This is a genomic window from Qipengyuania xiamenensis, from assembly GCF_019711495.1.
Lineage (GTDB): Bacteria > Pseudomonadota > Alphaproteobacteria > Sphingomonadales > Sphingomonadaceae > Qipengyuania > Qipengyuania xiamenensis.
This window is the reverse complement of record NZ_JAIGNM010000001.1, coordinates 508,496-565,531: the sequence shown is the minus strand read 5'-3', so window position 1 is coordinate 565,531 and position 57,036 is coordinate 508,496. Positions and strand designations below refer to the sequence as shown.

Sequence of the window (57,036 nt, the reverse complement as noted above, 5' to 3'; positions counted from 1 at the left end):
CCCCGCGCTCTACCTGCGTGGCTACGGAGCGCACCGGTGCAGTGCTTTCGGAAGGGAGCGAGACCGCGATTTTGGTATCGGCAGGCAGGGCCTGTTCGGTCACTTCCTTGCGCAGGTGGTTGCCGCGCACTTCCTCGATCGGCTTGATGACCATGATCAGGCCAGTGACGGTCCACATCAGGACCGGCACGCCTACCAGCCAGCCAAGCCAGATATGCCACTTGGCGAATTTCTGCATCATGGGCGCACGCGCCATTGGTATTTTCTCCCGTCGATCCGCCCGATCCATGGGCAAGAGCGATCAGGAGTGCAAGACCTCGCCGATTTGCTCCGCAGCTGCAATGCATGCGAGGTCCGACCAGCGCGGTCCCATGACCTGTACGCCGCAGGGCAGGCCGGCTGTCTCGCCGATGGGAAGCACCGTCGCGGGGAGGTTGGGGAAGGTCGCGAGGCCGGCCCAGCACAGGCCCGCAGCGCCCGGCACTTCGGCCCCGTTTATGTCGATCATCCCGTCGAAGATGCGCTTGTCGCTATGCGGCACGGCGAGCACCGGCGCGGGCGGGGCGAGGACGAAATCATAGGCTTCGAGCAGGTGCGACCAGGCCATCTCGTTGCGCGCCTGGATATCTAGCATGTTGAACCAGTCGGTCGCACTGGCCCGCTTGCCATCCTTGGCAGGGGCCCCGCGCGCCATCGCGATATTGAGCATCCGCATGTAATCGCCGTGCTGCTTTTCGAGGTCGGGCAGGAGGTCGCTCGAACGGTCGACCTTCACGCCAGCCTTTTCGAGTTCTGCGGCCATCGCTTCCATCGGCCCGCGTACAGCATCGTCGGTCGGACAGGAGGGATGATCGACCAGCATGAGCACGCGACAGTCGCGCAATTCGACCGGCTGCTCTTCCAGCGGCAGCGAGGCAGTGATCCTGAGCAGCGCGGCAAGATCGGCGGCATTGCGGGCGAGGGGGCCGGCAATCGAGAGCGCGCCGTCATGCGCACCGCGGCCAGCCATCAGCGGATGGTCATGGCCTTCCTTGCTGATCAGGCCCCAGCTCGACTTGTGACCCCAGACACCGCAGAAATGGGCAGGGACGCGGACCGAGCCGCCGATGTCGGTTCCGAATTCGCATGGCACCATGCCTGCCGCCACTGCTGCCGCAGAGCCGCCGGAGGAGCCCCCGGGCGAGCGCTCGTGATCGTGCGGGTTGTGCGTGCGGCCATAGACCGGGTTGTTCGATTGCCAGTCGGCAAGATCGGGTGGGACGTTCGTCTTGCCGAGGAAGACGACGCCCGCCTGCTTGAGCTTGCGGACCACCATGGCATCGCTCTTCGCGATATTGTTGGCATGCGCCTCGTGACCCCAGCAGGTTGGCAATCCTTCGATGTCGAAGCTTTCCTTGATCGTCATGGGAACGCCGAACAGCGGGCGGTCGTCGGGCGAGGTGCCAAGCGCCTTCGCGGCATCGCGGGCCCTTTCGAAATCGCAGACGACCACGGCATCGACCAGCGCGTCGAGATGTTCGATGCGGGCAATCGCGGCATCGGTCGCCTCAAGCGGTGTCATCTCGCCTCGGGCGATGGCAGCCGCGGTTTCAAGCGCTCCGGGCTGGTCGGTAAGTTTCGGATAGGCCAAGCAGGTTCCCCCTCTCTCTCCCGCGCGTTCTACGCCAAGGTCGGGAGAGGGGCAATCTGTGCCGCGAGAGTCCAGTAACCTACGAGCTGATCAACCGGCTGCTGGTTGGTCCTCTTCGGGAACAGGAGTCTCGTCCTCGTGCCCGATCGCCAGGCCTAGCGCGAGCCCGAAACCGAGGATGGGGGCGGCGCCGTACCCGATCAGGACGCCCGGGTAGTTCGACATGAGCGACAGGATCGTGAACCCGAACAGGCATCCCGCCAGCGTGTAGCGCGTGGCCTTCGAAGCGGGGATCGCGCGCAGGATTAGGAAAAAGCCGACCACCAGTGAAAGGAACAGGCCGAGTGCCGCGAAAGGTGATAGGCCTGCGGCGGTGACCAGAACGCGCTCCACGAATTCCTGCGGCGGCGGATTGCCGCGAACCGCCATCACGATTGCAGCGAAGAATGTGAAGATGCAGGTCGTGCCGATACGCCAGTCGCGCGTGACGTCGTGCAGGCCGATGGCGGCAAACAGGAGCGCAAATCCGAGCGCTGCGTCGGGTTGGAGCAGGCCGGCGAAAATCGCGGTAAGCAGGATCGGCGGGGTATATTCGCGGTCACGAACCGCGAGAACGAGGATCGAGGGAAGCAGGAGGCCCGACGAATGGAGGTTGAAGGGCCCAGCCGGTATCCACCGCGCGACACCGTCCTGCCACGGGCCGGTCAGGAGCGGCAGGAACAGTCCTGCAAGCATGACGACGGTGAGAACACGCCGTCCTCTGAATGTGGAAGGCGCAGAGAGAACCAGGGCAATGCCAAGCGCGCCAACAAGCGCGAATGCGTTGATAGCGAGGTATTGATGGGGGGCGCCCGCGAGATGAAGGAAGAGGAGGCCCGCGAGGACCGGAATCGAAAGGGCGAGCAGGGCAGGTAAACGCTCTCGCAACCTGCCCATCGCTCGCCCTCCCGTTATTCGATCAGATGTGGATCGGCTTGCCCTGTACCGCCATCGCGGCTTCCTTGACCGCTTCCGAATGCGTCGGGTGGGCATGGCAGGTGTAGGCGATGTCTTCGGACGTCGCGCCGAATTCCATGGCCTGTGCTGCCTGTGCGATCATCGTGCCGGCAACGCTGGCGATGCACCATACGCCGAGCACGCGGTCGCTTTCGGCCTCGGCGATTACCTTCACGAAGCCGTCGGGCTCGTGATTGGTCTTGGCGCGGCTATTGGCCATCATCGGGAACTTGCCGACTTTGATCTTGGCCTTGTCGCCGCCCATCTTCTCGATGGCTTCTTCCTGCGTCAGGCCGACACCGGCAAACTCGGGCAGGGTGTAGACCACGCCCGGGATGATGTCGTGGTTCACGATGCCGGTCTGGCCAGCGATGTTTTCGGCGCAGGCGATGCCTTCGTCTTCGGCCTTGTGCGCGAGCATCGGGCCGGGGACACAGTCGCCGATGGCCCAGACGCCGTCGACGGCCGTGCGGAAATCGTGATCGGTTTCGATCTGACCACGCTTGTTGGTCTCGAGACCGATGTTATCGAGGCCGAGGCCTTCGGTATTCGGCTTGCGACCGATCGAGACCAGCACACAATCGGCTTCGAGCGTCTCTTCGTCGCCGCCAGCGGACGGTTCGAGCGTCAGCGTGGCCTTCTTGCCCTTGACCGTCACGCCGGTGACCTTGGTCTTGAGCTTGAGTTCCATACCCTGCTTCTTGAAGATCTTGGCCGCTTCCTTGCGGACATCGTCGTCCATGCCGGGCAGCAGCTTGTCGAGGAATTCGACCACCACGACTTCAGCACCGAGGCGGTTCCAGACCGAACCGAGCTCGAGACCGATGACGCCGCCACCGATGACGACCATCTTCTTCGGCACCTTGGGCAGTTCGAGAGCGCCGGTGGAATCGACCACGACGTGGTTGTCGTTATCGACTTCGACGCCAGGCAGCGGGGTGACCGAGGAGCCGGTCGCGATAATCACGTTCTTGGCGGTGACCGTCTCGTCACCGACCTTGACCGTGTGTGCATCCTGGAAGGTGGCGTGGCCCTTCTTCCAGTCGACCTTGTTCTTCTTGAACAGGAATTCGATGCCGCCGGTCAGGCCCTTCACCGCGTCGCGGCGCTGGGCGTGCATCTTGTCGAGATTGAGCTTGGGCGACACGTCGATGCCCATGTCGGCCATCGCGCCGTTTGCAGCAGCGTCGTAGAACTCGCTCGCGTGCAGCATCGCCTTGGAGGGAATGCAGCCCACGTTGAGGCAGGTCCCGCCCAGCGTTTCGCGGCTTTCGGCACAGGCGGTCTTGAGACCGAGCTGTGCAGCGCGAATTGCAGCGACATAGCCACCCGGGCCAGCGCCGATGACGAGGACGTCGTAGTCGTATTCAGCCATGTGTCTTTCCTCAGAGGTCGATCAGCATCCGGGTCGGATCTTCGATCGCTTCCTTGATGATTTTCAGTGCGGTGACCGCCTCGCGGCCGTCGATCAGGCGGTGGTCGTAGGACAGGGCGATATACATCATCGGGCGGATGACGATTTCGCCGTCGACGACGACCGGGCGGTCCTCGATCCGGTGGAGGCCGAGGACGGCGCTCTGCGGCGGGTTGATGATCGGGGTCGACATGAGCGATCCGAACACGCCGCCGTTGGAGATGGTGAAGGTGCCGCCCTTCATGTCTTCCATCGTCAGCGTGCCCTCCTTGGCGCGCTTGCCGAAGTCCGCGATGTCCTTCTCGATGCGGGCAAAGCCCTTGTCCTGTGCGTCACGGATAACCGGGACGACCAGGCCGTTGGGCGCCGACACGGCGACGGAGATGTCGACGTAATCGTGATAGACGATTTCATCGCCCTCGATATAGGCGTTGACCGCAGGCACGTCCTTCAGCGCGAGGCAGGCGGCCTTGGCGAAGAAGCCCATGAAGCCGAGACGGATGTCGTGCTTCTTGGCGAACAGATCCTTGTACTTGGACCGCGCCTCGATGACCGCGCTCATGTCCACGTCGTTGAAGGTGGTGAGCAGCGCGGCGTTTTCCTGCGCGCCCTTGAGGCGCTTGGCGATCGTCTGGCGCATGCGCGTCATCTTCACGCGCTCATCGCGGCGCTCGCCGGTGGCTGCAGGTGCCGGAGCGGGAGCCGAAGCTGCCGGAGCCGGGGCAGGCGTGTCGCCCTTGGCCTTGGCAGCGGCAATCACGTCTTCCTTGGTCAGGCGGCCGTCCTTGCCGGTGCCCTTGATCGTCGAGGGATCGACGCCGTGTTCGAGCACAGCGCGGCGCACGGCAGGCGACAGCGTCTGCGAGGCATCGGAGGAAGCGGCTTCGGCACGCTCTTGCTGGCCTTCGTCGCGTTCCTGTGCCGCGCGACCCGCTTCCTCGCCGGTGGCAGCGCCGGTCGCGCCTTCTTCGACGATGGCGAGGACAGCGCCGACTTCGACGGTGTCGCCGACTGCGACCTTGAATTCCTTGATCACGCCGGCAACGGGCGAGGGCGCTTCGACTGCAACCTTGTCGGTTTCGAGGCTTACGATGGGTTCGTCCACCGCAACGGCATCGCCGACGTTCTTGAGGAACTCGCCGATGGAAGCTTCGGTGACGCTTTCACCGAGAGTGGGGACTTTGATTTCAGTGGCCATGGTGATTGCTTTCCTCTTCGGGCCTCGATCAGTTGCTCGTGCCGCCGTTCAGGCCGAGCGCGATATTCACGAGCGCTTCCTGCTGGACCTGGTGGCGGCTGGCAAAGCCGGTTGCTGGTGATGCGGCGACTTCGCGGCCGGCATAAGTCGGGCGCATGCCGTCCTTGCCTGCCTTGGTTGCCGCTTCCTCGATCAGGCGATCGACGAAGAACCATGCACCGTTGTTCTTGGGCTCTTCCTGGCACCAGACGATCTCTTCGAGATTGGTCATGCGCTCGAGGCGCACGGCCAGCGGTTCGCCGGGGAAGGGATAGAGCTGTTCGATACGGACGATCGACACGTCCTTCAATTCCGCTTCGTCGCGGCGCTGCATCAGGTCGTAGGCGACCTTGCCGCTGCACAGGACGAGACGCTTGATCTTCTTGTCGTCGATCTCCGTCATGTCGGACTTGATCCGCATGAAGTGGTGATCGCCCATGAACTCTTCCGCCGTCGACTTCGCCAGCGGATGACGGAGCAGCGACTTCGGGGTCATGATGACCATCGGCTTGCGGAACGGACGCAGCATCTGGCGGCGAAGCACATGGAAGTAGTTCGCCGGCGTGGTGATGTTGCAGACCTGGATATTGTCGTTCGCGCACAGCTGCAGGAAGCGTTCAAGACGCGCCGAACTGTGTTCCGGACCCTGGCCTTCGTAGCCATGCGGCAGCAGCAGCACGAGGCCGTTTGCGCGCAGCCACTTCACTTCGCCAGCTGCAATGAACTGGTCGATCATGATCTGTGCGCCATTGGCGAAATCGCCGAACTGCGCTTCCCACATCACAAGGCTCTTCGGGTCCGCCATGGCGAAACCGTATTCGAAGCCGAGCACGCCGTATTCGCTCAAGGGGCTGTCATAGACCTCGAACTTGCCGTGCGGCAGCGTGGTGAGCGGAATGTACTTGCGCTCGTCCTTCTGGTCGATCCAGACGGCGTGGCGCTGAGAGAAGGTGCCGCGACCCGAATCCTGGCCCGACAGGCGCACACCGAAGCCTTCGGTGACGAGGCTGCCGAAAGCGAGCGCTTCGCCGGTCGCCCAGTCGAAGCCTTCACCGCTGTCGAACATGTCCTTCTTGGCCTTGAGCACGCGGCCCAGGGTCTTGTGGATCGTCACGTCCTCGGGGACAGTGGTCAGCGTCCGGCCGAGGCTGTCGAACAGTTTCTGGTCGATGCCGGTTTCGACATTGCGACGCGCGGTTTCGGGATCGGCGGGCTTGTTGAGACCCGCCCAGCGACCGCCGAACCAGTCGGCTTCGTTGGGCTTGTAGTCCTTGGCAGCTGCGAATTCGTCTTCCAGGTGCTGGTCGAACTCGTTGCGCAACGCGTCGGCATCGCCCGACTTGATGACACCTTCGCTCTCGAGGCGCTTGGTATAGAGCTCGCTCACACGCGGGTGCTTGCGGATCTCGTCATACATCAGCGGCTGGGTGAATTTCGGTTCGTCGCCCTCGTTATGGCCGAAGCGGCGATAGCACCACATGTCGATCACGATATCGCGGCCGAACGTCTGGCGGTATTCGATTGCCAACTTGCAGGCGAAAGTGACCGCTTCCGGGTCGTCGCCGTTTACGTGCAGGATCGGGGCCTGGACGCCCTTTGCCACATCGCTGGGGTAGGGCGAGGAGCGCGCGAACTGCGGGCTCGTCGTGAAGCCGATCTGGTTGTTGATGACGAAGTGCAGGCAGCCGCCGGTGTTGTAACCGCGCACGCCCGAGAAGCCGAGGCATTCCCACACGATACCCTGGCCTGCGAAGGCGGCGTCACCGTGCAGCAGCACCGGCAGGACCTGCTCGTGCTGCTTGAGATCGTCGCGAATGGCCTGCTGTGCACGGGTCTTGCCGAGCACGACCGGGTTCACCGCCTCGAGATGCGAGGGGTTGGGCACGAGGCTCATGTGCACGTCGATGCCGTCAAACGAGCGGTCAGTGCTGGTGCCGAGGTGATACTTCACGTCGCCCGAACCGCCGACATCGTCGGGGTTCGAGGAACCGCCCGAGAACTCGTGGAAGATGACCTTGTACGGCTTGCCCATCACGTTCGCGAGAACGTTGAGGCGGCCACGGTGAGCCATCCCGTAGATGATCTCGCGCACGCCGAGCTGGCCGCCGTACTTGATCACCGCTTCGAGCGCGGGGATCATGGATTCGCCGCCATCGAGGCCGAAGCGCTTGGTGCCGACGTACTTCTTGCCGAGGAACTTCTCGTATTCCTCGCCGCGGATCACCGAGGCAAGGATCGCGCGCTTGCCTTCGTCGGTGAACTGGATCGTGTCTTCGGGGGTCTCGAACTTGTCCTGCAGGAAACGACGCTCGGTCGTGTCCGAAATATGCATGTATTCGAGGCCGACCTTGCCGCAATAGGTCTCGCGCAGGACGCGGAAAAGCTCGCCGATGCTGACCCATTCGAAACCGAACACGCCGCCGACATAGACTTCGCGCGCTTCCTGCCCTGCAAGGCCGTGCCATTCGAGCTTAAGATCGTCGGGTATGTCGCGGTGCGAGAGCCCCAGCGGGTCGAGATCGGCCGCCAGATGTCCGCGGACACGGTAAAGCCGCACGAGCAGCATCGCCTTGATGCTGTCGTCCGCTGCCTGCTCGATCGCCTTGGGATCGGTGGCCTTGCCGGCTTTTTCCGCTGCGGCTTTCACCGCAAGGCGCATCTGCGTGGGGTCCAGCGCCGCGGTCAGATCCGCGTCGCTGTCGACCACCTGCTGCAGCCAGTTGGGATTGCCCCAGCTGGGGCCCTGCTGCGGACCTTCCTGATCGCCCATTTCGGGCAGGAAGTTCTGGCTCTCGTTACCCATTTTCGTACCTTTCGAAGAAGGAGCGCTTGGCGGTTACGCCAGTTCCTTCAACATCGCGTCGAGCGTGGTGCCGAGTTCGCTGGGCGAGGGCGAGACGCGGATGCCCGCATCTTCCATCGCTGCGATCTTGTCGTCCGCGCCGCCCTGGCCGCCCGAGACGATCGCGCCGGCATGGCCCATGCGGCGGCCCGGAGGCGCCGTACGGCCCGCGATGAAGCCGACCATGGGCTTCTTGCGGCCCTTGGCAGCCTGTTCCTTGATGAAGGCTGCCGCTTCTTCTTCCGCGCTGCCGCCGATTTCGCCGATCATGATGATCGACTTGGTGTCGTCGTCGTCGAGGAAGAGGTCGAGCACGTCGATGAAGTTGGTGCCGTTGACGGGATCGCCGCCGATGCCGACAGCCGTGGTCTGGCCGAGACCGACCATGGTGGTCTGGTGAACTGCTTCATAGGTCAGCGTGCCCGAGCGCGAGACCACGCCGACGCTGCCCTTCTTGAAGATGGAGCCGGGCATGATGCCGATCTTGCACTCGCCGGGCGTCAGCACGCCGGGGCAGTTCGGGCCGATGAGGCGGCTGTTGGAACCACGCAGCGCGGCCTTCACCTTGACCATGTCGAGCACGGGGATGCCTTCGGTGATCGCAACGATCAGTTCCATCTCGGCATCGATCGCCTCGAGGATGGCATCGGCTGCGAACGGCGGCGGAACGTAGATGCACGATGCGGTCGCGCCGGTTTCGGCCTTGGCTTCCTTGACGGTGTTGAACTGCGGCAGGCCGATGTGGTCGGTTCCGCCTTTGCCGGGAGTCACACCCGCAACCATCTGCGTACCGTAATCGAGCGCCTGCTGCGTGTGGAAGGTGCCGGTGTTGCCGGTCATACCCTGGGTGATGACCTTGGTGTTCTTGTCGACGAGAATGCTCATTTCGCCTCTCCTGTTCGAATGGTTTGTGGGTTAGGCGAGCGAGCTGTCGAGGCCCTTGCAGGCTTCGAGCAGTTCTTCGACGGCGTCGGTCGAGACCTTGAGGTTCTTCTTCTCTTCGTCCGACAGTTCGATCTCGATCACTTCCTCGGTGCCGCCTGCGCCGATCATGGTGGGCACGCCGACATAGAGACCGTCGAGGCCGTACTTGCCTTCGACGTAGCTGGCGCAGGGCAGGATGCGCTTCTGGTCACCGAGATAGGCTTCGGCCATCGCGATCGCGCTGGTGGCCGGTGCGTAATAGGCCGAGCCGTTGCCGAGCAGGCCGACGATCTCGCCGCCGCCCTTGCGGGTGCGGTCGACGATTTCATCGATGCGGCTTTCCGACACGCCCTTGATCTTGGCGAAGTCGTTCACCGGGATGCCGTTGATGGTGGTGTAGCTGGTGACGGGGACCATGGTGTCGCCGTGGCCGCCGAGGACGAAGGCGTTCACGTCCTTCACCGAAACGTCGAACTCCCAAGCAAGGAAGGTGGCGAAGCGCGCGCTGTCGAGCACGCCGGCCATGCCGACGACCTTGTTGTGCGGCAGGCCGCTGAATTCGCGCAGCGCCCAGACCATCGCGTCGAGCGGGTTGGTGATGCAGATCACGAATGCGTCGGGGCAGTTGTTCTTGATGCCTTCGCCGACCGACTTCATCACCTTGAGGTTGATGCCGAGCAGGTCGTCGCGGCTCATGCCCGGCTTACGGGGGACACCGGCGGTGACGATCACGACGTCGGCGCCTGCGATGTCTGCGTAGTCGTTCGAGCCGGTGATCTTCGCGTCGAAGCCTTCGATCGGGCCGCACTGCGACAGGTCGAGCGCCTTACCCTGCGGCATGCCTTCGGCGATGTCGAACAGGACGATATCGCCCATTTCCTTCTTCGCGGCGAGGTGGGCGAGGGTGCCGCCGATCATGCCGGAGCCGATGAGCGCGATCTTCTTGCGTGCCATAGGGGGTGTGCGTCCTTTACGAGCTTCGCGGGACCCGAGTTTCCCACCGATGTGGCATGCGCAATCGTCCCGCGTGGGTGCGCGCGCCCGGCGTTTCGGGGTGCGACCTAAGCCCGCACGGGTACGATTGCAACCGGAATCGGGCAGTCCCCGGAACTATCTTTGCAAATAGTTCGCAATAGCAATAAGCTCTTGCAGTCGCGGGAGTTCTACCAGCAGGACGCACGAACTGCGCGAGTGGTTCCACCTGCCGCGAGGGCAAAGTGGCAGGTTAGCCGATGAGGACGTCTTCTGCGGTCTTGCCGCGTGCCGCGACCTGGTCGGCAAGCTTGCCATCCAGCTTGCCGCAAATGCCGATCCAGTGGCGATACTCTTCGTCCGAACCGGATCCGGCTGCGTCGCTGGCCTTGCGAGCTGCGTCATTGGCCGCATCGAGGCCGTGCTCGGCGAAATGCATGAGCGCATCACGCAGCGACTGATCGATTGCGGCGTTGCGGTCGGCGTTGTCGTTCGCTGCCGGTGCGACCGGTCGCTTGGCGAGAGCCCTGGCGAGAGGAGACTGGGTCGTACAGCGTGCAGCAGCAAAGTGGACGGACATGTCTTGCGTTCTCCCGAAGTCTCGGCGGGGAAAACGTCCCGGCCGGCTCACGAGAAGGTCTATAGCGGGTAGCTCGCTAAACATCGGTTCCACTTCATGCTTGAGAGAATGTAAATGTTGCGCTTTCGCTTCCGATCATTGCGCGCCCGGCTTGCCGCGTCGGGCATTCGGGCCTATTGCGCAGGGATTGGTACGGGTTGGGCTGCGCAAGTAGCCCCTAAGAGGGAACGCGGTTGAATGCCGCGGCTGCCCCCGCAACTGTAACCGGGGAGCGATCCCGCCAAATGCCACTGGCCCTAGGGCCGGGAAGGCGGCGGGGGAGCGATGATCCGGAAAGCCAGGAGACCTGCCTGTACCAGTCGTTCGGCCGCGGGCGGGGTGTACCGATGGCAAGCGGGGAAGAGAGCAATTCCGCTCCCTCCCGTCATGGACGGCAATGCGTTCATGATAGGAGGTTTCGTGTACAAATACCTGTTTTTCCTGACTGCTTCGGCAATTCCCGGCGCTGCACTCGCGCAGGATTCCACCGAAGACGCGCTGGCGGAAATCCTTGCTGCGCAGGATGCGAATGCGCCTGAAGTGCAGCCCGTAGACAATGGCAGCGAGCAAGTCACGATTGCAGATCAGCCGGTCCCGTCGATCACTGTGACGGCCAACGGCCTCGGCACCGATATTCGCAACACCGGGCAGCCCGTCACCGTTATCGACCGCGAGGAACTGGTCTCCATCCAGGGTGCCGACCCGACGCGCGCGCTCCGCCGTGTGCCGGGTGTGTCGTTCTCGCGCAATGGTGCGGCTGGTGCCTTTACCGGCGTGAACCTGCGCGGCGCGGGATCGGAGCAGGTGCTCGTCCTCGTCGACGGCGTTCCCGTCGCTGACCCGTCCTCGCCTGCAGGCGGTTTCGATTTCGGCAGTCTGCTGACCGGTACCGCCTCGAAGATCGATGTACTTCGCGGATCGAACAGCACTATCTGGGGTTCCGACGCGATCGGCGGGGTGATCGACATCTCGACCCGCGCCGATACCGGCATGCAGGGCAGCCTCGAACTGGGTTCGCGCGGGACAGCGTTTGCCAGTGCGCTAGCGGGCGTCAGCGAGGATGAATTCTACGTCGGCCTTACCGGCTCGTGGTACGAGACCGACGGCTTCTCCAGCGCCGCTGCGGGCACGGAGGATGACGGCTTCTCGCAAATGGCTGTGGGCGTCACCGCCTTCTATGACATTACCGACGATCTCGAACTCTCCGGTCATCTCAACATGAGCGAGGGCCAGCTCGACATCGATGGCTTCCCGGCACCGAACTTCATCCTTTCCGACACGGACGAAACCCAGAAAACCCTGCGTTACTGGGGGGATATCGGGCTTACCTATTACGGCGCCGACCTGACGCTGCGCGCGCGTTACAGCCGCGCCGATACCGATCGCACCAACCGCGCCGACGATGGAACGCTCAGCTTCGAGAGTAAGGGTCAGATGGAACGCGCGGACCTGCGCGGCGAATATCGACTGGTCGGCGGCCTGTCTGCCGCTTTCGGGTACGACTACCAGCGCAACCAGTATGAAACCAGTTTCGACAGTTTCGCAGAAGCCGATATCCAGGGCGCATACGTGCAACTCGGCTGGGTGATGGGCAACCTCGCCGTCCACGCCGGAGGCCGGATCGACGATCACGACTATTTCGGCAGCGAAACCAGCTTCGGCGGCGACGTCAGCTATGGCCTGAAAGACGACTGGCGCCTGCGCGCAAGTTTCGGCGAGGGCTTCAAGGCGCCTTCGCTGTTCCAGCTCTTTTCCGACTACGGCAATCGCGGCCTGCAGCCCGAACTCAGCACCAGCTTCGACCTCGGCATCGAGAAAGGCCGCCGCGGAACGGGCACTCACTTCGCACTGACCGGTTTCCGCCGTGACAGCGAAGACCTGATTGGCTTCGTATTCTGCACGGGCCTGCTGCCGTCGCCTTGCAGCCCCGGTCAGTTCGGGACGTACGACAATACCGACCACGCGCGTGCGCAGGGGATCGAGGCAGAGGTCGGGATCGAGGTTATGGACACGCTGCGCATTTCCGGTGTCTATTCCTTCGTGGACGCCGAGGATCGCATGACGGGCAATGAACTCGCTCGCCGACCGCGCCACTTCGGCACATTGTTCGCCGACTGGGAGTCAGATTTCGGACTCTCGCTCGGGGCAGACCTGCGTATCGTGGGTGAGAGCTTCAATGATGCAGGCAATTTCACCCAGATCGACGGCTACGAACTGCTCGACCTGCGCGCAGCCATGCCCTTCGGCGACCATCTCGAAGTGTTCGGTCGTGTCGAGAACGTCTTCGATACCGAATACGAGACGGTCAGCGGTTACGGGACCGCCGGAAGAGGCGTCTACGCCGGAGTGAGGGCGCAGATGTGAAGCCGCTGATGGCGGCTCTGGGGCTGTTGCTCGCAGGCTGTGCAGGCAATGATGCGCCTGCGCCGCAGGCGGGCGACAAACCGACCATCGTCAGCCTCAATCCCTGCACCGATGCTATTCTTGCCGAGGTAGCTGCTCCCGGGCAGCTCCTCGCCATCTCGCATTACAGCAAGGATGCCCGCTCCAGCTCGATGGCTACGCATGACGCAGCGCGTTTCGCGTCTACCGGAGGGACAGTGGAGGAGGTGCTCGCGCTCCAGCCTGATGTGGTCGTCGCCAGCACGTTCCTGTCGCCTGCGACCATGGCTGCGATGGCCGACCTTGGCCTGGACGTCCGCACCTTCGGAGCCGCATCCACCGTGGAGGAGAGTATCGCGCAAGTGCGCGAACTCGCCGCGCTTGCGGGCCGCGAAGATGCGGGTGAACGGCTGGTCGCGCAGATCCAACAAGCGCTGGAAGATGCAGCTTCGGCGGGCGAGCCTGTCGAAGGGGCGCTATGGCAGCCGGGCGGTATCGTCCCCGGTGAGGCGTCCTTGGTCAGCGACCTCATGCGCCGCACCGGCTTCAAGAGCTACGCAGCAACCCGCGGCATGGCGCAGGCGGACTACCTGTCGCTCGAGCAGGTCATGGCGGACCCACCCCAGGTCCTCCTCGTTGCAGGGACCGAGGCCGGACAAACGCATCCGGTCCTCGATACCGTGACGGAAATGCGTCGCGAAACTTTCGATACCCGCCTGCTCTACTGCGGCGGACCCACGATCATCGAGGCCGCGCGCCGCCTCGCCGAGATCCGGGAGGGTTCGGCATGAATCGCGCATCTGTCGTCTTTCTCGCACTGTTGCTGGTGGCGATTCCGCTTTCGCTTTTCGCGGGTCGGGTGTGGATCGATCCGGCGAGCACGCCCAATGCTGCCCTGATCGTCGCGGAACTGAGACTGCCGCGTGCCTTGCTGGCCGTCATCGTCGGCGCAGGACTCGGCGCTGCGGGCGCGGCGATGCAGGGATATTTGCGCAACCCACTCGCCGATCCCGGCCTGTTCGGGATAGCCCCGGGAGCAGCCCTCGGCGCGGTGATCGCGCTCTGGTTCGGCTATGCCGCAAGCGCATGGCTGCTGCCGCTCTTCGCACTGGTCGGTGCGGCTGGCGCCATGGCACTGCTGGCCGCGATTGCCGGGCGCACGGGCGGTATTGCCCTGTTCACCCTTGCAGGCCTCATGGTCGCGAGCCTCGCAGGCGCGCTGACCGCGCTTGCTATCAGCATGGCGCCCAATGCCTTCGCGATGAGCCAGATCGTCCTTTGGCTCAACGGTGCGCTTACCGACCGTAGCTGGCGCGAGGTCTGGCTTGCCGCGCCGCTCGTCCTGCTGGGTATCGCGGTGCTCTGGCGCGCAGGCCGCTCGCTCGATGCGCTAACCTTGGGCGAGCCTGTGGCGCGCTCGCTTGGTGTCGACACGACACGGCTGTTGTTGCTGCTGGTGGCGGGGATCGGCCTCACTGTCGGGGCGGGCGTAGCCGTCGCCGGGATCATCGGCTTCGTCGGCCTCGTCGTGCCGCATCTCGTGCGTCCGTTGACCGACCGGCGGCCATCGCAGCTGATCCTGCCGAGCGCGCTTGCAGGAGCCCTGCTGGTGCTGGTGGCAGACAGCGTGGTGCGCGTCCTGCCGCTGGTGACCGAATTGCGGCTGGGCATCGCCCTCAGCCTTCTGGGCGCACCGTTCTTCCTCGGATTGCTGCTGCGCATGCGCAAGGGGACGATCTGATGCTTTCGGCAAAGGACCTGTCTCTGGGCCATCGTCTCAAGGGTGTGAATTGCGCGCTTGAGCCCGGCAAGATCACGGCAATCTGCGGACCGAACGGGGCGGGCAAGTCCACGCTGCTTCAGGCAATGGCCGGGCTGCTCGATCCGGATGCTGGCGGCGCCGCGCTGGACGGGACCATGCTTTCGGACTTAGCGCCGAGGGACCGCGCGAAACGGATCGGATACCTTCCGCAATCCGCCGAAGTCGCGTGGGACGTGCCGGTGCGCACGCTCGTGCAGCTGGGGCGAATGCCGCACGGCGACCAGCTGGCCGAGCCTGTCGATGCGGCCCTCGCGGCTCTCGACCTCGCGCCCTTCGCCGACCGCCGGGCACAGTCGCTTTCGGGAGGCGAAACGGCGCGGGTGCTGCTCGCGCGGGTGCTGGCGGGTGAGCCCGACTGGATCCTCGCGGACGAACCGCTCGCCGCGCTCGATCTCGGGCACCAGCTCGATCTTCTCCGGCATTTGCGCCGTGCGGCCGACGCAGGTGCTGGCGTGGTTCTCGTGCTTCACGACCTTGCCCATGCAATGAACCACGCCGACCGTGTGCTTGTCCTCGATCGCGGTGCGCTGGTTGCCGATGCCCCTCCTGAAAGAGCGCTCGACGATGTGACGATCCTCGATGTCTGGGGGGTAGCGGCAAGCTGGGTCGGAAAGAGCGGCAAGCGGGCACTGGTTACGGCCTGACGCGTTGGGGCGTCATGAGTCGCGAAAATCTTGTCGATCAATGGTTTGCCCTGACGCGCGAGCGCATGCCCGGACTTGCCGAACAACGCGACTGGCCGGTCCGTATGGACCATTGCTTCATGCGCATCCTGCTCGACAATGCGCTGGGTGCGAAGTGGAACGACGAGATTCCGGCGCCTGCTTACCGCAACGTCCCGCCAGAGGTTATCGAACGCGCGATTGCGCTCGGAGAAGCAGCGATCTCGGGCGACGAGGACCTTGCCGAACTCAATCGAAATTCGCTCGGTTGGCGCGGGAAGGGCTAGCGCTTCCTTGCACGCTGCGCGCAATGGGTTAGGCGTGGCGCATGGCTGATACGAACACGATCGAAAACGATCCTTGCTGGCTGCCCCACCGGATCGATGTGCCTGCGCGCCAATTGGAATTCATCCGCGTCGAGCGGGACGAGCTTTCCGCGCAGGGCTTCCTCGCCGACCGCGAGCCGGGAGCGGAGGGAAGGGCGCTGGCTCCATGGGACGAGGTGATCGCCATGAAGCCCGAAAGCGGCAAGCTGCACTTCATCTTTCACACGGCATTCTGTCGTTCGACGCTGCTCGTTCGCGCGCTCGATGCGCCGGGCACTTCTGTGGGGCTCAACGAGCCGGGAATTATTGCCAGCATGGTCAATGCGGGCGATGCGGCGCGCCCGCTTATCGGCCCAATTCTTGCCCTGCTGGCGCGTCCGCATGCCGCTGGCGAGGCGGTGTTCGTCAAGCCGACCAATCATGCCAATATGCTCATGCCCGCCCTGCTCCAGGCGCGGCCAGAAGCGCGGGCGGTGCTGATGACCAACGACCTGCCGGTCTTCCTGAGGTCGGTAGCGCGCAAGGGCCTCATGGGCAGGCGCTGGGGTCGCCAGCTGTTCCTCGAGATGCAGGGTTATGCCGGCATGGATTTCGGCATGGATGCGCGCGAGAATTTCGCCATGAGCGATATGCAGGCTGCGGGCCTTGCATGGTTCCTCGCAAAGCGCTGGTTCGCGCTCCATCTCGGCGGACAGGTTCAGGGAGTGAGCGGCGAGAGGATGCGGGTCCTCGACGGCGACCGTTTCGATGCTGCGCGCGAACAGACGATCGCTTCGGTTTTCAATTTCGCAGGCATCGAGGCGCCCGATGGGCTTGCGCACTCGCTCGCGAGCGGTCCGGTGTTTTCGCAGCACTCCAAGCTTGGCGGTTCCTTCGAGGAAAAGGCGCCTGCGGAAGAGGATGCGAAGCTGACCGAAGAGATCGAGCAGGTCGGCCAGTGGGTCGGCATGATCGCGCAGCAGGCGGGTCTTCAGGTTCCGCTCAAGCAAACGCTATTCTGACCAAGAAAAAGGGCCGGACCTCGCGGTCCGACCCTTCATTCCCGTATGAGCGTGCGGCCTAGTTGACCGCAGTGCCCGGCAGCTTGCCGTCGGATACTTCGCTGTCGGCAGCTTCGTCACCTTCGGTAAGACCTCGAGCTTCGAGCATCGGGGTCACGTCGGGCGCGCGGCCGGCAAAGTTTTCGAACATTTCGAAGTAATCCATCGTACCGCCACGGCTGAGCACGGTGGCGCGATAGTGATCGCCATTCGCGCGCGTCAGGCCGCCGTTTTCGATGAACCACTTGCGGCTGTCACGATCGAGCATCTCGGTCCACAGGTAGCTGTAATAGCCAGCGGAATAACCCGAGGGCGAGCTGAAGATGTGGTTGAAGTAGGTGCTGCGATAGCGCGGCGGGACGAGATCGATCTCGAGGCCGAGCTCTTCAAGCGACTGGCGTTCGAAGGCATCGACCTTCTCCGGCGTATCGATGGCCGCGGCTTCTGCCGGCGACAGAGCGCTCCACTTCATGTCGAGCAGGGCGGCTTCGACGACTTCGCCGAAGTCGTAGCCCTGGTTGAACTTGGCCGCGGCTTCGATCTTGTCGATCATTTCGGCCGGGATCGGTTCGCCCGTTTCGTAGTGGAAGGCGTAATTCGACAGTACGCTCGGCCAGGTGGCCCACATTTCGTGGACCTGGCTGGGGTATTCGACGAAGTCACGCGCGGTCGCAGTGCCCGAGAGGCTCTCGTAGCGCTGGTCGGCGAAGAAGCCGTGCAGCGCGTGGCCGAATTCGTGGAAGGTGGTGTTCACCCAGTCGAAGCTGACCAGCTGCGTCTCGCCTTCAGGGGCCTTCGGGATGTTGAGCACGTTGTAGATCACCGGCTTGGTCCCCCACAGATAGCTCTGGTCGACGAAGTTGCTCATCCACGCACCGCCGCGCTTCGAGGGGCGCTGGAACGGGTCGAAGTAGAACAGGCCGAGTTCGCTGCCGTCACGGTCGAACACGGTGTAGACCCACACATCGGGGTGGTAGACCGGGACATCGGTGCGACGTTCGAAGGTCAGGCCGTAGAGTTCCTCGGCCATGAAGAACACGCCGTCTTCCAGCACCTTGTCGAGCTGGAAGTATTCCATCACCGCGTCTTCATCGAGATCGTAGCGTTCCGCCTTGATCTTGTTGGCATAGCGGTACCAGTCCCACGGCTTGACCTCGTAGTCGCCGCCGTCGGCCTTGATGGCTTCGTCGAGCATGGCTGCCTCGGCGCGCTGCGTGGCGGCGAGGGCGGGGACCATCTGCTCCATGAAGTCGAGCGCGGTCTTCGGCTTTTCGGCCATGCGGTCCCACATCGCGTAGCTTGCCCAGTCGGCTTCACCGAACAGTGCAGCCTTTTCGGCACGCAGCGTGGCGATCTTGGCGATCAGCATGCGCGTGTCGACGTCCATCCGGCCATCGGCGCGGTGGTAGCTCGCCTTGAACAGCTTTTCGCGCGCGTCGCGGTTTTCCATCGTCGGCAGGAGCGGCTGCTGCGTGGTGTTCTGCAGGGCGATCGCGAACTTGCCCGGCTGGCCGTTCTCGGCGGCGAGATCGGCTGCTGCCTGGATATCGCTGTCGGACAGGCCGGCGAGGTCTTCGCGGCTGTCGAAGAAGACCGGATTGTCGTTCATTGCCGAACGGGCAAGCTGGCCGAATTCGGTCGTCAGCGTCGAGAGTTCGGAGTTGATCGCCTTCACTCGCTCGCGCTGGGCGTCGGTGAGCAGCGCGCCTGCGTGGACCATGCTCTCATAGGTGTTTTCGAGCAGGGTCGCGTCTTCGGGCGTCATCGTCATCGCGGCGCGATTGTCGTAGACCGCCTTCACGCGGGCGAAGAGTTCCGGATCGAGCGTGATGCTGTCGCCATGGGCGGTCAGCTTGGGGCTGATCTCGGTATTGATCTCGTCGAGACGGTCGGTCGTGTTCGAACCGGTAAGCGCGAAGAATACGCGTGCAACGCGGCCGAGCATGCGGCCCGACTTTTCCATTGCGACGATGGTGTTCTCGAAGGTGGGCGCAGCCGGGTTTGCCTTGATGGCTTCGATCTCGGCCTTCTGGATTGCCATGCCCTGCTCGAAAGCGGGGAGGTAATCGTCTTCCGAAATCTTGGTGAAATCGGGCGCAAGGAAGGGCAGCGTGCTGTCCGTAGCGAAGTAGCCGGTGCCTTCGGGGATGGTGACGGTGCTTTCGACGTCTGCGTCTGCAAGCGGGTCCATTTCGCCTCCGGGGGTCGTGCTGCAAGCTGCAAGCAGGGCGGCGGCGGCGGTGGTGGCCAGGATTTGGGCCTTCATGGTCTCTCCAATATTTCTGCGGTGGCGAGGGGTGTTCAGGCACTAGCCAACAGCCCCACGCGTGCGACGCGCGGGGTTAGAGGGGATTTGCGCCCGTTTCGCAAGGCAAAGCCCGTCCAACCGCCGACTCTCGTCGGCAGCGGACATTGGGCATTTGGCGATGAACGCTGTCTTAGCGGTCGAGGTTCTGGAGCAGGCGGCGCATAAGTGCCTGGATATCCAGACCCTTGATGCGGCCATCCTCGCCTTCGCGGACCGGCAGCATGGGCGTGAGCTTGTAGGCTTCGCCCACCGGTTCCAGCGCGTAGGAACCGCCACCGATTTCAATCAGCGCCTTGCCGTCTTCGTCCTTGATGATGACGATCTCGGTGCTCGAGGTCACTTCGTCGCCCAGCAGCACTTCCTCGGTCAGCGTGTAGAGGTTCTTGCTCGCTTCCTTGATCGAGTAGCGGAAGTACAGCGGCGCACCGAAATCGGCATCGGGACGCTCGGCCACCGGCGGCGGGCCGTCGTTGGTCGAAATGTCGACGTTCATCCGCATGCTGCGCACGGCAAGAGCGGGCGACTGATCCTTGAGGATCGTGTGCTGGCCCATGTTGTTGTCGGGCAGGCAGGTGGCGGTCCATTCGACCTTGAAATTGCCCGTCGGACGGTTGCGCTTGTCCACCAGGGGCACTTCCTCGCGGGTGGGCAGGCACCAGATGACATCGATATCGATGTTACGCTCTACCGCAGGCGTGTTGGGGATGACCCCGCCATAGCCGCCATAGGTGACGGTCGTACGCTTCGCAGGCACGCCATAGACCGGCAGACCGCCTTCGACCGAACGGCTCGAGAGCAGCGTGCGGATCTTCACCTCTTCGGTCACGACACCGGTGTAGCCGTGGCGGAAACCGGCCGTGATGAAGTGTTCGCCGGTCTTGAACTCGCCTTCGACTGCGGAGATCTCGCCCGTGCTCTGGTAAGGCAGGCGGTCGTGTTCCTGGTTGGCGGCGAGCTGCGCCTGCTGCGGCGCGAAGCCGACGCTCAGCGGGGCAAACTTGTCGCGCGCCTCGATGCGATAGAGCTCGTCGGTGCTGAGCAGGCGGCGCATCTGGATTGCGGCACCCGACTTCTTCGAGCTGATTTCAGCAACAGCCGGGCCCATACGAGCAATACGGGCACCCTTCTGCTCGGGCGTCATGCTCTCGAAGGTGGTCGACTTCGCGCAATAGGGATCGCCGTAATAAGAGCCGCGACCGCCGTCGGTAACATCACCGTGCTCGTCCTTGGCAAGGCGCAGCTGGTAAAACGGGAGATCCCAGTCCTTGCCACAGGTGGTCCATTCGGCCTTGAGCTGCGGCAGGCCTTCGGTGCGCACAGTGTACGGAGCCGGCGTCACCATCGGGATCGCCGCGGTCAGCACGACTGCGCCGTGGACCGACTTGCCGGACCGTTCCGCGATGAAGGCGTATTCGTCAAAGGTGCCGTCCATGTCGCGGTCGATCAGGCAGGCGTCTTCTTCGCCGGAAGGTGCCTTAAGCTTGGTGGCACAGTAGACCTTGCCGTTCAGCGAGGTCAGGCTGCGCGGGTCCTTCGTTGAACGGAAGCGCGCTTCGTAAAGCTCGACGTCCGACACACTGCCGTCCTTCCAGGTCATGGTGGCGGTGGCTGCCGAAGCGGCGCGCGCATTGGTCTGCAGCAGCAGGCGGTTGCTCGGCGCATCGCCCGTGTGCCAGACATTGCCCGTAGGCTCGTCACCGCTCTGCGGGGCGAGTTTTACCGGCACATCGATGGCAACCGAGCGGTGCAGCAGTTCGGTGCGGGTGAACATTTCGGCGAGCGTCATCGGCTCGACTGCGACATTCACGGGGATATCGTCCAGCAGTGCCTGCGCGCGCTGCTCGGGATCGAGGCGCGTGTTCGCGGACTTGGTCAGCGTCTCGAACAGCGAGGACTTTTCTTCCTCGCTTTCGATGGCGACGGTCGGCGGAGGCGGAACCATGACCGGCGTCGGAGCCGTCGCCTGCGTCGGTGCAGGCGCCGTCTTCACTGGTACGGGAGGCAGGCTCTGGCGATCCTGCGCGATTGCCGCCGAGCCAACGCCCACAGACACGATTGCCGCCATCGTGGCGGCGCCATTCAAATTCTTCATGATGCAACCCCTGCATTTACGATCCGCGCGGAATTTGCCGTGGTTTGCGGCGGAATACAACCGATTCCGGCAAGGGCCGTTACTTTGGCGTTTTTATACTTCCGAGAGTTCTATTCGACGTCCCGACCTTGCCCGAGCTCGGTCTGCTCACGGGCAGTTTCCGCTGCTTCGACGAGCGCTTGGCGATTGACGGTCACGACCTGCGGGCGGCCGCTTTCTCCGACGACCAGCCACAGCGTTCCGAGCTGGAAGAACCCGCCGCGATCCTTCTCCACCGTCATTTGCGACAGGTCGAGCTTGCGCAGCATCTCAAGCATGCGTTCGTCGAAAATGTCGTCGAACAGCGCATCGACCTGTTCCTCGGTCAGGTCCTGCTGGCGGCCATCTTCGTCGATGTAGAGAAGCGGGATGCCCAACTGTTCTAGCAGGCGGGCCTTGTCGCCGCTTTGCGCCGCTTCGCGCAATGCTATGATAGCCGCTTCGAAACGGCTCGGGCTGGTGCCGGTAGCGCAGGAGATCGCGCCGCCCTTCACGACATCGTGGGCGCGGTCAAATTTGATGTCGGGGTCTTCCTCGCCCGACCAGACGTAGAGCAGGCAATCGTCCGGCGATGCTTCGGCCCCCACTTCGCCGATCGTTTCGAGCAATTGCTGGCGCGCGGGATCCGCATCGGCTTCCCTATCGGGGACCGGCGAACAGGCCGCGACCAGAAGGGCCGGGGCAAGGACTTGCAACCTGGTGGCGAATGCGGGGTTCATGGGCTCTTGCAGCGATAGGTGACGATCGGCTCGTAAAGCGATCCCTGCGGGCGCAGGTGGCTTTCATACAGGATGTAGTCCTCCACCGGCCACGGTCCAAGCGAAAGCCCCGTGTTCCGTGCAAGGAACGGGGCCGAAGGACCGCAGGTGGCATTCAGCCGGGCCATGGTGATGTGGGGCGCGAACTTGCGCGTTTCCGGTGCCAGTCCGACCGAGGTGCAGGCTCGCTCCACCTTGCGTTGCAGGCGCTGCAGCGGCTCGCTCGGAGCAATACCTGCCCAAAGCGTATGCGGTATGCCCTTGCGTTCGAAGAAATCGACTCCGCTCACGCGAAGCTCGAAAGGCTCCACGCGGATCGCGGAGAGAGCCTCGGCAAGGTCGTCGGCCGTATGAGGGTCGGTTTCGCCGACATACCGCAGGGTAAGGTGAAGTTGGTCCTCGTCCTGCCAGCGGGCATTGTCGACGCCCTCCATGAGGTCGATCAGCGCATCGCGAATGGCCTCGGGCGGGCGGATGGCGACGAAAAGGCGGTGGGTCATGTTTCTGGCCGGTTCGGTCCGGCGTGTCTGGGTAAGGAATGCAGTCAGGCGGGGTTGTAGCAGACCTTGTTGCGCCCGCCGGACTTCGCCTCGTAGAGCGCGTCATCGGCCCGTTGCAAGGCATCGCCGACGGTTTCGCCCTTGCGCAGGGGTGACAGGCCGATCGATGCTGTCGCCAGTCCCGCAGGCAGTTTCTCTTGATTGGCGAGATTTTCGATTCTCAGGCGCAGGTCCTCGGCGATAGCGATGGCGTCGTCTACGTCCGGTACGTCGATGAAAACCGCGAACTCCTCCCCGCCGAGACGTGCGGCAAAGTGTGTATCGCCATCGAGTTCGCGCAGGCCGTCGCGGAATGAAGCAGCTATTGCGATGAGCAGGCGATCGCCCCTGTCGTGACCGAACTTGTCGTTCACCCGTTTGAAGCGGTCCACGTCGATGACCATCATGTGGCCCGGATCGCATAGGGCTTCGGCGTGGAGCTTGTGCTCGAATATGGCGCGCCGGTTGTAGAGACCCGTCAGCGGGTCGCGCGTGGCGAGAAATTCCGCCTGGCTGAGGGCCTCTGCGAGCTCCTCTCCCAAACGCATGTTCTGGACCAGCATGTCCGCGGCAACGATGCGTTGCTTGGCCGCACCGAAACTGAACAGCGACACGGCTGCGAATACGAGCACCAGTCCCGGCCCCATGACAAGCGCGAAGTCGCCGGGTGCAGCGGCAAGGCCGATCCCGGCGGTCGCGAGGAATGCGATAGTGAAGGGCGCCCAGATGTGCAGGGTGGAGGAAGTGTTCGTGATGACCAGCGAGACACAGATCATGATGCCGCCGAACACCAGGAATGCGGCCGGGTGAAGCGAGGGCTCCAGCAACAGGGGCATCAGCAGCAGCGCCCAGCTTGACCCGCCGAGTACCCCGACTGCCATGCCGGCGGTTATCGTGCGCTGGATCGAGCGGCTTTCGCTGATTTCCTTCCGCATCCGTTCATATACGATGGCCGTCAGCAAGATCGCGACAAACCTGAAGACGGCAGGAAGCAGGAAAGCCCTGCCGTTGGGCAGCATTTGCGCTATCCCGACGATCAGGGCGGTGCCCAGTATATTGGCAAGGAGCGTGCGTTTCTCGACCTCGGAGATTGCGCGCAGGACTTCATACTGCCGTTCGGCAATCCATCCTTCATCGCGATCCGCTTCGGGAAGGCCTGAGGCATCAGTGCGCCCGTTGTTATGCACGCGACCGTATTAGCGCCTGGCCATCGGTTTGCCAGCAATAATCTCTTACGTGGTCACCCGGGTGGCGCCGGTTTCGCGCGGGTCATCATAGCTTGCGTCCATGAAGATCTGGGCCCTGCGCTCCGAACGGTACTCAAGTCCGCGAGCAACCTTGCCCGCCGCGTGCGTGTAATCGAGTTCGGCGGCAATCGCTTCGTAATCGCGTTCGGTGATGGCGGCATTGAGGCGCGGGCTTTCGCGCTCGGAGACGTTACCGAGGCCGACGTTGTAGACGAGGTCGAGTAGCGCATCGAATTCGTGCTGGTAGAGCGGCAGGTCGCCGACGAGGACCCTCACGCCGCGCTCGGCGATCTTCAGGTCTTCTTCCAGGAAATCGAGGACGCGCTTTTCGGAAACCCTGTCGCCTACGCGCAGGTTGTCGGCCGGGCGTACAAGGTGGCCGACGCCTACGGTCGGATAGCCAGCTACATCGCGATAGACGGTATAGCGAACGCCTTCTTCCTCGATGAGCGCCTGCTTGAATTCGTCGCTCGCCTTTAGGATCACTGCCGGCTTGCGGACATTTTCGGTCTCGGCAAGCGGCTGGGTCACGGCCAGCGCCTGCTTGGGCTTGGGACGCTGCGCTGGCGGGCCGGTGAAGGCGGCAAGGCTCATCGCCCCAGCGCCCATCATCAGCGATGCGCGCTTGCGGGTGGAAAGCCGCGGTTTGACGTTATAGACCCCGGCAGCGGCCTTCCGCGCGCGCTTGAGGGCGCGGCGGTGATCGCGGTGGAGGCGAATGCGGCGAAGCATGCCTGAAGCCTTGGGCGTCTCACCTGCGTGCGGGGTGGAAGTCCATTTTTCGTTGTCGAGCGGACGGTCGAGTTCCTTCATGATCGCCTTGAGCCGTTCGCTCTCGATCGTTCGCCTTTCCTTGGCGTTCGAGGGGGCGGATGAAGTAGGCGCGACCTGACCTTTTGTTGTTGTGTCTGGCATTATGAAAATGCGCCCTTGTTCTAGTATTTCTGCGCGAGGCGCCTCAGTGCGCCTCGTGTGCCTGCTCATTGAACGCAACTATTCGTAAGGTGCGCATTGGCGGCTTGTGCTTGTCTATAGAACGGACGGGAGAGGGTATTGGGTCCACGACCCATCGACAGCGCGCCACGTCTGGCGGAGAGCGCCCGGTGCGTCAGGCGACAGCGCTGACCCGGTTCCGGCCTTCGTCCTTGGCCTGGTAGCAGGCCAGATCGCTCCGCTGCAGGACATCGTCGAGCGTCTCGTCGGGATGCCACCGCGCAAGGCCGATCGAGGCAGTGACCGTTTCACGGCCAGCTCCGGCAATACCCACGTCGATACCGGCGATATCCTCGCGTAGCGCCTCGGCGAAGCGGCGAGCCTCGGCGCAGTCGCAACCGTCGAGGATCACGATGAATTCTTCCCCGCCATGACGGAAGGCAGGAAGGTGGTCCGCACCGAAGGCCCGCAGGCTGGCGCGAATGACGTCGGCCGATGCCACCAGAACCCGGTCCCCCGCGGCATGGCCGTGCCGGTCGTTGATCCCCTTGAAGTGATCGAGGTCGATCGCAAGGACGTGGCGCGCCGATCCGCTTTGCGGGTCATGCTCGCGCTCTTCGAACAGCTTGCGGCGATTGAAGAGGCCCGTCAGCGGGTCCCGCCAACTGAGGAATTCGGCATGGGCGAGTGCTTCCGCCAGTTCATCGGAGAGTTCGCGGTTCTCGACCAGTATCTCCGCCGATGCGATGATGTGGTGGCCGGTGTTGGCGGAATAAACCCGGATGCCGATGACGGCCATCGTGCCGATCGCAAGGATCGTCGGGTTCTGGCCCTCTGGATATGCGAAAGCCACCAGCGCGAGCGTCAGCAAGAAGCTCGCCAGCATGCCGTCGCGCGGGCCGGGCAGGGCAGCCAGAGTGACCGCGATCAGCGTCAGGATCATGAGCACAGCGGTATAGATCATCAGGCTGGAAGCGATCACCGCATTGTCTGGAGGCGGAAGGGCCATCAGTCCGAGCGTCGCGCCGGTCAGGCACATGGCCACGAAGAGAATGCGACGGGGCCACTGCGTATCGCCGCGAACGCGATAGACGCGCTCGAGATTGGTCGCCGCCCAGCGCGTGAAAAGGAAAGAGCCACTTCGGAGGCTGACGGCAATCACATGCAGTAGTGGCATGCCCATCAGCGCAACCGCGCAGATCAGGACTGACAGCCCGAAAAGGCTCGCAGTTAGCGAGCGTCGTTCACGCTCGAGCATTGCGAGGATCGCCTCGCGCTGGACCTCATAGTCGGCATCCATCGCAGCGGCACGGGCGGTGCCACCGTTGCTTGCCCTGACGGCATCGGGATGTTCTCTAGCGAGCAATGGTTGTGCAGGTCCTCTTTGGGAGAGGTCCTAGCACAGGTAGGTTAATGAACCGCCCTAGTATTGTTAATCTTTCTACTTTGGGCGGTTAAATCCAAGGTGCCATTGTAACTTGTTGTCAAAGCACGAAATCGGCTGCCGTCATGGTCAGGTCGCCGAGCAGGTGGATAAACATGTCGGCCGATCCGTCGCCGTCGACATCGGCGGCAAGGAAGGTATCGCCGCCACTACGGAAGAATCGCAGTTCGCCCGCCGTGCCGGAGAAGCGGTCCGAACCGATGAAGGTGAAGGCGTCGTCTCCTGCGGTGCCGGCGATCGCGTCGATTGCGGACAGGTCGACGAGGTCGCCTTCGGACTGGCTGAAATCGGTGATGAAGTCCGCGCTGGCGAAATAGCGCCCTGACTGGCTCGTGCGCTCGAACACGAAGGTGTCCGCGCCTTCGCCTCCGGTCATCTCGTCGACACCCCAGCTGCCGATCAGGATGTCGTTGCCATTGCCTCCGTCGAGGAAGTCGTTGCCCGTGCCCCCGTGCAGGCGATCGTTGCCGAATTCTCCGAACAGGCGGTCGTTGCCATTCTCGCCGAACAGGCCATCGGACCAGCCGCCACCACGGATCGTGTCCCAGCCGGTCCCGCCGAAGATCCAGTCGTTTCCGGTCCCGCCTTCGAGAGTGTCGCTGCCGCCATTGCCGCGGATCTGGTCGCGCCCGTCACCGCCAAGGATCATGTCGACCGACACGCTCCCGCCGAGCACATCGTCGAAACCCGAACCTTCGAGCATCTCGATGGATACCAGCGTGTCGAGGCCGGCACCCAGCGTGTCCTGCGCCGCTCCCTGGATTGCCAGAGTTACCGACACACCACTCGCCGCATCGGCGTAGGAAGCCATGTCGAAACCGTCCCCGCCGTCGAGAAGATCGTTTCCGGTTCCGCCCGCCAGTTCGTCCGACCCGATACCGCCGAACAATTCGTCGTCGCCGCCGGCTCCGCTGAGGTAATCGTCGCCTTCGTCACCGAATAGGTGATTGACGATGTCGCCGCCGAAGACCTGGTCGTTGCCTTCGCCTCCGCGAAGGTAATCGTGAAGCGGGACGTCGAGCACATCGTCGAGGATCGTGCCGAGGCCGGTATCTGCGAGGATTGCAAGGTCGAGATCGCCGATCGAGTATGCATAGCCGCGATAGAACACGACGCCGTTCATCAGGCCGAGCCGCGGATCATCGCTGTCGCCGGGAAAAGCGCTGCTGTTGCCGTAATGTGCGGAGTTTCCGAAAGTCAGGTCGAGCGGACCGCCGAAATAGGCCTCGACATTGGGGCCGAGGAAATGCGGTTCGTCCTCGATCGTCAGGCGGCGCAGATCGTAGGGCGTCGCAAAGGAGTTTGCGTTCGACGAACCGTAATAGCCGGTAAAGCCCAGCGCGTGGCCGATCTCGTGCAGCATCACGCTCAGGCCGTCGGTCCGGTCGGACGGTATGTCGTCGCGCGTCTGCGGAGTCGGGTCGAGAAACAGCTCGTTGAGCAGGTAGTCGCGCGAGATGTAGATCACGATATCGTGGCCGCTGTCGCTGACATTCTGCCCGGTCTGCAATTCATACGCCGGAGCGCCCACCAGCACGCTGCGCCCCTCGAAACTGCCGAGATTGGTGCCGTTACCCCAGGTCGCCGCGGCGGTGCCGGTGCTGGTGGAGTCCACCAGTTCGATCCGCACCGCAACATTTGCGTCGCCTGCCAGAACCGCGCCCCAGAGGCGAAAGGCTTCGTCCGTCACGCCGAGCAGCAAATCGATGATATCCTGCGGGATATCAGCCAGATTGACGACGTTGTAGGTGGGATTGAGCGCCATGCACGGGACTCCGGATTTCTGCGATAGGGCGTACCCTTCCGCGTCGCGTCGCCCGCGTCAATGAATGGAAAGGGCTCATCCCGAAACGGGACCCCTCCAAAACTGCGGCATGCTTCCTACATCGGGCACACATTGCCGCTGCGTCTGTTGGACGGGTAGGCACTCGCTTGACACCACAGAACATTTGCGGAACACGCTCCCTCCATGGCACTTACGAAAATCTCCGTCCGCGGCGCGCGGGAACACAACCTCAAGGGCGTCGATATCGACCTGCCGCGCGACAGCCTTATCGTCATCACCGGCCTGTCGGGCTCGGGCAAGTCGAGCCTCGCGTTCGACACGATCTACGCAGAGGGGCAGCGGCGGTACGTTGAATCGCTGAGTGCCTATGCGCGCCAGTTCCTCGAGATGATGCAGAAGCCCGATGTCGAGCATATCGACGGGCTTTCTCCTGCCATTTCGATCGAGCAGAAGACCACCAGCCGCAACCCGCGCTCGACCGTGGCGACGGTGACCGAGATCTACGACTACATGCGCTTGCTGTGGGCGAGGGTGGGGGTGCCGTACTCGCCCACGACTGGCCTGCCGATTGAGGCGCAAACGGTTTCCAACATGGTCGACCGGGTGATGGCTCTGCCCGAGGGTACGCGGCTCTACCTGCTCGCGCCGGTGGTGCGCGGGCGCAAGGGTGAATACCGCAAGGAACTGGCCGAGTGGCAGAAGGCGGGCTTCACCCGTGTGCGCATCGATGGCGAGATGTATCCGATCGAGGAAGCGCCCGCGCTCGACAAGAAGTTCAAGCACGACATCGAAGTGGTGGTCGACCGGCTTGCGGTGAAGGAAGGGCTGGAAACGCGGCTGGCCGACAGTTTCGAGACCGCGCTGAAACTTGCCGACGGGCTAGCCTATGTCGATCTCGCCGATGGCGTAGTGCCTGGGCGCGAGGACGAAGCGGAAGGCGGCGGCGCAATGAAGGGGGCGGGGCTGCCCGCGAACCGCATCGTGTTTTCCGAGCGCTTCTCCTGCCCGGTCTCCGGCTTCACCATCGAGGAAGTCGAGCCGCGCCTGTTCTCGTTCAATGCGCCGCAGGGGGCCTGCCCGACTTGCGACGGCATCGGCGAAAAGCAGCTGTTCGACCCGCAACTGGTCGTGCCGAACGAGGCGCTGTCCTTGAAGAAGGGCGCCGTGGTGCCCTGGGCCAAGAGCAACCCGCCGTCGCCCTATTACATGCAGGTTCTCGCCAGCCTCGCGCGCGAATACGAGTTCAGCCTCGAGACGCCGTGGGAGGATTTCGACAAGGAAATCCGCGACATCATCCTCTACGGCACCAAGGGCCGCGCAATCCCGCTCACCTTCAAGGACGGGCGCAAGGAATACACGGTCAAGAAGCCGTTCGAAGGCGTGATCGGTAACCTCAACCGCCGCATGCTCCAGACAGAGAGCGCGTGGATGCGCGAAGAGCTTTCGAAGTTCCAGACCAGCCAGCCATGCGAGACCTGTCACGGCAAACGCCTCAACGAGAAGGCGCTGGCGGTGAAGATCGCTGGCACCGACATCGCCACGCCCACCAAGATGAGCGTCGCCGATGCGAAGGAGTATTTCCTCAAGCTGCCGGATGATCTCAACGACACCCAAGGCCAGATCGCCAAGGCCATCCTGAAGGAAATCAACGAGCGGCTGGGCTTCCTCGACAATGTCGGCCTAGACTACCTCAACCTCGACCGCACCAGTGGCACGCTGTCGGGCGGAGAGAGCCAGCGCATCCGTCTCGCCTCGCAGATCGGCTCGGGCCTCTCGGGCGTGCTCTACGTGCTCGACGAGCCCAGCATCGGCCTCCACCAGCGCGACAACGACCGGCTGCTCGAAACGCTCAAGCGCCTGCGCGATCTCGGCAACACGGTGATCGTGGTCGAGCACGACGAGGACGCGATCCGCCAGGCGGACCACGTGGTCGACCTCGGCCCGGGCGCGGGCGTGCGCGGGGGCGAAGTGGTGGCGCAGGGCACGCTCAAACAGGTCTTGAAGTCGAAGAAGTCGCTCACCGCGGACTACCTCACCGGCCGGCGCGAGATTTCCGTCCCCGCCAACCGCCGCAAGGGCAATGGGCACGAGCTCACCGTCCACGGCGCGCGGGCGAACAATCTGAACGACGTCACCGCCTCCATCCCGCTCGGCACCTTTACCTGCATCACCGGCGTCTCGGGATCGGGCAAGTCGTCCTTCACCATCGACACGCTCTACGCCTCCGCCGCGCGCCAGCTGAACGGCGCACGCATCGTGGCGGGCGCGCACGACAAGGTCACCGGCCTCGAATATTGCGACAAGGTGATCGAGATCGACCAGTCGCCCATCGGCCGCACCCCGCGCTCCAACCCGGCGACCTACACCGGCGCCTTTACCCAGATCCGCGACTGGTTCGCCGGCCTCCCCGAAGCACAGGCGCGCGGCTACAAGCCCGGCCGCTTCAGTTTCAACGTCAAGGGCGGCCGCTGCGAGGCGTGCCAGGGCGACGGGCTGATCAAGATCGAGATGCACTTCCTGCCCGACGTCTACGTCACCTGCGAGGAATGCGGCGGCAAGCGCTACAACCGCGAAACGCTGGAGGTGAAGTTCAAGGGCCACTCCATCGCCGACGTGCTCGACATGACGATCGAGGATGCGGAGGACTTCTTCAAGGCCGTCCCCCCGATCCGCGACAAGATGCACATGCTGAACGAGGTGGGGCTGGGCTACGTCAAGGTCGGCCAGCAGGCGACCACGCTGTCAGGCGGCGAGGCGCAGCGCGTGAAGCTGGCCAAGGAACTGTCGAAGCGCAGCACCGGTCAGACGCTCTACATCCTCGACGAGCCTACCACGGGCCTCCATTTCGAGGATGTCCGCAAGCTCCTCGAAGTGCTCCACCGGCTGGTGGACCAGGGCAATTCGGTGGTGGTGATCGAGCACAATCTCGACGTCATCAAGACCGCCGACCACATCCTCGACCTCGGCCCCGGCGGCGGCGTGCGAGGCGGGGAGGTCGTGGCGCAGGGCACGCCGGAGGAAGTTGCAGAGGTGGCGGAGAGCTATACGGGGCAGTATCTCAAGCCGATGCTGGAGCGGCAGCGGGAGGCTGCGGAGTAGCTGGAACTCAATCCATTCTTAGATTGCGCCATATCTCTTCAGCAGCTTCAAATGCTGTTCAAGCTTCTCGACGTCCAGCGTGGAGTCGATGGAGATATTTATTTCGACGGCTGATCGGCCTCTGCCTAAGAAGTTCTGAGGCTCCATATTTCGGGTTTCTTCGAGCTCCTGATCTTCCGTACTTGTCGGAATGTCATGTGCTTGTTCGCTGCTGCTTAGCGAACCTGATGTCTGAGCTGTCTTCGCAGCCTGTCCGTGGGTCAGCTGGTCCCCCTCCAGAGAAGCTAGGTCGGCGAAGGTCAATGTGGCACTATAAATCTCTACACATTTCTCGACCTTGTCGGGATGAGCGCCCAATTCTAAGAGCCTCTGACGGATTTTTGCCAAGCTGACTTTGTCGCCACTGAACGTCGAATACACTGCATTGAAAAGCTTTGGTGTCAGTGCTGCTGATTTGAGACTTGAACCTCTTTCGTCCTCTGGTGCCCGCGAAATCTCCTTTGCTAGATCGGTGGCTTCAACCGTGTCTCCGTCGTAGATTGCTAGACCAAATTGCTCCATCGCTGAGAGTTTCGCACGCCCGCGCCATCCCTTCGCATCGACAACTGCCGCATAGATAATATCAAGCGGTTGAGCCGCAGAGTGCGTCTTGCTTACTAAACGTTCGGCCCAGGCAATGCATTGTGCCAAATCGTGAGTTGGAAACTGCGCAGCGGTTTTGCCTCCCGGCTTGGGTTCGCCGTTTTCATTCGCCATTAGATTTGTCCTTAAGCGTCTCGACTAGTTCTGCGAGGCCTTCTTTGTAAGAACTCGCGAAATTTGCATATTTTTTGTCAGCGATTCCATGCGGAACGTCAACATCATCAAGAAGAAGCGGAAGAATATGAACCTCCCTCTTCTTGATTTCGGTAAGCATTGCACTGCTGAGCTCCTTCTTGACCCACTCGCTTTTGACCGAGCTTTCACTCAACGCGATCAAAAAATAGTCAGAGGATGCCAGTCCTTGACTGACCTTATCGGGGATTGAGTCGCCGACCTTAATCCTTTGCTCGTCAAGCCAGACGGAAATTCCTGCCGCATCTAGATCAGACGCCAATTGTCTAATGAAGGGTTTGTCCACGGAGCTGTGCGACAAGAAGGCAACAACCTTCTTTGGCGTTTTTTCCCTTCGAACTTTTTTATTCTCTTCAGCATCGTTGAGGAGATCTTCGGAAGTGATGCCACCTCTCAAAACGTCGAAGTTTCTTGCCCACGTGAGGAGAGGAGCAAAGTTTTTCTTGTTGAACGGCACATAGCGACAGACAGTAGCGGCTTTCCTAAGGGCATCTTCCTCTTCTTCACCAAGAGACAAAAACTGTCTCATTGATTGAAGGATTGGAAGTTTCAAAAGTGCGTCTTTGACCACACTTGATTTGTCTTCGAGCGTCCCGTCGAACGGATAAGAAGTAAGCAACATGAATCCGCCATCTTCCTGTTTTTCGACAAGATTTAGGTTCTGGGCGTTCTTCACCAGCTTTCCCACTGTCCGCGGGTCAAGGCCGGAGAACTGGGAAAGCTCAGAGGTCGTCGGATTGTCCATCCATGAAACCCCGTCGAGAACCTGGTAAAGTCCCTCGAGTTTTGTTGCCTCGAATTTTGGTCCTTCTGTTTCGCTCATTTTCTTCTTCAGTCCTTCGGAGAGAGTCTTTCGAGATTACTAAGCGTCGGAATTTTAGTAAGAAAGGTTCAAGAAACCTCTTTCGACAGAAAACTGTCTGGGCGAGCGACCTTCATTCTAGCCGGTAAGGATGACCATCTGTCCTACCCGCCAATCCGAGTATAACTAATCCGATTCACTCAAACCATGCGGTGAACCATGAACGCTCTCGTCACTATCGAACCCGCCCCCACCGCCGGTCCTCACGGGGAGGGGCACACTCTCTTCTCGCCGCGGCGGGAGGCCGAGTTTCTCGCAAGCCTCCAGCTGTTCGGCCCACGCGGCAAATAGGGTCCGGCTCGCCTGCCGCGCGGTGAGGAGTTCGAAGGAGGGTGTCGGGACTGTTGCCCGAATGTCTCTCCTACGCGGCAAGCCGTGACATGGTAGTCGCGCTATAACCTATGTTTTAACGCTCGCCGGGGGAGGGGTGGTAGATGACTACCCATCGTCGGACCACATACTGGCTTTCCGGCGACTGAGAGAAGCTCCGGCATTGCTCCCGCCTCGTGCATCGGAGTTGCAAAATGGCCAACTGGCTCGTCATCTGTCTCACAATCCTGGGCGCCCTGGTCGTGGCGATGCTGTTCAGCGAATGGATGGTCGGCCGCCGACGCCGATAAGCACGAGCGTGTAGGCGCTGTCCCACTCGGCGCTCACATTGCGCTTCCGCTGAGAACAAAAGGGGTATATACTGCCTTTTGCGGGACCGGGCCCGCACTCGGGGTCCCGCTTGCGGGCGCACGGTCTCACAGGAAAGGAGACCGGTCATGAAACTCAGACCATGGGTAATCGCACTGACCGGTATTGCCGTGGCGGCGCTCTACATGGGCGCAAGTGCGCAATCCGGGTCGGTGCTGAGCGCAAACCTCTACGGAGAAGACGTCGTCGGCGGCGGCGCGGGGGAGGAGGCCTATGGCGATTTCAACGCCTATGCCGAACCTGCCGCGCAGAGCCTGTGCTACTATCTCGAAGCCAAGGGCGTGGGGGAGGTGACCTCCGCGCATGTCCATAGCGGGAAGCGCGGCAAGAACGGGCGCGAGCTCGTCGCGCTGCAGATGTCGGCGATGGACGAGACCTGTACCGGCGTGTCGGGTGAGACCATCGATGCGATGATCGCGCGGCCTGCGGACTACTATGTCGACGTGCACACCGATGCCTATCCGCGCGGTGCCCTGCGCGGACAGCTGAGCGGTTGAAGGAATTGGCGCATCCCCTTGAACCGCGCGCCGGCGGAGTTATCGTGGCGGCGGGGTTAAATTAGGGGACTGCATCATGGCCACAGCTGCCAAGTCTGCGCCTGCGCGCGCTTTCGATGTCAAACCGCTCTTCGCAGAGCCATATTTCGTGATGAACATCAAGGATGCGATTTCGCCGAAACAGGTGAAGTTCATCCAGTCGCTCAAGATGAATGCGAACCAGGTGAACCACATCTCGGAAGAGCTTCGCCTGTTCGACCGGCCGGAGATGAAGAGCATCAAGAAGGCCGTGGACGAGGCGCTGGACGTGTTCGCGCGCGAGGTGATGGGGATCTCGCACCAGCTCGCCGTCACGCAAAGCTGGTCGCTGATGAACCCGCCGGGCGTCGGCATGCATGCGCACACGCACTCGAACTCGCTGATCTCGGGCTCGCTCTACTACGCGCCGCTGCCCAATCCGCCGGGCAACATGATCTTCGAACGCGACAACGGCTATCGCCAGATCGAGATGAAGGTCCACGAGGCGAAGCAGAACGTCTACAACACGCCGCGCAATGCGGTGGTGCCGAAGGAGGGGGACCTGGTGCTCTTCTCGAGTGCGATCCAGCACTATGTCGAGGTGAACAACTCGAACGAGAACCGTTACTCGATCGCCTTCAACACCTTCCCGCGCGGCAAGATCGGATCGTTCCGAGAGGTAAGCGAACTGGAGCTGTGACCGCCCTCGAGTAGCGGGTGCGGTGGGGCGAGAAAAATCCTCGCTTAGTCGAGGAGTGCCAGCTCCACGGTGCCGTGGCCGCGGCGGACCAGGCCGATCTCCTCTGCCGCAGCGCGTGACAGGTCGATCGTACGGCCGGGAGTGAAGGGGCCGCGATCGTTGATGCGCACGATCACCGACTTGCCCGTGCGCGGGTTGGTGACCTCGACCATGCTGCCGAAGGGCAGCGTCTTGTGAGCGGCGGTATAGGCGTTCATGTCGAACCGCTCGCCACTCGCCGTGCGGCGACCGTGGAAACGGCGGCCGTAATAGGAGGCAACGCCGCTGCCGAGGGAAGTGCTTGCCGGTCCTTCCTCGATCGGCGGTTCGAAGGTGTCGATATCGACCACGCCAGGGCCAGCCTCGGGTGTATCGGGCAGCTCTGTATAGGGCGCAAAATGCGCTTCGAATGTCGGTTCTGAGATTACCTTGGCTTCGGGCTCTTCGGAATGACCGGCGGTGCCGGGCAGCGCCAGGGCTGCAAGGAAGAGCACGCTGCGAAACGCGCGTTTGGCCATGAATGGACCTCCCGTCTGGTTCGGGAGGATATAGGCGAGGTCTTCGCGAGAGTCGTTAACGTGAACGGAAACTGCCCCGAAATGGCCACGTTTCGGCGCGTCTCGAGCCAGGAAAGCGCTGTCCTACAGCATTTTGGGGGTGTCACAGTGAAAGGCCACCAGCAGATGATTCGATCCCTGCTCGGCGGCTCTTTGAATGCGTCAAAACAGCATTGACCCATAGCAAATGGGGCCGGCATCGCTGCCGACCCCACTCTCACCGATGCGTGGCCGTGTTCCTTAAACCGAAGTTTGAGGGACGCAGACTTGGCATCCGATGTTTTCCCTTCAGGCTGTCCGAAAACAGTCATCTGGTTCTATCACCGGCGCTCGCACCGGCATCCGGATCTACCCTCCACTCGGCCCGGTGTCGGTCGCGTCGCGATCCGAAGATCGTTCGCTTACCTTGCCCAGCCGCGCTTCAACGGGCGGTTCCGCAGCCTGACCTTCCGTTGGTGGCCGGTGCCTCGAACGGTCACATCGCCTTCCGGTCCGAAGACCTTTATACGACGCCACCTTCGGCATTCGGCCGGGTTGGTCCGGCTCGCAACAGGAAACCTTCGCACTTCCGTCATCGACCCGCCTTGCGTCCGGTCTGAACCTTCTGCACGAGGGTCTCGAGATGTGCGCGGACAGATCCCGCTGCGTCTTTCCGGTTCCGAATTTCCTTTGCCTTTCAAGTCGTTAGACCGTCTTGGCTGGAAGCTTTCTTCGCCGTTCCGATGAATTGAAGCTGCGCCTGATCGACCGATTCTTCAAGCTCGCAAGAGGCGAGTTATCCACTTTCCCCGCTTTTCGCTGTGGAGGGGGGTGGATAAGTCAACCGTTCGTCGCAAAAATCGGAACGCCGAAGTGCTGGGGGCGTAATTTTCAGCCCCCGAAGCAATTTCCAGACGAAATTTTCTACCGATCCCGCCCATGATCCCTCTGGGCGAGCAGGCGCAGGCGGAGCGCGTTGAGCTTGATGAAGCCTTCCGCATCCTTCTGGTCGTAGGCGCCTGCGTCATCCTCGAAGGTAACGTGCGCTTCGGAATAGAGCGAGTTGTCCGACTTGCGGCCAACCACCATGGCATTTCCCTTGTAGAGCTTGAGGCGAACAGTGCCGCTGACCTTTTCCTGGCTGAGGTCGATCGCCGCCTGCAACATCTCGCGCTCGGGGCTGAACCACAGGCCATTGTACACCAGCTCGGCATAGCGCGGCATGAGTTCGTCCTTGAGGTGCGCCGCACCGCGATCGAGCGTGATCTGCTCGATGCCGCGATGCGCGCGGGCGTAGATCTCGCCGCCGGGGGTTTCGTACATGCCGCGGCTCTTCATGCCGACGAAGCGGTTCTCGACCAGGTCGAGGCGGCCGATGCCATGCTTGCGGCCAAGATCGTTGAGCGCGGTCAGTAGTGTGGCGGGACTCATCGCCTCACCATTGAGAGCGGTGCCGTCACCCCTTTCGAAGTCGATCGTGATGTATTCGGGCGTATCGGGCGCATCCTCGGGATGGTCGGTGCGCGAATAGACGTAGTCGGGGGTCTCTTCCCACGGATCCTCAAGCACCTTGCCCTCCGACGAGGTGTGCAGGAGGTTTGCGTCGGTCGAGAAGGGGCTCTCGCCGCGCTTGTCCTTCGGCACGGCGATCTGGTGCGCCTCGGCCCACGCGATCAGCGCAGTGCGGCTCGTGAGGTCCCATTCACGCCACGGCGCAATGACCTTGATATCCGGGTCGAGCGCGTAGGCCGACAATTCGAAGCGCACCTGGTCATTGCCCTTGCCCGTCGCGCCGTGGGCGATGGCATCGGCATTTGTCTCATGCGCGATTTCGACGAGGCGCTTGGAGATCAGCGGGCGCGCGATGCTGGTGCCGAGCAGATAGTCGCCTTCGTAGCGGGCATTGGCGCGCATCATCGGGAAAACGAAATCGCGCACGAATTCCTCGCGCAGGTCCTCGATGAAGATGTGCTTGTCAGGAATGCCCATCGCGCGGGCCTTTTCGCGCGCCGGCTCGATTTCCTCGCCCTGGCCGAGATCGGCGGTGAAGGTCACGACTTCCAGCCCGCGCTCGACTTCGAGCCACTTGGCGATGACGGAAGTGTCGAGGCCGCCGGAATAGGCGAGGACGACGCGCTTGATATCGGACATGGGCAGGCACCTTGGTTGCGTTTGCCGCGCCGCTAGCAGTGGGGCAGGGCGCGTGGCAATCAAGAAGCGCTGTTACAGCGGTCAGGCAGCCTTTTCGTCGCGGGTGGGCGCGGACGGCGGCGTGTAAATGGAAACGCGGTTCCGACCGTCCTGCTTGGCCGCATAAAGCGCATGATCCGCGCCTTTGAGCGGGAAAGGGCGATCCTCAATACGCAGGACGTCGATGCCGATACTGATGCTCAGAGGGCAGGATGCACCTTCGGGCGAGCGGAAGTCGAATTCAGCTACGCGCTTGCGCAGGTTTTCGGCGCAATCGCGTGCTTGTGCGAGCGTGGCATCGGGAAGCAGCACGCCGAATTCTTCACCGCCGAGCCTTGCGACCAATGCCTCTGCAGGAACTTCCTCGGCGAAAAGTCGGGAGAGCGCCTTGAGCGCCTCGTCACCCGTATGGTGCCCGTGGCTGTCATTCAGAGACTTGAATCGGTCGGCGTCGATCAGGAGTAGCCCTGCCTCTTCCCCGGCATCCAGTTGACGTTCGAGCGCGTCGAAAAATGCGCGCCTGTTGGGCAGGTCAGTCAGCGCATCGTGAGTAGCCTCATGCTCGAGCAGGGCATTGAGCTGCGCCAGCATTTCCCCTTGCGAGGTGACGTAAAGTCCGACCGGGATGCTGCACACCAGCGGGATCACGAATGCCAGCGAGAGCGCGAGGCCTATATTCTCGCCATTGCTGGGCTGGAACGCCATGACGATCAGCGTGCAAAACAACGATCCTGCGGTGAGCGTACCAGCGATGATCGCGGTGTTTTTCACGACCCGATGGTTGATGAGCAGGTCTGAAGCCATGAACTCTCCCTAGGTCAGAGGTGTTGATGGGCCATTAACCGCTACCTCGTAGTCGCTTTCCCAGAGGCCCGGCATTTGGCATAGCGAGACGGGAAACGGGGTAGGGGACGCGCAGCATGGGATTGTGGAACAAGGCGAAATCGCTGGCGGAACAGGCGCCGCCTGAGCGTAACCGCTATGTCGATTTCCTGCGCGCATTGTCCATCCTCGCGGTGGTGGTCGGCCACTGGCTGGTCGCTGCGCCCTATATCGGGGTGGATGGCGAGGTGGTCGGCGGGCATTTGCTCGGCATCCTGCCTTGGACGCAGTGGCTCACCTGGGGTTTCCAGGTCATGCCGATCTTCTTCCTCGTCGGCGGCTATTCGAACGGGGTGAGCTGGGCCTCGACCCGCACCAAGAACGGCCATTATTCGGACTGGTTCGCCAGCCGCATCCAGCGCCTCATCAACCCGGTCTTCCCCGTGCTGCTGGTGTGGGCAGCCTTCGCCTTTATCGCGACGCAGGTCGGCATGGCGCGCGAGACGGTGCGCATGGCAGTGTTCCTCGCGCTGATCCCGGTGTGGTTCCTTAGCGTGTATTTGTTGGTGACCGCACTCGCGCCGCTTACGTGGAAGCTGTGGGAGAAGACAGGCGGGTGGAGCACCGCCCTATTCCTGTTGGCTGCGGTGGCCGTCGATTGGCTGACGTTCGAGCGCGGTGTGCCTTACATCAACTTCCTGAATTTCCTGTTCGTCTGGCTGACGATCCACGACCTCGGCTACGCTTGGCAAAAGGGGAAAATGACGCCGGCAATCGGGCTCAAGATGTTCGCCATCTCGCTCGGCCTGCTGATCTATATGACGGTTTTCGGAGTGTACCCAATTGCCATGATCGGGGTGCCCGGTGCCGACATCTCCAACTCCATGCCGCCGACGCTTGCCTTGCTGGTGCTCGGGATGATGCAGACGGGGTTAGTGGTCGCGGTGGAGCCATGGGGCCGCAAACTCCTCGATAACCTCTCGGTCTGGACCGCGACGGTGCTGATGAACGGCATGATCATGACGGTCTATCTCTGGCACCTGACATCTTACGTGCTGGTGATGGTCGCTGCATGGCTGTCAGGAGGTGTGGGCCTGCGCGTCATGCCGGGGACGGCCGAATGGTGGTGGAGCCGCCCCGTCTGGTTCGCGCTCTACATCGCCGTCTTGCTCCCGCTGATCGCCATCTTCGCCCGCTACGAGCGAGGAATGGGAGCTGCCAAGCGCGAGACCCCGGTCCCGCACTTGCGCCTCGTTATCGGCATGATCGCGATTTGTGTCGGCCTCGCCATGACCGCCGCCATCAGCATCGCCAGCCCCGAGGGCGTAACCGGCGTGCGGCTATGGGTCGTGGCGTTACCCTTCGTGGGAGCCGCGCTGGTCGGGTTCGGGCCGGTCTATCGGTGGGTAAATAGCTAGCGCGCTACTCCGCCGCTTCCCTTTGGGCGAACCGCCATTCCGGCACCTTGCCTTCGTCGGCGGCGCGCAGGCGGGCGCTTTCTTCCGTGATCCACTCGCGGGTCATGGGGATGGCGCTGCGGTCCTTCACGTAGATCAGCTGCCAGTTGACCATGTCGCCGTGGCGGAAGCTCTGTTCGGCGCCGGCGAGGTAGTAGAGCCACATGCGGTAGAAGGTCTCGTCGTACATATCGACGATCTCGGCGCGGTGCTGGACCGTGCGGTTGTACCATTCTTCCAGCGTGTGGCTGTAGTGGAAGCGCATCGCCTCCACGTCCATCACCTGCCAGCCATATTGCTCGGACTGGCTGACCAGTTCGGACAGCGCCGGGATGTAGCCGCCGGGGAAGATGTAGGTGCGCGTCCAGGCGTCGGTAAAGCCGGGAGGGCCGGCGCGCCCGCAGCAGTGGCTCATCATCACGCCGTCGGGTTTCAGCAGGCGGTTCGTGTGCTCGTAAAACTGCGGGTAATGCGGCGTGCCCACGTGTTCGAGCAGGCCGACCGAGCTGATGCGGTCGAACTGGCCGGTCACGTCGCGATAGTCGGTGAGGCTGAACTTGACCTTGTCGGCCACGCCCGCTTCCTCCGCGCGCTCCTTGCAGAAGGCAATCTGGTCCGGGGCTAGCGCCACGCCGTGGACCTCCACGTCGTAATGCCGCGCGAGGTAGAGCGCGAAGCCGCCCCAGCCGCAGCCGATGTCGAGGATGCGCTGGCCGGGTTTGATATGCATCTTGGCGGCGAGGTGCGCCTTCTTGTCGAGCTGCGCCTTCTCGAGCGAGGTCGTCTCTGGATCCTCGCGGTAGTAGGCCATGGTGTACTGGCGATCCTCGTCGAGGAAACGTTCGTAGAGTTCGCGGGTGAGGTTGTAGGTATGCTCGGCGTTCTTCTTCGCCTTGCCGCGCAGGTTGATGCTGTCGGCCCTGGCGATGAGCTTCTGGGCGGCGGTGCGCAGCTTGCCCTTGGGCTTCAGCGCCTTGTCGCCGGGTTTGCCCGCCTGTTCGGTAACGAAGAGGATGAGGTCGCGGATATCATGCGGTTCCTCGACCTTGAGCCAGCCCCACATGAACGCCTCGCCAGCGCCCATCTGCGGGTAGCGCGCGATATGGTTGGCGGCCTTCTTGTTGGTGAGCGTGATCTTCAGCGGCGGCTCGGCCGCATCACCGGTGCCGTATTCATAGGTCTTCCCGTCATGATCGGTGACCACCATCCGACCATGCTTCACAGCGGCTTTCAGGAATTTGTCGAGCAACCACATTATATTCTTCTCCCCGCGAGAAGGACAGAGCATGGCATGCGTTGGTCTTGAGTCAATCGACTGCTAAGGTTTGTCCATGACCGAAGCGAAGACCCAGATCACGAAGGTCGATCCCGCCGACTTCATCGCCGGCGTCGAGCCGGAGAAGAAGCGCGAGGAAGCGAAGGTACTCGACGCGCTCTTTCGCAAGGTCACGGGCGAAGAGCCACAGATGTGGGGGCCGAGCATTATCGGCTATGGCGAGTATCGCACGACCTATGCCAGCGGGCGCGACGTTCACTGGATGCGGAGCGGGTTCAGTCCGCGAAAGGCCAAGCATTCGCTCTACCTGATGGGCGGATATTGCGACGAGATCGCGGGCAAGCGGCGCGACGAATTGCTGGGCAAGCTGGGCAAGTACAAGACCGGCAAGAGCTGCCTCTACATCAACAAGCTGGCCGATGTGGATATGGACGTCCTGGAGCAACTGCTGCGCAACGACTGGGACGCGATAGCGCGCAAGTATCCCGATTGATCAGATGCCGGCGTACCACTGGTAGCCGGAACGATCCTCCCAATAGCCGCCCTGTCCTTCGCCGATGTCGTCCAGACTGGCGACCGCTTCGATGGCGGTGAGGTACTTCGCGTGCTTGTAACCGAGTTGCCGTTCGATCCGCATGCGCAGCGGGGCTCCGTTGCGGATGGGGAGGGGCTCTCCGTTCAGCTTGTGCGCGATGATCGTCTGCGGGTGATAAGCGTCGATCAGGTCCACGCTTTCGTAATAGTCCTGCCCGTTGAGATTGTCGGCGCAGCGGAAGACGATGAATTGTGCTTCCGGCTTGAGCTTCGCTACGTCGAGGATCAGCGAGAGCTGCGGACCGGTCCATTCCCCGATCGCGCTCCAACCCTCGACACAGTCATGTCGCGTGACCTGCTTACGTTGCGGCAGCCTGCGGATGTTCTCGAGGCTGAGCTTCATGGGATTTTCGACCAACCCGCGGACTTCGAGCCGCCAGTTTGCGAAGTTCTCCGCTGCCTGCGCCTGGTAGTCGCCGTTTTGCGGATCGGTCGAGCCATTGCCGCGGAAGAAGGGCGAGATCGCCGATCGCGGATATTCCGGCGCCAGCGCCTCGCGATTGGTCAGTAGGCGATGCGCGCCCTTGTGCCACCGCTCTGCCGCGCCGAGCAGTTTCGATCCGGCATCGCTATCGGCGATCTTGTTGCAGCCGGCCACGAAGGCGGCGGCGGTAACGGCGAGAAATCCCCTACGCTTCATCGCTCTTCCCTCCGGTGATCATGTCGCGGATCTGGCCGATCGGTCCGGCAAGGATCACGAGCACCACGTGCACCACGAAAAAGCCGAACAGGGCGAAGGCAAAGATGAAATGCAGGCTTCGCGCAGACTGGCGCCCGCCGAGCAGGTCGACGAGCCAGCCGAATGTCGGCTCCATTCCCGGGCTTATCGCTATCCCGGTAAAGATCATCATCGGCAGGAAGACGCCGAGGACGAGGCCGTAGGCGAGCTTTTGCAGGAAGTTGAACTTGCCGCCTTCGTGATCGAAATTCAGTTTAAGGTGCTGGACGACATCGTGCCAGATCGCAGCCGGTTTCCATTCCGAAGGGCTGGTCATGAGATCGCGCTTGAAGTGGCGGTTCACCAGCATGGCGATCCACATGAAGAGCAGCAGCAGCGCGAAGGGCCAGGCCATCAGGATATGCCAGTCACGCGCGACGGCGAGGCTGTAATAGCCGGGGATCGTCATCCAGTCCGGGAAGCGGGGGACAATCAGCCACGCCTGCTCGGGCGCGAAGCCCCAGTCGCCCCAATAGAGGCGGCGGTGGGCATTGGAGATTGTCAGGCCGGACATGAACAGCACGACGAGACACACGAGGTTGAGCCAGTGCCAGAACCTCGTGCTCAGCGCGTGGCGTTTCATGCCGCGTTTCCTTCGCGGGCAAGGTAGATCACGTCGCGGGGCTGGCGAAGCAGGTGCTGGCCGCTGTCGACGTAAAGCGTCTGGCCGGTATGCAATGCGCCGCCTGCAAGGAAGACGGCTGCCTTTGCAATTTCCTCTGCATCCGTGCGGCGCTCGAGGAGGTTCATCCGGTGAGAAATCTCCGCCTCCTCGCTGGTCTGGTCGTGACTGGCGAGGATCGCTCCAGGGGCCAACCCGTAGATGCGGTCATCCTCCCTCGCTGCACCCATCGACAGCATCTCGATCGTGGCGTCGAGAGCATGCTTGCTCATCGTGTAACTGAAGAAGTCGGGATTGGGGTTCGCGAGCTTCTGGTCGGTAATCTGGATCACGCGGCGGCCGGCCTGGGATTGCGCATTTGCGAGATAAGCCTGCGCCATGCGCGCTGGTGAAAGGGCGTTTACCTGCATTGCCTTCCGGTTCGTGTCCGGATCGAGATCGGTTACATCGTCAGGTGCGAAGATCGAGGCATTGTTGATCAGCGCGGCCCAGTTCGGCAGCTTGCCTGCAAGGCTTTCGATCATGGCGACTGCGGCGTTGCCGTCCGATAGGTCGCAGCCGACTGTCTCGGCGCTTTCCAGCGACGAGGCGAGTTTCTCCGCCTCCGCTCCGGAACTGTTGTAGTGGATGACGACGTGCCATCCCGCTTCGCCGAACGCCCGCGACATCGCGGCGCCGAGCCGTTTCGCCCCGCCCGTGACGAGAACCGATGGTCTGATTTCGCTCATCGCCCATGAGCATAGGGGGCTGAAGCCCAATAGGAAAGCGGCGCCGCCACCGTGTTCGGTGACGACGCCGCGGGTTCGAAGGTGCGACCCTTAGGATTAACGGCAGCGAAGGCTTCCGCGGTCGATTTCACGACCGATAACGGCACCAACTGCGCCGCCGAGAATTGCGCCCAGCGTCTTGTCGCCGCGACCGGCGAGCTCGTGGCCTGCCAGTGCACCGACGCCTGCGCCGATGACGAGGCCGGTCGTGCCATTGTCACGCTTGCAGTAATAGCGGCCGTCGCGTCCGCGCCACATGTAGCTGTCGCGGGTGATGCGGCGCGGTTCGACGTAGTAGCCGCGCGAATCGTAGCGTGCGGCGCGGTCCTTGGCGCGCTTGCCATGGGCGGGGGCCCAGGAGGGCGGATCGGCGGCTGCCGGAGCGGCGGTACCGATACCGGTCACGGCGAGCGTGCCAGCAGCAAAGGCGATTGCAAATTTCTTCATTCTGCGTCCCCAAATGAGAGTGGATCGGCATGCACATTGCTCCAAGGATTACAACCGCGGCTGAACGAATGCCGTTAATCCCAAATTAGCGATAAACCGACTGCTGGGGCGCGATGAGCCGTCACGATTCCAGTGCTTTGCGCGCCTTGTCGCGCCAAGGCTCACAAAGACGATCCAGTGCCGCGATCTCTTCCAGTTCGGCCGCGGAGGGTTTGTCGGCGGGATCGTAGAGCTTGGCGAACAGACGCGCGACGCTCCACCCGTCATGGCCGCTTTCGACTTTTTCGAAGGTGTCGCCCGCCTGCGCCTCTCCTTCTTCGAGGACGCGGTAATACCATCCGCAATTGTGCTGTTTCACGATGCGCTTCACCATGCCCTTGCGGCCGAAGCGGTGTTCGATTTTCCAGCATGGCTGGCGGGGCTGGCTGATCTCGAGCAGCGCGCTACCGAAACGGAAGCGGTCTCCGATGAGGACGCCGGTTTCGATAAACCCGTCCATCACCAGGTTCTCACCGAAGGCTGCCGGGCCCGCGAGAAGGTCGTGTCCGCCCAGCCATGCGTCCCAATCGGCGTAGTGATCGTGGGGGTAATGGTGCACGGCCATGTCGGGCCCGCCGTGGTGCTTGGTATCGGCCACCGTGTCCCCTTCGATGCCGAAGGTGCGGATCACGACGGGGCCGTCGACCGGCTGCTTGGCGATTGCGCTGAGTTCGGCACCGTTGAAGGGTTGGGGCAGGCCGGTGCAGATCGCCTTGACGGTAACGCTCATGCCGCTGCTTCTCCTACAGTGTGGAACACATGGAACACGGTCCAGAACGGAAAAATGCTGGAGGTCATCAGAGCACGTTTTCCGGCGGTTCGCGGTTGTTTCCGGGCTGCCATGCAGGCCTTTCAGCACAGAGCGCCTTCGTAGGAAAGCGCCAAGCGCTTCATCAGCTCTCCGGAGACCGCAAGGTCAGCGCATACCAATCGCGTTGCACACCGTCGGCACCTTTGCCGCGATAGCGTTCGGTCGCCACGATCTCGAAACCCGCATCGTGATAGATTGCCTCCAGCCAGCTCTCGTCCGGCAGGTTGGTCAGGCGGCCAAGCGGATCACGTCCCTCAGCATCGCCCAACTTGTAGTTGGCGAAGTGCCACCCGCCGGGGCGCAGGGCATTGCGAATAGCTGCAAGCACTGCGGGCAAATCTGCACGAGCGACGTGAAGCAGGCATGCATGCGCCCAAACCGCATCATATTGGGCGTCGGCATCTAGTTCGTCGAAACGCATGACCCGCGCGCCGACATCGAAGCGCTCGTTCGCCTTGCGGACCATCGCAGGTGTTCCGTCGGTAGCCTCGAGGTCGAAGCCACGCTCGATGATCCGCGCGGAATCCCTTCCGCCGCCGCATCCCAGTTCGAGAATGCAGGCACGCGGTTCCAGCCGGTCGAGGAATGTGTCGAGGTGGCGACTGGGCGCTTGTCCGAAGCTCAGCGTGTAGCGCGGCGCGTTTGCCTCGTAATAGGCAATCGTCGCCGCATCGGCGCTCACGCCCCGGCGGCCTCGGCAGCTTCTGCCGCCTCACGGTCACGCTGGGCACGGCTCTTCTTTTCGGCAGCCGTCTTCAGCTGCCCGCAAGCGGCATCGATGTCGCGGCCGCGCGGGGTGCGCACGGGCGCCGAAATACCGCCTTCGAAGACGATGTTGGAGAAGCTCCGAACACGCTCGGGCGTGGAGGTTTCGTAGGCAGCACCGGGCCAGGGGTTGAACGGGATGAGGTTCACCTTGGCGGGCAGGTTATACTGCTTGAGCAGGCGAACCAGTTCGTGCGCATGCTCGTCGCTGTCGTTTTTGTCCTTGAGCATCACATATTCGAAAGTGATGCGGCGGGCGTTACTGGCCCCGGGATAGGCGGCGCAGGCTTCGAGCAGTTCCTCGATGCCGTATTTCTTGTTGAGGGGGACGATTTCGTCGCGGATTTCCTTGGTCACCGCGTGGAGCGAGACGGCAAGGTTTACGCCGATTTCTTCGCCACAACGCTGCATGGCAGGGACCACGCCGCTGGTCGAAAGCGTGATACGGCGCTTCGACAGGGCGAGGCCCGCACCATCCATCACGAGCTTGAGCGCGCTTTTCACATTGTCGAAGTTATAGAGCGGTTCGCCCATGCCCATCATCACGATATTGGTGAGCAGGCGTCCGTCCGAGCTGTAGTGGCCTTCGTCCTCAGCCTCGTCGAGGCCGGCCATCGAACCCTTGGGCCATTCGCCCAGCGCGTCGCGCGCCAGCATGACCTGCCCGACGATTTCGCCCGGCGTCAGGTTGCGCACCAGCTTCATCGTACCAGTGTGGCAGAAACGGCAGTTGAGCGTGCAGCCGACCTGGCTCGACACGCACAGCGTCCCGCGGTCGGCGTCGGGGATGAAGACCATCTCGAATTCGTGACCGTCGGCGGTCTTGAGCAGCCACTTGCGCGTACCGTCGGTCGAGTGCTGTGCTTCGACCACTTCGGGGCGGCCGATGACGAAACGTTCGGTCAGCCAAGGGCGCATGGTCTTGGCGATATCGGTCATCGCGTCGAAATCGGTGACGCCGCGATGATAGAGCCAATGGAACACCTGCTTGGACCGCAGCTTGGCCTGCTTGGGCTCGAGCCCCGCATCCTCGAAAAGTTCGCGGATCCGTTCCTTGGGCAGACCGATCAGGTCCAAGCGGCCATCGGCGCGCGGCGTGATGTCACGCGCAACGGGAACCGGGTCCACTTGCCCGGGAATGCTCATCAGGTTCGTATCTGCCATGGGAGCGGCGCATATAGTCCTGCCTGCGAGAAATTGAAAGCCTGCGCGCGGGCGCGAAACAATCCCGCTGAAGCCGACGCGTTCCCACCTTCCGTCGAACAGCATAGTCGGTTCGTCGCAGCTTGCGAGTTCCCGTTGTTCGTCGCTCGAAATCGTCCACTCATCGACACTTATGTGACTAAAAAACAACGTTTTCCTGTTGTGCGATGTTCATGAAACTGAACTCGCTCACGCTCCGTTTCACTGGTCCACGCGGTCGCAATGACGGCGGAAAACAATAACGGAGTACACACATGAAAAAGACTGCAGCCCTTCTCGTCGCGGGTTCGATCCTGGCAACGGCAGCACCCGCAATGGCACAGGATTCGGATGAAGATACCTTCACCGGCTTCCGCGCCGAGATCCTCGGCGGCTACGATGTCAGCCAGGCCGGAAGCAGCGTCGACGACGATTCCGCGGCCGATAACGACCAGTCGATCGAAGGCCTCAACTACGGTGTCGGCCTTGGCTACGACTATGACGCAGGTGGCGTCGTGATTGGCCTCGAGGGCGAATACACCGGTTCGACCGCCGAAACCGAATTCGGTGACGGGGATTTCGAAGGCTTCGGTATCGGTAACGTCGAAGCGGGCCGCGACCTCTATGCCGGCGCACGCGTCGGTGTGAAGGCCAATGACGATCTGCTCGTCTACGCAAAGGGCGGTTACACCAACATGCGCTACAACCTGCGCTCGAATGATGGCACGCAGGACTTCCGCGCCGATCTCGAGGCCGACGGTTACCGTCTGGGCGCTGGCGTCGAATATGCGCTGAGCGACAACACCTACACCAAGGTGGAGTATCGCTACTCGAACTATGGCGATGCCACGATCAAGTTCGACGGCAACACGCCCGACGTGCAGGTTGGCGACATCGACATCGACCGTCATCAGGTCATGGCAGGCTTCGGCATGCGCTTCTAAGCGACGCCGCAACCATCAGGAAATCGGGTCGGGAGCGCTCTGCTTCCGGCCCTTTTTCTTGCCTATCGCCGGGGGCAGGCGAGGGTGGCCGCATCCATCGCGGTGGCCGACCCGGCGAGCGAATAGCTGTCCGAGAAGCGCCGGCCGCGCGTGTCCGTACCGCGGACCGTCATGGTTTCGGCAGAGCGCATTGCGGCTACGATCGCGGCGTCCATCGTGGGGTTCTGTGCCCAGGCGTCTGCCTTTCCGCCGGTGAGGGCGAAGGTCTGGCGCCCGATCCGGAGCGAAACGCGACTTCTCTCGCGGATTGCGCGCGACAAACGGAAATGGACCTGTCCGCGAAGGCGACGTGCGGGCCATGTCCCGATGGTGGCATAGGGTTCGAATTCGCGCGAGAAGCGGCTCTCCTCGGCCTCGGCGATGGCATAGCAGCGCGGTACGGAAGGATCGCGGAATGCGCCCCAGTCGGAGAAGATGCCGAGGCTTTCCTTGGCAGAGAGCGGGGTTGCAAGTGCGGCCAAAGCCGCCAGCGAAAGGAGGGCGAGGTTACGCATAATCGATCGCCATCACTTCCCATTCCTTGTCGCCGCCCGGAAGGCGGACCACGCGAAGATCGCCGACTGCGGCGCCCTTGAGGGCGCGTGCCATGGGGCTGGACCAGCCGATGCGTCCGGCGCTGGCTTCCTGTTCGTCGTCGCCGACAAGCGTGACCACCTTCTCGTTATCGTCCTCATCCGCCAGCGTGACGGTGGCGCCGAAGAAGGCGCGTGACTTGTCGGGTTGCTCTGCCGGGGTGATGACCCGCGCAGCCTTCATCCGGCGCGACAAATGGCCGAGTTCGCGGTCGATTTCGCGCATGCGCTTGCGGCCGTAGAGATAATCGCCGTTTTCGCTGCGGTCGCCATTGCCCGCCGCCCAGCTGACGATCTCCACGATCTCGGGCCGCTCCTTGCCGAGCAGGTGGTCGTAGCGCGCCTTGAGCGCGGCATAGCCTTGCGGCGTTATCGGATTGGTTTTGCCCTGCATTGCAGGAGCGTCCCTAGCGGCAAAAGTCAGCGCAGGTAATGGCGGATATCGCGCTCATAGCTGCGGGACTTGTCCGGATGCATGTTCGCATAGGTCACCGCGTTGCCGATCACCCGCATCACGTAATAGCGGGTTTCGAAGTTCGCGGGAATCTGCTCGACCCAGGTCACCCAGTCGACCGCGCCGGTGCGCGGATCGCCATTGAGGCGGAGCCACTGGTTCACGCGTCCCGGGCCGGCGTTATAGGCGGCAATCGCCAGCGGATAGGCGCCGTCATAGCGGTCCATGAGGCGGGCGAAGTGAGCATCGCCGAGACGGATGTTGTAGCTCGGGCTCTCGGTCAGGTTGGCGGACATGTACTGGACGCCGATCTTGCCTGCTTCCTCGCGAGCGGTGCCCGGCATGAGCTGCATCATGCCGCGCGCGCCAGCATGGCTGACGCGGGTGCGGTCGAATTCGCTTTCCTGTCGGGCGATCGCATGAACCATGGTCCAGTTCGCGCCCGAATGGGTCGGGACGGTCGGGAAGCCCAGTCGTTCGAAACCGGCGACACCGGTCTCGCCGGCGACCATTCCGGCAACGACGGCCATTTCATTGAGGCCGGTTTCCTGAGCGAGTTCGGCCACGAGTGCCATCTGCGTCGGCGTCCGCGCCTTTTCCGAAAGCGCCTCGAAGAAAGCACGCTCGGTCTGCCATGCGCGGCGGTTGTTCGCCATTTCGCGCAAGGCCAGCGTGAGCGGATCGGCGTTGAACGCCGTGCGGTCGGCCTCGGTGATGCCCGCAGTCTGGATAGGCGCGAAGGCCGGGACGGAGCGACCGAGCTCGCTCAATGCCAGCTGGCCATAATAATAATCGGGATAGGCAGCGGCCATGTTCCAGTAGCGCTCGGCCTCGGCGCGGTTGCCGGACTTGGCGGCGGCCCGACCGGCCCAGAAGAAACCCTTGGAACGGGTGAGCGGGGTCTTTGCAGCAGCGCCATAGCGATAGAACAGCGGTGCGGCCTGTTCGCCGTCACCCAGCGACCAGAGCGCCTTGGTGCCGCCGAGCCACATCAGGTCGGTGTACTTGTCGCGCAGTGAGAAGGAGCCGTCCGAGATGTCGGTGCCCGGCTCGAACAGGTCGTCGACCTTGGAGGCGATGCGAACCGCGCTGCGGGCATCGGCGCCCTGTGCGATACGCAGGCTTTCGGTAACGAAGGCGGTGCCGTCGAATGCAGGCGTCGCGAAATCGGCGCGGGTGGCCAGCAGGTTGATCGCCTGCGGCAGATTGCTGGTGGAGCGATAGTGACGTGCAAGATTAAACACGTAGCCGCTGTCGTTGAGCGCACCGCTCGGCACGGCAATGCCGGCTTCGCTGGGCGTCGAGCCCTGCAGCACCGCAAGGCGAGCCTGTGCCATGTCGCGATAAGCAGGTGAAACGCGCACGATCTGGCGCGAGGCCGCTTCCATTTCGCCCTGCCACAATAGCGCGTTCATGCGCGCATCGTGATCTTCGGGCGTCAGCGCCTGACCGAACAGGCCCTGCATATAGGCTTCTGCCGGCCCGCTCATGTTGCCGCCACGCCATGCTTCGCGCGCAAGTTCCTGCGCCTCCGGGCGGTTCAGCGAGGCGAGGGCGAGCGCGTAACGTGCCTTTGCGCCATTCGTGATCGGCGGATGTTTGTCGAAGAAAGCCACCAGTTGCTGCGGCGATACCGCATCACGGTCGAGCGCGGCTTCGGCGCGGCGCTGCAGCAGTTCCTGCTTCGGGAAATGAGGATAGCGGGTAATGAAACCCGAATAGCTCGCGAAGGAGAGGTCATCGCGCTTGGTCAGATATTCCCAGTCGGAAAGCACCTGCGACATGCGCGAAGACTGCTTTGCGACCATGGAATTGCTGCCGTCGGGCCAGCTGGTCGGCGTCTGCGCCATGGCGACGGCAGGGAACGCCAGCGCGGCGCTGGTCGTAAGTGCAAGCGAGATAACAGTTTTTCGGCCCATGCTGGACATAATGCCCGGCCCCTCCTTATCAGGCGGTGAATGAATTGCGACATCGGGTGCCCAATTGCGCCCTATTTCATATCTCTAACGCAGGACTCCCGTAAATGTTCTCAGGCTCGATACCGGCTCTGGCGACTCCTTTTCGCGACGGATCGTTTGACGAGGCTGCTTTTCGCAGGCTCGTGGACTGGCAGATTGAAAACGGCAGCAAGGGCCTGGTCCCATGCGGCACCACGGGCGAGGCTTCCACGCTCTCGAACGCAGAACATCACCGTGTGATCGAGGTGTGCATCGAACAGGCTGCGGGCCGCGTGCCCGTCATTGCCGGCTGCGGGTCGAATGACACGCGTAACGCGCTGCTCCATATGCAGTTTTCCAAGAAGGCTGGCGCTGCAGCGGGCCTGTGTGTCGCGCCCTATTACAACCGGCCCAGCCAGACCGGCCTGATCGCGCATTTCAGCTTTCTTGCGGAAAACAGCGACTTGCCGATCGTGCTCTACAATGTGCCCAGCCGCACGGTGACCGATATCGAGGACGAGACCGTCTGCCAGCTGGTCAACAAGTACCCGGATCGCATTATCGCCATCAAGGATGCGAGCGGCGACCTTTCGCGCGTTGCCGACCACCGGATGGGTATCGGCCGCGATTTCTGCCAGCTGTCGGGCAATGACGAGCTGTGGCTGCCGCATTCGGCCGCGGGCGGGTCAGGGTGCATCTCGGTCACCGCCAATGTCGCGCCGGCCCTGTGCGCCGAATTCCACGATGCGATCGCCGCCAACGATCTCGTCAAGGCGCGCGAGCTCAACGACCGTCTCTTCCCGCTGCATTATGCGATGTTCTCCGACGCGAGCCCTGCGCCGGTGAAATACGCTCTCAGCCGCGTCCACGACTGGTTCGAATGCGATGTCCGCCTGCCGCTGTGCAACGCCAGCGAAGCATCGCGCAAGGCAGTCGACGAGGCGCTGGTCCACGCCGGCCTTCTGTGACCTCGCGTTTTCGCAGCCCGCTCTTCGACATTCCCGGTGATTTGGCGAAAACAGTCTCGGGTCTGTTCCGGTTTCACGGTCGATCTACCCGGACCGAGGTTTGGACCTACGCCCTGATCGGCGGCCTGCTGGCTTCGTTTCTGCAAGGCGCCTTCGAGCTGGCATTGGGTGAAGAGGGGTATCCCGAACCCACTGTGGGGTCGACACTGACGACTATCGCTTATCTGCTGCCGTACCCGGCATTGATGGCAAGACGGTTGCACGACATGGGCAAGAGCGGATGGTACGCGCTTCTCTTGCTTCCACTTTTCACGTTTCTAGCGTTGAGCGAGGGTGGCAGTCCGGAAATTGTCGGGGTCGATAAGGTCCTTTCCGGTTGGTGGGTAACCCTCTTGGGAGTGATCGGGATTTTGCTGAGCTTTGTGCCTTACTTCGTACCTCCCGACGAAGGCGACAATCGCTTCGGGCCGAACCCTCGACTGGGCCGATTGGGCGAAGGAAGGGCCTTACGATAGCGGGGCTACCGCTCGATCGGCCGGGTTTCCCGTAACCGAGGTCAAGTAAGCCTCCGACAATCGAAGCTGCCTGACAAGGTCAGCGAATTGGCGTCAGCTTCGGAGCATCCCGTTTCGCCCCTTGGCCTTTTGCTTCCAAGCGCCTACATGCGCGCACCCTATGGCACGTCCCAAACCCGCCACTTTCGACAAGCAGAAGACCGTCGCCGACAACCGGCGCGTGCGGTTCGATTATCATATCGAGGAAACCTTCGAGGCGGGCCTCGCGCTTCAGGGCACCGAAGTGAAGGCGCTGCGTGCGGGCGAGGCGAGCATCAAGGAAAGCTATGCCGAAGTGCGTGACGGGCAGGTTTGGCTGATCAATGCGAACATTCCCGAATATTCGCACGGCAACCGGCTGAACCACGAACCGCGCCGTCCGCGCAAGCTGCTGCTCCATGAGCGCGAGATCGAAAAACTGTTCGGCGCGGTGGAGCGCAAGGGTATGACGCTCGTGCCGCTGTCGATCTATTTCAACTCGACCGGCAGGGCGAAGGTCGAGCTGGCGCTGGCCAAGGGCAAGCAGGCCCACGACAAGCGTCAGACGATCAAGGAACGCGACTGGAAACGCGACAAGGCCCGGTTGATGCGCGAAAAAGGCTGATCGAACTCCGTTACCCCTTTTTCAACGCCGATCGGCTACCACATGGAACATCATGTCAGGTTCACTTCATATCGCTGATACGGCGCCCTTGCGTCCCGCGGTTGCGGCGCGCATTGCGGGAGCGTGGCGTTGAGCGGACCCAGGTCAAAGACTTTCCTTGCGGATCTCATCCGCAAACACATGCCCACGCGCGAAGAAATGGCGCGCAACAAGTATCTCAAGCCAATCGCCCATCGCTTCCTGACGCCGGAACTCTGGCGCTTTACGCGGCGTAGCGTGCCGCGCGGTGTTGCACTCGGGCTGTTTGCCGCATTCATCGTCCCGATCGGGCAAATTTTCCTCGCGGCATTCTTGGCCCTCCCGGCGAGGGCCAATGTGCCATTGAGCGCGCTCGTTACCTTCGTCACCAATCCTTTCACCCTGCCGTTCTGGCTGATTTTCGCGAACAAGACCGGCGGTTTCGTCCTCAACATCGATCGCGCGATGGGGGCTGGGGCCGGGCATCTTGCCGAAGACGGCGGCGCACTGGCGCGCTGGCTCGAGGTCGGCGGCGTGACGGCATTCGGCTTCCTCGTGCTCGCGATCGTCAGCGCGGGCGCGGGATATCTGGTGGCAAGTTTCACGTGGCGCTTTGTCGTTGCCCGCCGTCGTCGTAAGCGTCTTGTCGCGATGGAAAAGCGTCTCGACGAGCGGATGGGGGAGAAGGGCGAGTGAGTTTCGTCAGCGACGAAACCCCACAAGGCCTGCCGCCACTGCCGCTCCTGCTCGGTATCATCCTGGCTTTCGTCGTCTCGGTCGGGGTCGTCTGGCTCGCGGCCGGCACTTCGCTGGCTGCGGTCGCCTATGGCGGCGGACTGCTGGCGATCCTGTTCGCGCTCCTGCTTGCAGCGAGACTGCGCGCCGCCCCGGAATCGAGCGAGCCGGGCCAGCCGGATTGGGCCGTAACCGCCGCTGCGATCCGCAATTCGCATCGCGCCGTGGCCATCGTCGATCGCGCCAACCGCCTGACCTGCTCGAACGAAACCTTCGAGGAGTGGTTCGGCGGAGATACGCCGCCGCACGAGCTCGAGTTCGGTGAGGAATCACGGCAGAAGCTGCTCGATGCGCAAAGGCAGGCATGGCGCGAGGGCCACGCCCAGTGCGAGGGCTTGCAGCTTTCATCGGGCGACCGTTCCTTCATCCTGAAGATCGAGCGGGTCGGGCGCGGCGAGGATTACCTCGTCTGGCGCTTTGCCGAGATCGTCCGTCAAAAGTCATATGAAGGTATCGCAGAGCGGGTTTCCGGTCCCTTCGGCGCGATGATGTCGCGTGCGGGTATCGAGCTCGCGCTGGTTGCGCCCGATGGGATCGTCCAGGCTGCCACCCCGGGTCTTGGTGAGAGGGCGACCGGGGCCAAGAACACCTCGCTGGCAGGCCAGGAATTCGTCCAGCTGCTGCGCTCCGACGATCGCGACCGCATCTTTTTCGCGCGCGAGGGGCAGCAGGGTACCCCGCAAACGCTGGTCCACGTGCCGCTCGATGCGCGCCAGACCGGTAGCGATGTGCCGCCCGATCAAGCACCATCGCTTATGCTGCTGGTCGACAGTGGCGTCGGCATCGGCGGTGGTTGGCAGAGCAGCGGCAAGGCCGCGATCCCCCAGCTCGAGGCGCTGTTGTCGGCGCTGCCGCTCGGCCTCGCGCTGACAGACCGCGACGGGCGCTTCCTCTTCGCCAACAAGGCCTTCCTGCGCGCGGTTGAGCGCGAGAGCGAGGGCTTGCCGCAATTCCCGTCAGACCTCGTCGTACGCGAGGACAAGTCGGCCATGGCTGATACGGTACGTCGCTTCGCCAAGGGCGCGACCGCCAGCGGCGACATGGCTGTCCGCCTTGCCGGCGACAAGGAAGAGCCGGTGTCCATCGGGCTTGCGGGCGTTCGTGGACTGGGCGAAGCGGCAGTGCTGCTCTCGATCAGCGATTCCACCGAAGAAAAGCGCCTGCGCCGCCAGGTCGCTCAGGCTACCAAGATGCAGGCCGTCGGACAGCTGGCAGGGGGCGTCGCGCACGATTTCAACAACGTGCTGACCGCGATTATCGGCTATTGCGATCTCATGCTGCTGCGCCACACGCCGGGCGACAGTGATTACGATGACATCCAGCAGATCAAGGCGAACTCGAACCGCGCGGCTAGCCTGACACGTCAGCTGCTCGCATTCAGCCGCCAGCAGACGCTGCGCCCGGTCGTCCTCCAGATGCCGGACGTGGTCAGCGAGGTTAGCCAGCTGTTGAAGCGCCTCATGGGCGAAAAGATCGAGTTCACCGTGCGGCATGACCGAGAGCTCGGCGCTGTTCGTGCCGACCCGCAGCAGCTCGAACAGGTCATCATCAACCTTGCCGTGAACGCGCGCGACGCGATGCAGGCGCATGCCGAAAAGACCGGCAAGCAGGATTGGAAGGGCAGGCTCACGCTGGCCACCCGCCGCATCTCTGCACGCGATGTGCGCAAGATGGGCATCGATATCATGCCCGCCGACGACTACACCGTCCTGATCGTGCAGGACACGGGCGGCGGCATTCCCGAGCAGCACCTCAACAAGATTTTCGAACCCTTCTTCACCACCAAGGAGCAGGGGAAGGGTACCGGCCTCGGCCTGTCGACCGTTTACGGTATCGTCAAACAGTCGAACGGCTTCATCTTCGCCGACAATGTCAGCGGGGCAGACGGATCGCCTGCAGGTGCGCGCTTCACCGTGTACCTGCCGGTCCACAAGGGCGAGCTGCCGGAGAACCAGCGCACCGAGGACCCCGAAGAGCCCAAGGCCAGCGAATGGTCGGGTGGCGGCAACCTCCTTCTCGTGGAAGACGAGGACATGGTTCGCGCCGTGGCACAGCGTGCACTTACCCGCGCAGGGTACCAGGTCGTCACTGCCAGCGACGGCGAGGAGGGCCTTGCCGCGATCGCCAATGGCAATACCGAGTTCGACCTGATCGTTTCCGACGTGGTGATGCCCGCGATGGACGGCCCGGCAATGGCCCGCGCGATCCGCAAAGTGAAGCCGAAGATCCCGATTCTCTTCATGTCGGGCTACGCCGAAGAGACGCTTCGCAACGAAATCGACATCGACAATATGCACTTCATTCCGAAACCGTTCAGCGTTCAGCAAATAAATGCCAAGGTATCTGAAGTGCTTGGAGAGCAGGTCAAGGTTGACGCCTGAGTGAAAGGCGGTGCAATCCTGTCCTAGAAAAGGGGGATTGCCATGAGGGTACGCAGTTATTCGTTCGCAGCCACGGTCGCACTTCTGGGCGCGGCTCCTTTGCTAGCCCAGTCGACCGAGCAGGCGCTGGAAAATCCCGACCAGACGGCACAGGGCGATGTCGCGATCACCATTTACAATGGCGGCCGCAGCCTCGTGCAGGACGTTCGCCAGCTGTCAATTCCTGCCGGCCAGACGACGATTTCATTCCCCGATGTCTCCGCGCGCATCCAGCCAGAGACGCTGAGCTTCGCAGCTGCCGGCACCTCGATCGTCGAACAAAACTTCGATTTCGACCTGCTGACGCCGTCCAAGCTCATGGAAAAGGCTATCGGCAAGACCATCACGCTGGTGCGGACCAATCCGGCGACGGGCGCCGAAACGCGCGAGAGGGCGACGGTACTGTCGACTGCCGGCGGCGTCGTGGTGAAGATCGGCGACCGTATCGAGGTTCTGCGTGACGACGGCCTGCCGGTCCGCGCAATCTTCGACCGGGTGCCGTCGAACCTGCGTGCCCGTCCGACTCTTTCCGTCACGCTCGATTCGACCCGCTCGGGTACGCGTCCGGCCTCGATCCGCTACCTCACCTCGGGACTTGGCTGGTCGGCGGACTATGTCGCTCTCTTCGACGAGGGCAACAGCACCGTCGACATGCAGGGCTGGGTGACACTGACCAACCAGACCGGCACGACATTCAAGAACGCCGACCTGCTGCTGGTCGCAG

51 protein-coding genes and 1 riboswitch (2 of these 52 only partly in view) are annotated in these 57,036 nt (G+C 62.7%); of the genes, 18 read left to right on the top strand and 33 right to left on the bottom strand.

Annotation, left to right across the window (positions count from 1 at the left end):
- The 9 genes from K3165_RS02740 to K3165_RS13970 form a co-directional block, all read right to left on the bottom strand.
- On the bottom strand, positions 1-256 hold the 5' portion of the coding sequence (locus K3165_RS02740) for a PepSY domain-containing protein (RefSeq protein WP_221547329.1). 449 nt of this gene lie to the left of the window's left edge; 256 of the gene's 705 nt are visible here — the first part of the coding sequence; it begins with the start codon at positions 254-256; its stop codon lies beyond the left edge, outside the window.
- Positions 257-301: 45 nt separating this feature from the next.
- Positions 302-1,630, bottom strand: coding sequence for an amidase family protein (locus K3165_RS02735; protein ID WP_221547328.1), 1,329 nt, complete (start codon positions 1,628-1,630; stop codon positions 302-304).
- A 90-nt stretch (positions 1,631-1,720) separates the two neighbouring features.
- On the bottom strand, positions 1,721-2,365 hold the full coding sequence (locus K3165_RS02730; RefSeq protein ID WP_221547327.1) for a hypothetical protein: 645 nt from the start codon (positions 2,363-2,365) through the stop codon (positions 1,721-1,723).
- A gap of 223 nt (positions 2,366-2,588) precedes the next feature.
- A complete protein-coding gene (lpdA, locus tag K3165_RS02725; protein ID WP_221547326.1) occupies positions 2,589-4,001 on the bottom strand; it encodes a dihydrolipoyl dehydrogenase in 1,413 nt (470 codons plus the stop codon).
- A gap of 10 nt (positions 4,002-4,011) precedes the next feature.
- Entirely contained in the window at positions 4,012-5,238 is a 1,227-nt protein-coding gene (odhB, locus tag K3165_RS02720; RefSeq protein WP_221547325.1) for a 2-oxoglutarate dehydrogenase complex dihydrolipoyllysine-residue succinyltransferase, read from the bottom strand.
- 28 nt (positions 5,239-5,266) lie between these two features.
- Complete coding sequence (locus tag K3165_RS02715; protein ID WP_221547324.1) at positions 5,267-8,080, bottom strand: 2-oxoglutarate dehydrogenase E1 component; 2,814 nt, start codon at positions 8,078-8,080, stop codon at positions 5,267-5,269.
- A 33-nt stretch (positions 8,081-8,113) separates the two neighbouring features.
- Positions 8,114-9,004, bottom strand: coding sequence for a succinate--CoA ligase subunit alpha (gene sucD, locus K3165_RS02710; protein WP_221547323.1), 891 nt, complete (start codon positions 9,002-9,004; stop codon positions 8,114-8,116).
- A 30-nt stretch (positions 9,005-9,034) separates the two neighbouring features.
- Entirely contained in the window at positions 9,035-9,997 is a 963-nt protein-coding gene (mdh, locus tag K3165_RS02705; protein WP_090478720.1) for a malate dehydrogenase, read from the bottom strand.
- 271 nt (positions 9,998-10,268) lie between these two features.
- Positions 10,269-10,595: a hypothetical protein gene (locus tag K3165_RS13970; protein WP_247713862.1), complete on the bottom strand. Its 327-nt coding sequence runs from the start codon at positions 10,593-10,595 to the stop codon at positions 10,269-10,271.
- Between the two features lie 177 nt (positions 10,596-10,772).
- Positions 10,773-10,963, top strand: a riboswitch (cobalamin riboswitch).
- 91 nt (positions 10,964-11,054) lie between these two features.
- Between K3165_RS13970 and K3165_RS02695 the strand changes: the two genes are divergently transcribed.
- The 6 genes from K3165_RS02695 to K3165_RS02670 are packed head-to-tail and all read left to right on the top strand — an operon-like array spanning position 11,055 to position 16,827.
- Entirely contained in the window at positions 11,055-12,998 is a 1,944-nt protein-coding gene (locus tag K3165_RS02695) for a TonB-dependent receptor plug domain-containing protein (RefSeq protein ID WP_221547322.1), read from the top strand.
- Positions 12,995-13,807 carry an ABC transporter substrate-binding protein gene (locus K3165_RS02690; RefSeq protein ID WP_345720305.1) on the top strand — a complete coding sequence of 271 codons (813 nt, stop codon included), beginning with the start codon at positions 12,995-12,997 and terminating at the stop codon, positions 13,805-13,807. The genes K3165_RS02695 and K3165_RS02690 overlap by 4 nt, the downstream gene beginning before the upstream one ends.
- A complete protein-coding gene (locus K3165_RS02685) occupies positions 13,804-14,757 on the top strand; it encodes a FecCD family ABC transporter permease (protein WP_221547321.1) in 954 nt (317 codons plus the stop codon). Before K3165_RS02690 ends, K3165_RS02685 begins: the two co-directional genes overlap by 4 nt.
- Positions 14,757-15,482, top strand: a complete 726-nt coding sequence (locus K3165_RS02680; RefSeq protein WP_221547320.1) for an ABC transporter ATP-binding protein — start codon at positions 14,757-14,759, stop codon at positions 15,480-15,482. Before K3165_RS02685 ends, K3165_RS02680 begins: the two co-directional genes overlap by 1 nt.
- A 14-nt stretch (positions 15,483-15,496) precedes the next feature.
- Entirely contained in the window at positions 15,497-15,787 is a 291-nt protein-coding gene (locus tag K3165_RS02675) for a GCN5-related N-acetyltransferase (protein ID WP_221547319.1), read from the top strand.
- Between the two features lie 41 nt (positions 15,788-15,828).
- Complete coding sequence (locus K3165_RS02670) at positions 15,829-16,827, top strand: hypothetical protein (protein ID WP_221547318.1); 999 nt, start codon at positions 15,829-15,831, stop codon at positions 16,825-16,827.
- A 58-nt stretch (positions 16,828-16,885) separates the two neighbouring features.
- Here the strand turns inward: K3165_RS02670 and K3165_RS02665 are convergent, their stop codons facing one another.
- From K3165_RS02665 to K3165_RS02630, 8 genes are all read right to left on the bottom strand, one after another.
- Positions 16,886-19,132: a M3 family metallopeptidase gene (locus K3165_RS02665; RefSeq protein ID WP_221547317.1), complete on the bottom strand. Its 2,247-nt coding sequence runs from the start codon at positions 19,130-19,132 to the stop codon at positions 16,886-16,888.
- Between the two features lie 172 nt (positions 19,133-19,304).
- A complete protein-coding gene (locus tag K3165_RS02660) occupies positions 19,305-21,266 on the bottom strand; it encodes a hypothetical protein (protein WP_221547316.1) in 1,962 nt (653 codons plus the stop codon).
- A 110-nt stretch (positions 21,267-21,376) separates the two neighbouring features.
- Complete coding sequence (locus K3165_RS02655; protein WP_221547315.1) at positions 21,377-22,024, bottom strand: TDP-N-acetylfucosamine:lipid II N-acetylfucosaminyltransferase; 648 nt, start codon at positions 22,022-22,024, stop codon at positions 21,377-21,379.
- Positions 22,021-22,563, bottom strand: a complete 543-nt coding sequence (thpR, locus tag K3165_RS02650; RefSeq protein WP_221547314.1) for an RNA 2',3'-cyclic phosphodiesterase — start codon at positions 22,561-22,563, stop codon at positions 22,021-22,023. Before thpR ends, K3165_RS02655 begins: the two co-directional genes overlap by 4 nt.
- A 44-nt stretch (positions 22,564-22,607) precedes the next feature.
- Positions 22,608-23,789, bottom strand: a complete 1,182-nt coding sequence (locus K3165_RS14150) for a GGDEF domain-containing protein (protein WP_221547313.1) — start codon at positions 23,787-23,789, stop codon at positions 22,608-22,610.
- A gap of 45 nt (positions 23,790-23,834) precedes the next feature.
- Positions 23,835-24,764, bottom strand: coding sequence for a lysozyme (locus K3165_RS02640; RefSeq protein ID WP_247713860.1), 930 nt, complete (start codon positions 24,762-24,764; stop codon positions 23,835-23,837).
- Positions 24,765-24,957: 193 nt separating this feature from the next.
- Entirely contained in the window at positions 24,958-26,148 is a 1,191-nt protein-coding gene (locus K3165_RS02635) for a GGDEF domain-containing protein (protein ID WP_221547312.1), read from the bottom strand.
- A 118-nt stretch (positions 26,149-26,266) separates the two neighbouring features.
- A complete protein-coding gene (locus tag K3165_RS02630) occupies positions 26,267-27,991 on the bottom strand; it encodes a hypothetical protein (RefSeq protein WP_221547311.1) in 1,725 nt (574 codons plus the stop codon).
- A 204-nt stretch (positions 27,992-28,195) separates the two neighbouring features.
- Here K3165_RS02630 and uvrA point away from each other — a divergent pair, with 204 nt between their 5' ends.
- A complete protein-coding gene (uvrA, locus tag K3165_RS02625; RefSeq protein WP_221547310.1) occupies positions 28,196-31,111 on the top strand; it encodes an excinuclease ABC subunit UvrA in 2,916 nt (971 codons plus the stop codon).
- An 18-nt stretch (positions 31,112-31,129) separates the two neighbouring features.
- Here uvrA and K3165_RS02620 read toward each other — a convergent pair whose 3' ends face one another.
- Entirely contained in the window at positions 31,130-31,867 is a 738-nt protein-coding gene (locus K3165_RS02620) for a hypothetical protein (RefSeq protein ID WP_221547309.1), read from the bottom strand.
- Positions 31,857-32,768 carry a TIR domain-containing protein gene (locus tag K3165_RS02615; RefSeq protein WP_221547308.1) on the bottom strand — a complete coding sequence of 304 codons (912 nt, stop codon included), beginning with the start codon at positions 32,766-32,768 and terminating at the stop codon, positions 31,857-31,859. Before K3165_RS02615 ends, K3165_RS02620 begins: the two co-directional genes overlap by 11 nt.
- 806 nt (positions 32,769-33,574) lie before the next feature.
- Between K3165_RS02615 and K3165_RS02610 the strand changes: the two genes are divergently transcribed.
- Positions 33,575-34,003 carry a CHRD domain-containing protein gene (locus tag K3165_RS02610; RefSeq protein ID WP_221547307.1) on the top strand — a complete coding sequence of 143 codons (429 nt, stop codon included), beginning with the start codon at positions 33,575-33,577 and terminating at the stop codon, positions 34,001-34,003.
- A gap of 76 nt (positions 34,004-34,079) precedes the next feature.
- Positions 34,080-34,721, top strand: a complete 642-nt coding sequence (locus K3165_RS02605; protein ID WP_221547306.1) for a TIGR02466 family protein — start codon at positions 34,080-34,082, stop codon at positions 34,719-34,721.
- A 44-nt stretch (positions 34,722-34,765) separates the two neighbouring features.
- Here the strand turns inward: K3165_RS02605 and K3165_RS02600 are convergent, their stop codons facing one another.
- The 3 genes from K3165_RS02600 to K3165_RS02590 all read right to left on the bottom strand — a co-directional run bounded on the left by K3165_RS02600 (position 34,766) and on the right by K3165_RS02590 (position 38,290).
- The gene (locus K3165_RS02600; RefSeq protein ID WP_221547305.1) at positions 34,766-35,278 is read right to left on the bottom strand and encodes a septal ring lytic transglycosylase RlpA family protein; all 513 of its coding nucleotides are present in this window, start codon (positions 35,276-35,278) and stop codon (positions 34,766-34,768) included.
- 942 nt (positions 35,279-36,220) lie between these two features.
- Positions 36,221-37,447 (bottom strand): argininosuccinate synthase, encoded by a 1,227-nt coding sequence (locus tag K3165_RS02595; RefSeq protein ID WP_221547304.1) that lies wholly within the window; start codon positions 37,445-37,447, stop codon positions 36,221-36,223.
- 81 nt (positions 37,448-37,528) lie between these two features.
- A complete protein-coding gene (locus K3165_RS02590) occupies positions 37,529-38,290 on the bottom strand; it encodes a GGDEF domain-containing protein (RefSeq protein WP_221547303.1) in 762 nt (253 codons plus the stop codon).
- Positions 38,291-38,406: 116 nt separating this feature from the next.
- Here K3165_RS02590 and K3165_RS02585 point away from each other — a divergent pair, with 116 nt between their 5' ends.
- Positions 38,407-39,726 carry an acyltransferase family protein gene (locus K3165_RS02585; protein WP_221547302.1) on the top strand — a complete coding sequence of 440 codons (1,320 nt, stop codon included), beginning with the start codon at positions 38,407-38,409 and terminating at the stop codon, positions 39,724-39,726.
- A gap of 4 nt (positions 39,727-39,730) precedes the next feature.
- Here the strand turns inward: K3165_RS02585 and K3165_RS02580 are convergent, their stop codons facing one another.
- Positions 39,731-41,020, bottom strand: a complete 1,290-nt coding sequence (locus K3165_RS02580; RefSeq protein WP_221547301.1) for an SAM-dependent methyltransferase — start codon at positions 41,018-41,020, stop codon at positions 39,731-39,733.
- Between the two features lie 76 nt (positions 41,021-41,096).
- On the opposite strand from K3165_RS02580, the gene K3165_RS02575 reads away from it, so the two are divergent.
- Complete coding sequence (locus K3165_RS02575) at positions 41,097-41,534, top strand: DUF1801 domain-containing protein (protein WP_221547300.1); 438 nt, start codon at positions 41,097-41,099, stop codon at positions 41,532-41,534.
- Here K3165_RS02575 and K3165_RS02570 read toward each other — a convergent pair whose 3' ends face one another.
- From K3165_RS02570 to rlmN, 7 genes are all read right to left on the bottom strand, one after another.
- Positions 41,535-42,275, bottom strand: coding sequence for a molybdopterin-binding protein (locus K3165_RS02570; RefSeq protein WP_221547299.1), 741 nt, complete (start codon positions 42,273-42,275; stop codon positions 41,535-41,537).
- The gene (locus K3165_RS02565) at positions 42,265-42,936 is read right to left on the bottom strand and encodes a cytochrome b/b6 domain-containing protein (protein ID WP_221547298.1); all 672 of its coding nucleotides are present in this window, start codon (positions 42,934-42,936) and stop codon (positions 42,265-42,267) included. Before K3165_RS02565 ends, K3165_RS02570 begins: the two co-directional genes overlap by 11 nt.
- The gene (locus K3165_RS02560; RefSeq protein ID WP_221547297.1) at positions 42,933-43,703 is read right to left on the bottom strand and encodes an SDR family oxidoreductase; all 771 of its coding nucleotides are present in this window, start codon (positions 43,701-43,703) and stop codon (positions 42,933-42,935) included. Before K3165_RS02560 ends, K3165_RS02565 begins: the two co-directional genes overlap by 4 nt.
- Positions 43,704-43,799: 96 nt before the next feature.
- Positions 43,800-44,189 (bottom strand): glycine zipper 2TM domain-containing protein, encoded by a 390-nt coding sequence (locus K3165_RS02555; RefSeq protein ID WP_221547296.1) that lies wholly within the window; start codon positions 44,187-44,189, stop codon positions 43,800-43,802.
- A 121-nt stretch (positions 44,190-44,310) separates the two neighbouring features.
- The gene (locus K3165_RS02550; RefSeq protein WP_221547295.1) at positions 44,311-44,958 is read right to left on the bottom strand and encodes an MOSC domain-containing protein; all 648 of its coding nucleotides are present in this window, start codon (positions 44,956-44,958) and stop codon (positions 44,311-44,313) included.
- Between the two features lie 163 nt (positions 44,959-45,121).
- Positions 45,122-45,721: a class I SAM-dependent methyltransferase gene (locus K3165_RS02545; RefSeq protein ID WP_221547294.1), complete on the bottom strand. Its 600-nt coding sequence runs from the start codon at positions 45,719-45,721 to the stop codon at positions 45,122-45,124.
- Entirely contained in the window at positions 45,718-46,968 is a 1,251-nt protein-coding gene (gene rlmN / locus K3165_RS02540) for a dual-specificity RNA methyltransferase RlmN (RefSeq protein WP_221547293.1), read from the bottom strand. The genes K3165_RS02545 and rlmN overlap by 4 nt, the downstream gene beginning before the upstream one ends.
- A gap of 293 nt (positions 46,969-47,261) precedes the next feature.
- On the opposite strand from rlmN, the gene K3165_RS02535 reads away from it, so the two are divergent.
- Positions 47,262-47,930, top strand: a complete 669-nt coding sequence (locus K3165_RS02535) for an outer membrane protein (protein ID WP_221547292.1) — start codon at positions 47,262-47,264, stop codon at positions 47,928-47,930.
- 62 nt (positions 47,931-47,992) lie between these two features.
- On the opposite strand, the gene K3165_RS02530 is transcribed toward K3165_RS02535, so the two are convergent.
- Genes K3165_RS02530 through K3165_RS02520 form a run of 3 tightly spaced genes read right to left on the bottom strand, consistent with a single transcriptional unit; the run spans position 47,993 to position 50,935 of the window.
- Entirely contained in the window at positions 47,993-48,484 is a 492-nt protein-coding gene (locus K3165_RS02530; RefSeq protein WP_221547291.1) for an invasion associated locus B family protein, read from the bottom strand.
- Positions 48,477-48,956, bottom strand: a complete 480-nt coding sequence (greB, locus tag K3165_RS02525) for a transcription elongation factor GreB (RefSeq protein WP_221547290.1) — start codon at positions 48,954-48,956, stop codon at positions 48,477-48,479. Before greB ends, K3165_RS02530 begins: the two co-directional genes overlap by 8 nt.
- 26 nt (positions 48,957-48,982) lie before the next feature.
- Positions 48,983-50,935, bottom strand: coding sequence for a lytic transglycosylase domain-containing protein (locus tag K3165_RS02520; RefSeq protein WP_247713859.1), 1,953 nt, complete (start codon positions 50,933-50,935; stop codon positions 48,983-48,985).
- 104 nt (positions 50,936-51,039) lie between these two features.
- Between K3165_RS02520 and dapA the strand changes: the two genes are divergently transcribed.
- From dapA to K3165_RS02490, 6 genes are all read left to right on the top strand, one after another.
- Complete coding sequence (dapA, locus tag K3165_RS02515; RefSeq protein ID WP_221547288.1) at positions 51,040-51,921, top strand: 4-hydroxy-tetrahydrodipicolinate synthase; 882 nt, start codon at positions 51,040-51,042, stop codon at positions 51,919-51,921.
- Positions 51,918-52,436, top strand: a complete 519-nt coding sequence (locus K3165_RS02510) for a DUF805 domain-containing protein (protein WP_221547287.1) — start codon at positions 51,918-51,920, stop codon at positions 52,434-52,436. The genes dapA and K3165_RS02510 overlap by 4 nt, the downstream gene beginning before the upstream one ends.
- A 160-nt stretch (positions 52,437-52,596) precedes the next feature.
- Entirely contained in the window at positions 52,597-53,079 is a 483-nt protein-coding gene (smpB, locus tag K3165_RS02505) for an SsrA-binding protein SmpB (RefSeq protein ID WP_221547286.1), read from the top strand.
- A 180-nt stretch (positions 53,080-53,259) separates the two neighbouring features.
- A complete protein-coding gene (locus K3165_RS02500; protein ID WP_221547285.1) occupies positions 53,260-53,793 on the top strand; it encodes a DUF2062 domain-containing protein in 534 nt (177 codons plus the stop codon).
- Positions 53,790-56,273, top strand: coding sequence for a hybrid sensor histidine kinase/response regulator (locus K3165_RS02495; RefSeq protein ID WP_221547284.1), 2,484 nt, complete (start codon positions 53,790-53,792; stop codon positions 56,271-56,273). Before K3165_RS02500 ends, K3165_RS02495 begins: the two co-directional genes overlap by 4 nt.
- 42 nt (positions 56,274-56,315) lie before the next feature.
- Positions 56,316-57,036 carry the beginning of a DUF4139 domain-containing protein gene (locus K3165_RS02490; RefSeq protein ID WP_221547283.1) on the top strand. It continues 779 nt past the right edge of the window, so 721 of the gene's 1,500 nt are visible here — the first part of the coding sequence; it begins with the start codon at positions 56,316-56,318; the stop codon falls past the right edge of the window.

Excerpts from the sequence above, each read along its gene's own strand:
- K3165_RS02730 (WP_221547327.1), bottom strand. The coding sequence starts at position 2,365 with ATGCTTGCAGGACTGTTCCTGCCGCTCCTGACCGGCCCGTGGCAGGAC.
- lpdA (WP_221547326.1), bottom strand. The coding sequence starts at position 4,001 with ATGGCTGAATACGACTACGACGTCCTCGTCATCGGCGCTGGCCCGGGT.
- odhB (WP_221547325.1), bottom strand. The coding sequence starts at position 5,238 with ATGGCCACTGAAATCAAAGTCCCCACTCTCGGTGAAAGCGTCACCGAA.
- K3165_RS02715 (WP_221547324.1), bottom strand. The coding sequence starts at position 8,080 with ATGGGTAACGAGAGCCAGAACTTCCTGCCCGAAATGGGCGATCAGGAA.
- sucD (WP_221547323.1), bottom strand. The coding sequence starts at position 9,004 with ATGAGCATTCTCGTCGACAAGAACACCAAGGTCATCACCCAGGGTATG.
- mdh (WP_090478720.1), bottom strand. The coding sequence starts at position 9,997 with ATGGCACGCAAGAAGATCGCGCTCATCGGCTCCGGCATGATCGGCGGC.
- K3165_RS13970 (WP_247713862.1), bottom strand. The coding sequence starts at position 10,595 with ATGTCCGTCCACTTTGCTGCTGCACGCTGTACGACCCAGTCTCCTCTC.
- K3165_RS02685 (WP_221547321.1), top strand. The coding sequence starts at position 13,804 with ATGAATCGCGCATCTGTCGTCTTTCTCGCACTGTTGCTGGTGGCGATT.
- K3165_RS02680 (WP_221547320.1), top strand. The coding sequence starts at position 14,757 with ATGCTTTCGGCAAAGGACCTGTCTCTGGGCCATCGTCTCAAGGGTGTG.
- K3165_RS02675 (WP_221547319.1), top strand. The coding sequence starts at position 15,497 with ATGAGTCGCGAAAATCTTGTCGATCAATGGTTTGCCCTGACGCGCGAG.
- K3165_RS02670 (WP_221547318.1), top strand. The coding sequence starts at position 15,829 with ATGGCTGATACGAACACGATCGAAAACGATCCTTGCTGGCTGCCCCAC.
- K3165_RS02665 (WP_221547317.1), bottom strand. The coding sequence starts at position 19,132 with ATGAAGGCCCAAATCCTGGCCACCACCGCCGCCGCCGCCCTGCTTGCA.
- K3165_RS02660 (WP_221547316.1), bottom strand. The coding sequence starts at position 21,266 with ATGAAGAATTTGAATGGCGCCGCCACGATGGCGGCAATCGTGTCTGTG.
- K3165_RS02655 (WP_221547315.1), bottom strand. The coding sequence starts at position 22,024 with ATGAACCCCGCATTCGCCACCAGGTTGCAAGTCCTTGCCCCGGCCCTT.
- thpR (WP_221547314.1), bottom strand. The coding sequence starts at position 22,563 with ATGACCCACCGCCTTTTCGTCGCCATCCGCCCGCCCGAGGCCATTCGC.
- K3165_RS02640 (WP_247713860.1), bottom strand. The coding sequence starts at position 24,764 with ATGCCAGACACAACAACAAAAGGTCAGGTCGCGCCTACTTCATCCGCC.
- K3165_RS02630 (WP_221547311.1), bottom strand. The coding sequence starts at position 27,991 with ATGGCGCTCAATCCCACCTACAACGTCGTCAATCTGGCTGATATCCCG.
- uvrA (WP_221547310.1), top strand. The coding sequence starts at position 28,196 with ATGGCACTTACGAAAATCTCCGTCCGCGGCGCGCGGGAACACAACCTC.
- K3165_RS02620 (WP_221547309.1), bottom strand. The coding sequence starts at position 31,867 with ATGGCGAATGAAAACGGCGAACCCAAGCCGGGAGGCAAAACCGCTGCG.
- K3165_RS02615 (WP_221547308.1), bottom strand. The coding sequence starts at position 32,768 with ATGAGCGAAACAGAAGGACCAAAATTCGAGGCAACAAAACTCGAGGGA.
- K3165_RS02610 (WP_221547307.1), top strand. The coding sequence starts at position 33,575 with ATGAAACTCAGACCATGGGTAATCGCACTGACCGGTATTGCCGTGGCG.
- K3165_RS02605 (WP_221547306.1), top strand. The coding sequence starts at position 34,080 with ATGGCCACAGCTGCCAAGTCTGCGCCTGCGCGCGCTTTCGATGTCAAA.
- K3165_RS02600 (WP_221547305.1), bottom strand. The coding sequence starts at position 35,278 with ATGGCCAAACGCGCGTTTCGCAGCGTGCTCTTCCTTGCAGCCCTGGCG.
- K3165_RS02595 (WP_221547304.1), bottom strand. The coding sequence starts at position 37,447 with ATGTCCGATATCAAGCGCGTCGTCCTCGCCTATTCCGGCGGCCTCGAC.
- K3165_RS02590 (WP_221547303.1), bottom strand. The coding sequence starts at position 38,290 with ATGGCTTCAGACCTGCTCATCAACCATCGGGTCGTGAAAAACACCGCG.
- K3165_RS02585 (WP_221547302.1), top strand. The coding sequence starts at position 38,407 with ATGGGATTGTGGAACAAGGCGAAATCGCTGGCGGAACAGGCGCCGCCT.
- K3165_RS02580 (WP_221547301.1), bottom strand. The coding sequence starts at position 41,020 with ATGTGGTTGCTCGACAAATTCCTGAAAGCCGCTGTGAAGCATGGTCGG.
- K3165_RS02575 (WP_221547300.1), top strand. The coding sequence starts at position 41,097 with ATGACCGAAGCGAAGACCCAGATCACGAAGGTCGATCCCGCCGACTTC.
- K3165_RS02570 (WP_221547299.1), bottom strand. The coding sequence starts at position 42,275 with ATGAAGCGTAGGGGATTTCTCGCCGTTACCGCCGCCGCCTTCGTGGCC.
- K3165_RS02565 (WP_221547298.1), bottom strand. The coding sequence starts at position 42,936 with ATGAAACGCCACGCGCTGAGCACGAGGTTCTGGCACTGGCTCAACCTC.
- K3165_RS02560 (WP_221547297.1), bottom strand. The coding sequence starts at position 43,703 with ATGAGCGAAATCAGACCATCGGTTCTCGTCACGGGCGGGGCGAAACGG.
- K3165_RS02555 (WP_221547296.1), bottom strand. The coding sequence starts at position 44,189 with ATGAAGAAATTTGCAATCGCCTTTGCTGCTGGCACGCTCGCCGTGACC.
- K3165_RS02550 (WP_221547295.1), bottom strand. The coding sequence starts at position 44,958 with ATGAGCGTTACCGTCAAGGCGATCTGCACCGGCCTGCCCCAACCCTTC.
- rlmN (WP_221547293.1), bottom strand. The coding sequence starts at position 46,968 with ATGGCAGATACGAACCTGATGAGCATTCCCGGGCAAGTGGACCCGGTT.
- K3165_RS02535 (WP_221547292.1), top strand. The coding sequence starts at position 47,262 with ATGAAAAAGACTGCAGCCCTTCTCGTCGCGGGTTCGATCCTGGCAACG.
- K3165_RS02530 (WP_221547291.1), bottom strand. The coding sequence starts at position 48,484 with ATGCGTAACCTCGCCCTCCTTTCGCTGGCGGCTTTGGCCGCACTTGCA.
- greB (WP_221547290.1), bottom strand. The coding sequence starts at position 48,956 with ATGCAGGGCAAAACCAATCCGATAACGCCGCAAGGCTATGCCGCGCTC.
- K3165_RS02520 (WP_247713859.1), bottom strand. The coding sequence starts at position 50,935 with ATGGGCCGAAAAACTGTTATCTCGCTTGCACTTACGACCAGCGCCGCG.
- dapA (WP_221547288.1), top strand. The coding sequence starts at position 51,040 with ATGTTCTCAGGCTCGATACCGGCTCTGGCGACTCCTTTTCGCGACGGA.
- smpB (WP_221547286.1), top strand. The coding sequence starts at position 52,597 with ATGGCACGTCCCAAACCCGCCACTTTCGACAAGCAGAAGACCGTCGCC.
- K3165_RS02500 (WP_221547285.1), top strand. The coding sequence starts at position 53,260 with ATGCCCACGCGCGAAGAAATGGCGCGCAACAAGTATCTCAAGCCAATC.